This window comes from Bradyrhizobium sp. USDA3010, from assembly GCF_056429065.1.
This window is the reverse complement of the sequence record NZ_JBWJZD010000038.1, coordinates 1-55,271: the sequence shown is the minus strand read 5'-3', so window position 1 is coordinate 55,271 and position 55,271 is coordinate 1. Positions and strand designations below refer to the sequence as shown.

The following is a 55,271-nucleotide window of genomic DNA, read 5'->3' as shown; positions in this document are numbered from 1 at the left end:
GCTCCTGATATGTTTCGATGCCCTTCTGTGCTGAGCCCGCGAAGGCGCCCAGTCGCTGAGCCTGTGATCGCGCGGTGTCGCCGGCCTTCTCCATAGCCGTGACAAGCGTGCCGGTGATGGCCGCCGCCAGTGCGACAACGCCCCCGCGCCCGATCGTGCCCCACTCGCGGATGCCCCCAAGCTCGAGCCCGGCGCGTTCGGCCGCCGGCTTGATGGTTTCCACCAACCGCTTGACGCGCTCGATGGATTCACGGCTCCCCTCGGTCTTCCCAGTGAGGCCGGCAAACACCTCGCCGTATTTTCCCAGGCCCGAGTTCGAATCCTGGATCGTCCGATTGGTCGCAGCCAGCGCTTTCGCGCCCACTTCGCCAGTTTTTCGAAGTTTGGCCTGCACATCTTCTGCGCCTTCAAGCGAGATTCTTTGAACTATTCGAGCGACCATTTTGTCGTTTCCTTTTTAGCTGCTCGGCGCGAAGTCGCCGCTTGCGGTCCACGTGGCCGTGTCGGTCTTAGTAAGCATGACGCTGATCCAGGGGTAATCCGTTGCCAACGTCTTGCCGGCAGCGGGCGTGATCGTCACACCATCGTCGGCCGCCACGAAGTCGAACGGCGTCGTGGGGGGCAATCCCATGATCAATGTTTTTCGATCGACACCGGGCAGCTGGCTGGCATCGGCGAGGGCCAATGTCGAGAAAATTAACTTCGTGCCGATCGGCAGCTGGTCAAATGGCGCGCCGCCATAGATCATGATCCGGCAGACGCCATTGAACTCCGCCAGGCTTCCCTCTGACGGCAACACCGGTTGGCCTCGCAAAGCCGGGATACGGATGAGACTTTCGCCCGGCTGGAGCTGGCGCCAGCGATCGAAATCAAACTCGCCGGCCGTGGTCAAAATGCAACTCAGGCCAAAGTCCCAGCCGACGGCTTCATCCTTCGTGGTCATCACGGCACCCCGACCGCAGTCATGTAGGTGCGCAGGCGATCGTAGAAATTCGTCACGTCGGTCGAACTCAACGATGAGCCGATGCTTATCATCGCCTGCTGATAACCGGCGCCCGATGCCGTGCCGCTGCTATTGATACCAAGAGCATAGAGATTGAGGTTTGGTGGAGCGTTCGAACCGTCACCGCTTCCTGTCGTTAGCTGCGAAGTGTTTTTGTAACCCTGCGTCGCGTTCGAGCCTGAACGATTAGCTAGCAAAAGTCCGTTCGCGCTGTTGGACGTTTGGACGCTTGAGAGAATACCGAGGTTATGCCCGCAATTGAGGCGATAATAAAAGCGACTATCGCCGCTATACTGTCCATAAACCTGCGTATCGACGCTACCGTTTGACGAGCCAAATTCAGGGCCACTGTGTGCCGTGCCAACGACGTTCCACACCCCAAGATGCGCTAAGTTCTGCGAAAACTGGGGTGATGAGGCTGTGGCCGGATTGAAGCCCGTATCGATGTAAACGGTCGAGCTGCCATCGACGCCAGTGAACCCACGATCAGCCGTGAACGTCGGCGAGCCGTGGGAAGTCCCGTTGAAGCTGGACGAAATCAGGTTCAGCAGCGCGGTGGTGCTGTCCTGCGTGGCGTAGACGTGCAGCACGTCGAGTTTTGAGAACACGCCATCGGACACCAGGCCATTGATCAGGGCCTTGTAGGCGTTGGTGTGCGTCGTATCGAGGCCAGAGGTCCGCGCGAGAAAGGCCGTCGTTTCGGCCGCGTCAGCACTGCCAAATTTGCGAGAAAAGCCGATGATCACCATGTTCAAATTTTCCCCGATGGTTTCGCTGCTTTCCGTTCGTTCAGCTCAGCCAGCGCGCGCAGATACCGATCGCGCATGGCCTTCGCCTCTTTGAGCGGGATCCACCTGTCATCGACGAAGACCTCGCGCTCGTCATCGTCGTTCGAACAATCTTCTGCGAGCATTCGAACACCCATCGTTCGAACGGGAGTGCGAACCTTTCGGCGGTTCGCCTTGGTCTGATCAACGGTCTCGGCGATCGCGCGCTGGACCTCGGCGATGTCGAATTTCCCCTGCGAATTCCGCTTGATGTGGCCGGTCTTCTCCAGCCACCAGAGGCCAGATTTCGACCGCTGAAGGATCTTCGCCAGCGCACTAAGTGAAACCGCGGATGCCGTATCGCTCATGGGTGTTCGATCAATTTGGAGGTCTGACGCTAGCGATGTCGAACGCATAGCTGTCCCGCATTAGTTTTTGGCCGGGAAGGACCCGGTGAGTTTCCATTTGCTTGGACCGAGCTTCGTGAGAACGTAGGGCGCAGCTGCTACGGGGCCATTGGGCAGTTCGATCTCAACGCCGGGGCCCTCTTCGAAGCTGATGCTGATGCCGGTCGGGATGTCGAAGTAGCCGATCGTCCGCTCGTCATCGGGAATACTGCCCATCGCACCGTGGACGAAAACCAATCGAGTTTGGTCAGGGAGACTGCGGAAGAAGTCCTCGTCCGTAACAACGATGACATTCGCGAAGTGGGGATCCCAGACATCCCATCGGCCATTGCCGGCTATGCGTGGCGCGCTGATGAGGGATTCGCCGTCCTGCAATACTCGGTGGCGGTCGGGGGATAGCCGACCATCGGCCGTGCGAATGATGGACGATCCTGGGGTAAATCGGATGTGCTTGGCCGACATTGGACCTTTCCTTATTTTCGCTGCATGAACGACTTGCTGGCCTCTCGCGCTCGAGCGTGAGCCTGCTTCCATCTCGAGGTGGTGGCTGCTTGTCGGTTGATAGGATTCGTTGCCGCTGGTGCCTTCGGCTTCGGTGCGAGCGGCGCTGTCGCCTGCCGTTTCCGCGCGCGGGTCGGGACTGGTGCGCGGACTGCGGGCTTCGTGGTCACCGCGGCGGCAAGGGATAGCCCGCGCTGGTGGACCAGCACGTAAACGGTCTGATCTCGGTTGGTGGTGATGAGCTTCTCGGCGAGCTTGGCGCTGATCCGCTTTGCTTGCGCCTCGCCACGCAACCAGCCTCGGCTGGTGTTCCGTTCAACCCGCATGTCGCCGCCTCTCTTTGTGTGACCCGCAACCCGCGCGGAAGTAGTCCAGAGATCTGGCAAGCGCTGCCTGTCGACGCGCCAACCGTTGTGCGAGCGTCTTCCCGCTGCGAATGTCATGCGGAGAATGGTCCCGATCAGATCGGGGACCCGCTGCCGGTCTATTATTTTTCGGCCGATCGCCCATGCGAATCACTCCGCCGCGTCCGCAATACCGGCTTGCTTCCGCTCCCATGCGAGCAATTCCGATCTGCTATTGAGGATTGGCGAGACAGGTTTGAGGACAGTCTCCGCCGCGAGCTTCCGTGCCGGCTGCGCACTGCCCTCCTCAAGACGAGCGACCGCTGCGAGCACGGCGCTGGGGCCACCGGTGATCGGCCGCCAGCCGATTTCGCCTCCCAGGCCGGGCACGCTCAGGATCTCGGCGAGCGCGCCGAGGGGGCCCCGGCCACGCACAGCCGGCGTGAACGTGATGCGATCGTACACGCGACGTTGGGTAAGCTTGTCCACTCGCTGGCCGAAAAATGGATGGTTGTGAGGATACTTTCTGACGAGCAAGCCTGTGCCGTCTGACTGTTCCTGAATCTGTTTTGCCAGCTCATCCGGATACGGGTCGCCGCCGTGCCCGTTGATCCAGTGAACCTCCCGGACGCGCTCGATTTCCCGTTCGGGAATGGTCGGCGAGCAAAGCACCTCCTCGTCCAGCGATGGAATTTGCTCTTCGCGCTTGACGCTCGCGTTGTACTCGATGACGGCAAGGTCAGCTTCCGCCTTCGCCTTGAGCATGCGTCGCGCCATGTTGATCATGGCGGGCAACTCCTTGCGCATGAGAGCCGCCGCCGCATCGCGTTTTGCCACGACGGTCGCGCGCGCGGTCTCTCTCTCGCTGCGTTCCTTCTCTGCCCCCAATCGGTCGCGGGCCTCGGCCAGATCGGCCTCGAGCTGTTTGGCTGCAATTGACAGCCCTTCGACGGCAGATCGCGCAGCATCAACGCGCTGTTGTGCGCGCTCCTCTAGGTTCGGATCATTGCGTCCACCATCCGTGTAGATGGCAAGGCGGTCTGCCATCGAGCTGTTGTATTCAACGCGAGCCGCGGCGAGCTTCGTTTCGATCCGCTCACGCTGACGGTCGATCTGCTGGACTTCGGCCTCAAGTCGAGAAAGTTCGCTCTGCTTGTTGGTGAAGGACAGTTTCATTTGGTATTCCGGTCTGTGGTCTGTGCCGAATCCAAACTAATCTGCTCGCCGACCGCATGTCGCCGGTCCCTTTTTGGCTAAAGCCAAGAAGCGAGGCTTTCGTCGGCCTATTTTTTGGCTTGAGCCAAATTCGCGGCGCGAAGTTCAGCTTGCGTGCGGGCGGCGGCGCCTTTTCGATATTCGATCTCTCGCAACAATCGCTGCAGCGAGATCAGCCAAGTGTCCCTCGTGCCATCGCCAACAACGCGCGCGCCGATCGGCTTTCCGGCCGCGTGGCACTCGAGCGCCCACGATCGTATTGTTTGGTCTGAAACACTAGCGATTGTGGATGCTGCACGCGTGCTCAGAACCTCGCCGCTTTCGAGTTCATCCAACCAATCGCGGACGCCCTGCGACAGATTTGTAAGCTTTGCAGCCATTCGGTTGAGGTCGGCTGCGATCCTCTCCAGACCGTTTGCGTCGCGGTGCGCCTCAGGATGAGCGGCGGTCATGGTGGGCCGTCTCCCGTCTTGTAAGTGTTGAATTGGTTCTCCGAGAGAAGTGACTCAACACTTACTCGTGGAACGAGATCACGCCGCTTCGCATCGTGGCCGGGCAATGCGAGGACCAGCTCGCTGCGCAGAAAGCATCCCGACCAGATGCAGATTTTTCCGCCGCGCGCGAGCACATGGGCGGCACGGTACAGGGCCTGGTATGCCGATGCAGAGCACGGTCGAGGCAGGAGGTCACGAAACCAGACCGCCGGCCGATCCGCAGTAATCGTTCCGAGAATAAGGCGCTGCCATTTTCCCAAACCGCGGCTCACGCGCCCTCCCCCGCCTGCTGTGCATCAAAAGCCTGCGTCCATGCGTCAATGCAGCTACGGTGAAGCTTTGCCGCCGTCCCGTCGCGGATCACGTCGACGATATCGCCCGGACCTCCGCATTGGTGGCATGTCTCGCCTTTCATCCCGTCAGGACGTGTCACACCCGTCACGGGCGTCACGGAATGCAGCTTTGTGACGGGTGTTACGGATGTGACGGGCTTTTCAGGAATGGCGGGCAGGTACCGCAGCCATGGATCACGAAGCTCTGCCGCGGTGTAGCCGCGGAGCTGCTTTGCACCGAACCAAAGCTGGCGGGGGCCCACCTCGTATTTCTTCAGCATCCTCGCAAGCGCTGTTGCATCCAACGGCTTGTGCGTCCTGGGCAAATTCGCCCAAGGACTTTCGGCGCGCGCGATTAAACGCTCGATAATAGTTTCGGTCTGCAGCTGCTCGGCGTCACCGAAAATCTCCTTCAGATCGACCAAAAGCTGGACACTCAAGCTCTGGATCTGCTCCTTGGAAGCCGTCACCAGCGTCACAGCGGCGTCACGGACGCGAACCGGCCAATCCTCACCGGCGAAGTCGGCAATGGTGACGAGCGCCTCCCAGGTGTCAGCATCACGGTCGACGATCTGATCCGGCATTGCCGGCCAACGTTCCACCCTCTCCGGCCATGATGCCGTCCACGCCTCGATCTCCGCTTTGATCGGGTCGGCCTGCGGCCCGTGAATTCGGCGACGGAAGGGTTCAACTTTTTCGCCCGAGTGTCTGCGCCTCATTGAGATGACAATCGAACGCGACATCACGGTGTCGGGCAGATTCCCGATGCCGGCCAACGCGACCGCACAATATGCGGATAGCTCTTCGGTTTCGATCGACTTGCCGCGGATTACGCAGCGTCCGGCGACCGCGCCCTTGCGGTAACCAGCATTCAGCCAGCCGCGCAGATCCTCGTCGCCTTTCGCCTTCGGCCCATAAATCGTATCAGCCTCGTCGAGCAGGACGGTTGGGGCACCCTCTTCGCTTGCGACTTTGCGAAATAGATAGTTTGCGGTCGCGTTGACGCACAGAACCGGATCCGGAACGAGTTGTTCGGTAACCTCCTGCGCTCTTGTTTTTCCACTGCCCTTCTCTGCCGATAGAAACGCGAGCCGAGGTGTTGTGTCCCACAGATGCATTGCGTGAGTGTGGACAATCCAGAGAGCGTGGGCGACGTGCGCAGCCTCATTGGGGTAGCTGACGAACCGACCAAGGTAATGATAGATGCGGTCCAGAACGCGCGCACCTCGACGCGCATCGACGTCGACTACAAGCTGATCCAGTTCGGCATTGCTTGCGGTGTTGATATCCATCATGCCACCTCCGCCATTGATTGCGACACGACGTCGAGGCATCCCGGCGCAACCTCATCGCACCACTGGATCGCCATCTCCGGCGAGATCAACTCGTGTGACAACGCCGTACCGATCATTATGAACTCTTCGCGCACCAACTGAACGCGAACCGCTGCGCAGCGAATAGATGCGAGAACAAATTGCCGATTGTTGGTGGTCATAGCAGCACCTTCGCGGACAGGAACTCGCCGAGCGCGATCGCTGCGGCTTCCGCCATATGGCTTTCAGGGAAGCGTGCGCGCGACATCCAGAACGTGGCGCGCGATTTGTACGTCACGGCAAATCGAAGCGAGCCGTCACTCGGATCACGCACGGCCGCGATGGACACGGAGCCGCCGACGACCTCGGAGATGATGCGATTGATTTCGGTGCTCACGACCGGCCTCCGGAATAGGCCAGTTCGGCCAGGACAAGGGCAGTCGCGACGGGCATGGCGAAGCGCGACATGATGCGCGACGCTTGCAAGAGTTGAGGGCTGGCTGTAGTTTGCCCGAGATCGCCGCCAAGCAGATCACCGACAAACACAGCCCCGCCCCTTGTGGCGGGGTTTTTGCTGGGCATTAGTCGAGCCCCAACTTCTTGCGCAGCGGTGCCGTCACCACCGCCTTCTTGTGCCCCAAGTCGATGACATCGATCTCGCCGCGTTTGATGGCATCGTAGATGCCGTTCCGCTTCAGCGGCAGAATGCCCGAAGCAATGAGCTGAGCCGGAGTAATGGTCGGGCGACCCAGCAACTCCTTGATCTCATCCGTTGTCATTTAGAAAATCCCTTTTCGTTGGCTACCGGGATAAAATGTATTGTGATTTGCCGTTTCGTGCCATAAGGTGTGCATAAGTTCTTAAGGCAAAATAAGGAGATTTCCATGCCAACTCCGCCAAGGAAAAGGCGACCGGGAGGCGGCCGCAAGCCGAGCGTCAAGGCAATCTCGACCTTCTCGACCAGGATCAGCGCGGAGACACGCGGTCAGTTGGATGCAGAAGCGGAGAGCAGCGGGATCAACGTTTCGCGGCTTGCTGAGGTTCTACTTTCAGAGGGTCTGCGCGCACGGAGATACAGAGATATCGATGATCCAGTGCGCGCTTTGGCGTTTGTCATTCAAGCAATTGCCGGCCAAGCCAAGTCCACCACGGAGGATGGCAAGGTCTGCGAGTGGAATACCGACCCGACGATTTTTGAGACGTTCCGAATTGCCGTGGAGAAATTCCTCGATCGCTTGAAGCCGCCCGGAAAAATTGACGCTTCGATCGAAGGGCCACTCGTTGGCCGATCTCCCGAACACCAAGCTGAAGCAATCGTCCGCGAACTCTGGAATGGACTTCAAGCCTCTACCGCGCGAAGTCCCGCGGAAGTCGATGCCCTGATTTTGGAGCGACATGGACGGCCACTTTCAAAAGAAGCGATCGCAGCGATGTCGCTTGGTTCCTACACATGGGCCAACGTTCGGAAGGCCTTGGTCAAAGACGAGGGGGAAAAGTCATGAAGGGACACATCCAGCAGCGCGGCAAGGATTCATGGCGCCTCAAGTTCGATGCCGGCCGCGATGACAAAACCGGAAAACGCAAAACTCAATTCCATACCTTCCGCGGGACCAAACGGCAGGCACAGGTCAAGCTCGCCGAATTGATCGCATCAGTCAGCCAGGCAAACTACGTCGAGCCGAACAAGATCACGGTCGCCGAATGGGTGCGCGGTCGCGTCGACCATTGGGAAGCCTCGGGCGAGATCAGCGCGCGAACGGCTGAGCGCTACAGGGAATTGACCGAAAATCAGATAGCCCCGCACATCGGACTGAAGCAGCTGCAAAAGCTCCGGGCCCTCGACATCGAGGAATGGCACACCACGCTCCGCAATGGCGGCCGAGCCGACGGTAAGGGAGGCATCGCACCGCGGACGATCGGCCATGCTCACCGTGTTCTGGGAAAGGCGCTGCGCGACGCCACTAAGAACGAGCTTGTCATCAAGAACGTGGCCGCCATCGAGTCGGCGCCGAAGGTCGATGACGAGGAAATGGTAATCGTCCGAGATGTCCCGGCGTTCATCGAAACATTGCGCGGGCACCGCCTTTTCGTCCCGGCTATGGTCTCACTGTTCACCGGCATGCGCCTTGGCGAGGTGCTCGGCCTCCGCTGGGGCCGGCTGGATCTCGACAAAAAGATCATCGAGGTCCGGGAGGCGATCGAGGAGACCAAGGCCCACGGCATCCGTCTCAAGGCTCCGAAGACCAAGGCCGGCCGGCGCGACATCACCCTGCCCGATCTCCTGGTCGATACCCTCCGCGACTTTCGCAAAGAGCACCTCGAGCTGCGGCTCAAGCTGGGCGCCGGAAAGCTTCCTGACGATGCGCTGCTATTTGCCAGCCTAGATGGCGCTCTGCCTTCCCAGAAGCGTTACAGCAAGGCCTGGAGCGACTTCCAGCCCGACATGGGGTTCCACAATCTCCGACACACCCACGCATCCCAGTTGATCGATGCTGGCGTGGACATCGTCACCATCTCAAAACGTCTCGGCCATGCAAAGCCGGACATCACCTTGCGCGTCTACGCCCACTTGTTTAGGAACGACGACGGCAAGGCGGCAGCGGCGATTAATGCGGCGCTGGCACGTTAGGTGCCAATCGGGTGCCAATTTCGCGGTTCGTTCTCTCCGAGCCTACCGCTAAGCACTTGAAATTGTTGGTTTGGAAGGGTGGCCGAGTGGTTTAAGGCACCGGTCTTGAAAACCGGCGTGCCCGCAAGGGTACCGTGGGTTCGAATCCCACCCCTTCCGCCAGATCACGGCGTGCCGCCGCTTTGCGACGTGGCGTATGCCGTCATGGTTAAACCCTTCGGCTTTCTCTCACTCGCAGCGTTGGCATGCTGCGCAATTGTGCGGTTGGGCGCCAACATGGAACGGACGGAACTGCTCCGTCCGATCATATGGCCGGGACGCAGATGCTATTCGCTCCATCTATTCCATATGCTCGTCTACGACGTGTTCTTTGACTTCGGCCGTCCGCTTGCCGGTGGCCCTGCACTTCCGTTGTCTGCCTCTTGGCGGAGATCACCTGGCGCACGATCGAGTCCCCACTGATCGGCTACGCAAGGAGACGATTTGCGAGAGCCGAGCCTGTGACGATCAGGGTCGTTGGTGTCATTTAGAGCAAATGCAAGAGGGGTAACCGGAGCAGCGGTATGCTGACTGGCTGGGAGCCCATCTTGGTGCCGCGGTTGAAATCTCCCGCCGGAACAGACAATTAACGAATCAGCTCAAATAATAGGATCATTGCCAGGCTGGCGCTCGGCACCAAGAGGCTGACATGAATTGGGTCAAGGCACTGCTGCTGCTCTCCGTGCTGCTCCTTGGATGCGCCGACCTCGCGACCACCAACAGGATCTTGGAGCTCGGGTTCGGCGAGGCTAACCCGTTCATGGAGATGGCGCAGACTTGGTTCGGCGCCTGGTGGCTGATCCCGAAATTGGGTTTGACGTTCCTCGTCATCGCGTTGCTTTGGCGCAGCCAGAGCCTTTCCAGGATCGCCCTCGTGGTGGCGTTTTGCTCAACGCCTGTCATCAACAATCTCGTCATTATCGCGGGCGCGAGCTGAACCCACACTAGTTCAGATATGGTGACGTGAGCGTCCTGCTCGTTTGCTGCGAGCAGGCATGACCCGATCAAAGCCCGAACCTTCTGCCGCCTAACCAGCGCCATTGCTGCCCTGCCCCGCGCAGGCGATCGGGCACCCAGTCAGGTCTGCCGGATGAACTCCGCGATCAGGCCGCCGATTTCCTCCGGGGCATCCTCAAGACAATAATGCCCGACGCCGGCAAGACGCCTGACCGGTGCCGCCGGGAAGATCGCGGAAAACAACGGCAGAAAATGCTCTGCGTGCAGCGTGCGGTCCGCCTCGCCCCAGATGGCGAGCGCCGGCCTGCTGCGGATCGCGCGGTCGGCGGCGGGATCCGGCGCGTCGAACCTGTGCGCACCGGTCGCAAAGCCCCTGGCCCATCCGATCGCGCCGAGGCAGTCGGCCGGGCGTGCGAAGGGTGCGCCGTAGGCGGCGAGCCAGGCGTCGGTGATGACGGCGTTGTTCTCGAAACCATTGAGCTTGAGCGTGCTCAGGATGTTGAAACCGAGTTGGCCGAGAACCGGCTCGAGCTCGCCGTTCGCCTCGGCCTTTGCGATCCATTGAAACCACGGCGAAGCCAGCGCATTGGCGGTGACGCGCTCGAACAGATCGCTCTGCCCGAACGGCGTCGGCCCGTTGGCCGAGATGATGCGGCGGATGCGATCCGGATGCCTGGCCGCGAACCCCATGCCGACGGGGCCGCCGAAGTCATGCATGACGAGCGTGATGTCGGTCAGATCGAGCGCAAGGACCAACGTTTCGAGATTGTCGACATGGTCCTGCAGCCAATAGCTGCGCTGCGCCGGGGTTGCGCTCTTGCCGAACCCCATGTGATCCGGAACGACCACGCGCTGCGTCGCGCTGAGGGCCGGCACCAGATGGCGAAACAGATAGCCCCAGGTCGGTTCGCCATGGAGGCAGAGCACCACCTCGCCGTCCCGCGGGCCTTCGTCGACATAATGCATCCGGAAACCTGGAGCCGCGCTGAAATGCGGCGTGAACGGAAAGGTGCCGTCGAAGGTGGCGTCGGACTGGATCATGGCTTGGCCTCTGGTGGTTTTAGATTGAAACCGTCGCGTACCGCTTGTGGTTTTACTTTGCAACCGATATATCCAGACCCCGACGGGGCGGTCTTTCGGGCCGCGCACCGATCAGAATATGGATTGAGGAGCGTCAGGCGGACCACGATGGCGAAGCGAGTGAGCCACAGGGACTCGATGTGCGGCGTGGCCCGGCCGCTGGATGCGATCGGAGACTGGTGGTCGCTGTTGATCGTCCGCGATGCATTCGACGGGCTGCGCCGGTTCGGCGAATTTCAGAAGAGCCTCGGGCTTGCCAAGAACATCCTCTCCGCCCGGCTCCGCAATCTGCTGGCGCACGGAATCATGGAGACCGTGCCTGCAGCGGACGGCAGCCCGTATCAGGAATATGTGCTGACCGAAAAGGGACGCGGGCTGTTCCCGCTCCTTGTCGCGCTCCGGCAGTGGGGTGAGGATTTCTTCTTCGAGCCCGACGAAGCGCATGTACTGCTGGTTGATCGAAAGAATGGACTGCCGGTGCGCCGCCTCGAGCTGAGAGCGCAGGACGGACGCGTCGTTGGTGCAGAAGACACCATGGTGCGGCTGCCGCGGGCTTCACACGGGAACGGCAGCGCGTGAGAGGCGCGTGCGCCACGCTGGACCGCTGCCAGCAACCGGATCTTAACCCTCCTTGCCGCAGCATCCGCGCGTGGAGGTTCGACCAATGCAGACATTCCGGATTTCGCTGAGCGATGGGGAGCGGAAATTCCACACGGCGATTCAGGCGCCGGATCCCGCTTCCGCGCGCATCAAGGCCGCCTACTTCTTCGACATATCGAAATGGCGGATCTTGAGTGTGTCGCTGAGCGGAGCCAGCGCCGCCGCAGCGTAGTCGCTGCGCGCCCTACGCCATCCGGTCGAGCTCAGCGGCGGCAAGGTTTGCAATCTGCAAGTCGATTTCGGCGAGCGGATCGTCATCGCCGAGGAACCACGCTGCCGACAAGCCGGTCCAGGCGACGATCCATGACAGCAAGCGACGGCGATCCAGCTTTGCTGTTTCCACGACGATGTCGAGACGCCGCGCAAAACGTCCGGGTTCGGTCGCAACCGGCCGTGCCGGATCGGCAAGATCCGAATTGGTGAAGATGTTGGCGAAGTCGTAGCCACGCTCGCCGACGAGATGCTTGGGATCGATCGCAAGCCAGCCGCGCGCGCCGAAGTCGAGCACATTGTCATGGTGCAGATCGCCGTGCAGCACCACGATCTCGCGCTGATCGCCGAGCAGCGCTTCGGCGACGCCGGCCGATCGGTTCAGGATGCCGCCGTGCGCCCTCGCCGCCGGCCACAGCTCGCGAAACCAGTCTTTCAGTGGCGTCAGGTCCGGCCGCGATTTCGCCCGCCGGGCGTGAAGCCGATCGGCCGTTGCACAGAGAATCCTGCAGGCCTCATCGTCCCGGCCGGTTCGCGCCATGTCGCTGAGCGACGCCGAACCCATCGCCCGTTCGAGCAGCAGCGCCTCGCCGTCACGGGCAAGGACGCGCGCCGCACCGTCGCCATCCCACCATTCCATGACGATCGCGCCGAGGCGCTCGTCCGGCTCGTTCGAGAGCTTGAGCATCGCCGGTTCGCCGAGCCGCCGCACCGGGAGCAACCGTGCGGCGTGCGTCACGATCGGATCGCCGTCGGGGACGAGGCTCCAGGCCGAGAGATAGGGTTCGAACATCGGGCGGCCTGACTGGGTGATGAAGGGACGCAACCGTCGTTCTAAGCATTGCCTGCGCGCGCTGCCACGCTGGTTCCCCGCGGCGCATCGTGGCAGGGCCCGCGCCAACCGGTTCCTGGCCGCCCTGCCCATGTTGGCTGATGACAGCCCCCACCCTTCTCGCGCTACAATGTCGCAGCCGGTGCGACGGAGGGTGTGGTGATGCCGCGAAAGGGAATTACCGGACACGACGATTGGGTGGTCACGGAAGCTCTGGCCACCGCGCTGGTCGCGCTCGAGCAGTTGCCGTCGAAGCATCAGCCGCGCGCGCATATGGAGGACGTCCGCAAGCTCCTGACCGCGAGATGCGAGGCCGGAGCCGTCACGCTGCATCTTGCACAAGCCAAGTGCCGGTTGTTTCCCGATACCGATCCCCTGACCATCTATGAGGAATACGGCCTCAAGGACGGACTGGGGTAGCGGCCACCGTCCGAACGGCTAGAGCATTTTCGGTTCTGATTGAATCAGAACCGAAGCTCTAGATTCTTGTTTTGACGCGTTTTCCTCGCGCGAACCGGTGTCCACTTCGCTCGAAAACGCTCTAGTCGCGGCTGACGCGCCAGATCGTGCCGTTACCGTCTTCGGAGACCAGCAGCGCGCCGTCGCGCGCCACGGTCACACCGACCGGGCGGCCCCAGACCTCGTTATCGCCGATCACAAAGCCGGTGATGAAATCTTCATACTCGCCGGTCGGCACCCCGTCCTTCAACCTGATGCGAATGACCTTGTAGCCGGTGCGCTTCGCGCGATTCCACGAGCCGTGTTCGGCTGCAAACGCGTCGCCGCGATATTCGGCCGGGAAACTGCTGCCGGTGTAGAAGGCCAAGCCGAGCGAGGCCGAGTGCGCCTGCAACAGCACGTCGGGAATAGTCACCTTGTCCTTGAGATCGGGCCGGGCGCCGGCATGCGCGGGTTCTTCGTTGGCGCCGATATAGTACCAGGGCCAACCATAGAACGCGCCCTCGCGGATACGCGTCACATAGTCGGGCACGAGATTGTCGCCGCGGCCGTCGCGCTCGTTGGTCGAACACCAGGGCGTGCCGCTTCCAGGCTGGATCGCAAGTCCGACGCAGTTGCGGATACCGGTAGCGAACAGTTTTTGGTTCTTGCCGTCGGGATCGAAGGCCAGCACAGCGGCGCGATCGGTCTCGGCTCCCCAGGCCGCGCCGAGTGCATGGTCGCGACTCCAGGCCTCTATACCTTCGGGAGGCTTGCCTAGCCCCTCGCCCGCATTGCCGGCGGAGCCGACCGACACCAGCATGCGCTTGTCGTCTGATGTGAACACGATGTCACGCGTCGAATGGCCGTAGCCGTGAGGAAGGTTTGCGACAATGCTCTCAGGCTTTCCCGACGCCCTGAGATCGCCGTTGCGGTAGGCAAAGCGCACGACGCTGTCGGTGTTGGCGACGTAGAGCCATTGCGGATTGTCGCCGTTTGGAAAGAACGCGATGCCGAACGGTCGGTTCAGTCCGGTTGCGTAGACCTCATTGGTCGCCGGCTTGGTGGCGCCATCGGCGCCGCGCAGGACACGGATGCGGCCGGAGCTGGTTTCCACGACGAAGATATCGCCATTGGGCGCGGTCCGGATGATGCGCGGACCGCTGAGCCCGCTCGCAAACAGCTCGACCTTGAAGCCCGCCGGCGCCTGCGGCACCGCCGATGCGGGGCGCGACACGACGCGGGACGAATTGCTGCTGGAGGGCGTTGCGCCCGGCTTGGGCAAGTCCTGCGGCGTGATCAGACGCACCGTGCCCGGCCTGTCGCGCTGCCAGTCGCCGAAGGCCTCCGCACCTTTCAAAACGGGCTCGGCGCCGGACCGCGTGATGCCGATCGACGTGACGAAGACGACGAGCAGCTTCACGCCGGCAAGTTTTGTTCTATGCATATACTCCTCGCGTGAGGTCCGTTTAGCGGCGCAATTCATAGCGCGGTTGGACCGCCTTCTGCGTTCACAATGTCGTCTGCGCTAGTGTCCCTTGGGCGGCGCCGTCAGATCGACCGGCTTGATGATGAGTGCAAGCGGGATCATGACAAGGCCGATGATCGAGAGCATCCAGAACACGTCGATATAGGCGAGAAGATCGACCTGCCGCTGCAGGGTCTGGCCGACCCAGGCGATTGCTTGCGACGCAGCGTCTGACGCATTCGAACCCTGCGCCTGGAAGTAGCGCGTCATCGTGTCGATGGTTTGCTGATACCCGATATCGGAAGGCACCGCATGCTCGACGAGCCTGCTCTGGTGGAATTGCTGGCGTTGGGCCAGCGCGGTCTGGGCCAGCGCGACCCCCATCGATCCTCCGATGTTGCGCGCGACATTGATCAGCGCCGACGCCTGGTTGGTCTTGTCGGGAGGCACCCCGTCATAAGACGCCGTCGTAACCGGAAGAAACAGGAACGGGAGTCCCGCTGAGAGGAAGATGCGCGCCAGCGCGGCGTAGCCATAGGTGATATCGCCATTCAGTCCCGTCAGGTGCCACATCGAGAACGCGACGATGCAGCCGCCGATCGCGATCAAGTATTTCGGCTGCACCCGACTGACGAGATTGCCCACCACCGGCATCAAGATCAGCGTGACGATGCCACCGGGTGACAGCGCGAGTCCGGCAAGCAGTGCGGTATAGCTCAGCTCGGTCTGCAACAGCTGCGGCAAGAGCTGGGTCGACGAGATCAGGACGGCACCGGTGCACAGCATGACCACGAAGCACGATCCGAACTGGCGGCGTCCCAACAGGCGGAGGTCGACAATCGGATCCTTTCGCGTCAATTCCCACGGGATCAGCGCAATCAGGGACACTGCGGAAGCGAGCGCGAAGCCGACGATCATGTAGGACCCGAACCAGTCGTTGCGCTGTCCCTCGTCGAGCACGAATTCAAGCGAACCGAGCCCGATCGCGACCAGCACGAAGCCGATGTAGTCGACGTGCAGGCCGTCCCTCAGTAGTACCTTGCGCTCCTCTTCGGCGCCGGATGGCTCCTTGACCAGCATCCCGACCAGGAACAGCGAGAGCAAGCCCATCGGCACGTTGATCAGGAAGATCCAGTGCCAGGTATAGGTGTCGGTGATCCAGCCGCCGAGCGTCGGCCCGATCACGGGGGCAACCACCACCGCGACGCCGTAGATCGCAAACGCCTGTCCGCGCTTGGCCGGTGGAAAGGAGTCGGCGAGGATCGCCTGCTCGCTCGTCGCCATTCCGCCGCCGCCAAGACCCTGAATGATCCGGAACAGGACCAGCGCCTCCAGACTCCATGCAAGCCCGCACAGCAGCGAGGCGAACGCGAATGTGCCGACGCAGATCATGTAGAAGCGCTTGCGGCCGATCACGGTCGACAGCCAGCCCGAGATCGACAGCACGATGGCGTTGGCGACGAGATAGCTGGTGATGACATAGGTGCTCTCGTCGATACCGACGGCCAGGCCGCCCGCGATATGGCGCAAGGCCACGTTGGCGATCGTGGTGTCCAGCACCTCCATGAAGGTCGCGATCGAGACGACGAAGGCGATCAGGTAGGGATTGTGTCCACCGGCAGCCGAACGCTCCGGCGACCAGGACGCGCCGCCGCCTGCAGCAACGTCGCTCATCGCACCCTGGTCCAGGGCACGACCGACATGCCCGGCCCAACCGGAACATCCGCAGGCCAGTTGTCGACCACGATCTTCACGGGAACGCGCTGCACGACCTTGACGAAATTGCCGGTTGCGTTCTCTGCCGGCAGCAGGCTGAACGCGGTTCCTGAGCCGGGCTGAACCGACGCCACGTGGCCAGTGAGCTTGCGCCCCGGATACGCATCGATCCTGATCTCGACCGGCTGTCCCGGACGCATGTCCGTCAGTTGTGTTTCCTTGTAGTTGGCGGTGATCCAGACCTCGTCAGGAACGAACATCATGACGCTCTGCGCCGGCGCGACATAGGTGCCGACCGCGCCGCTCAGTTTGACGACGCGTCCGGACTGCGCCGCGACGATGCGAGTATATTGCAGATTAAGTTTGGCCTGATCGAGCTGCGCCTGCGCCTGCTCCAGCGACGCCTTGCTGCTCTTGAGCTGAGCCTCGAGCGTCTTGACGCCGAGCTCGGCCGCGGTCACCGCCGTCCTGGTGCGGCTGGCATTGGCCCGTTGGGCGTCGAGATCCGAGCGCGTCTGCTGCTGCCGCTGCACCGTGCCTGCGCCCTTCTCGACGAGGCTTTGGGCGCGCTCCGCCTCCTCCTGCGCGAACTTCAATTGCGCCTCGGCCTGCTGCTGCTGCGCCCAGGCTTCCTTGATCTGCTCCTGCTGACTGTCGATCTGCGCCTGGACGTTGGCGATATTGGCTTCGGCGACCGCGACCTGCGCGCTGGCCTGATCGACCGCAATCTTGTAATCGCGTTCGTCGATCCTCGCGAGGAGATCACCGGCATTGACGTGCTGGTTGTCGGTGATGGGAACCTCGACGACATAGCCGCCGACCCTTGTCGCTACGGCAAAGCTGCGCGCCGCCACGAACGCGTCATCGGTCGATTCATAGTGCCGGATGTTGAGCCAGTAGGTCACGCCACCGACGAGCGCGAGCAGCAGCAGACAGGCGCCGGCCGTCGCAATTATCCAGTGTTCGCGCAGCCGGACGCGCATCGACGGCTTGTTGTCGATGCCCTGCTGCGACGAGGAAGCGGAATCCGGCCGGGCTTTTTGTTCAGCTGTGCGCTCAGGGTGCCGCGGCTGTTCCGCGGACGGCCCGCGCCGTTGAGTTTGGGCATCCACGGAGCACCTCAAGCTACGAACGGAAGCGATCAACCCTTGTTAATCGCTGCGTACGAGGCTTGGTTCCTGCCGGAGATCGCCGCTACACGGCGCGGGAACTCAGCAGAGACTTGTGCTCAGCCGCCGCCAGATCGCGGTAGGCCGTTGTCTCTCCGGCAGGTGGCTTCAGAGGAACCGTGAGCCGGCAGATCAGGCCCTCGGCACGCCAGTCGAAGTCAGCCCGTCCGCCGAGCTGGGTCTCGATGCTGGCAATGACGCTCCTGGTGCCGAAGCCCTTCTGCTTCGGCTTGGTCACCACAGGCCCGCCGGATTCCACCCAGGCCAGGATCAGCGTGTCGTCGTGCACTTCCCAGGTGATCGCGAGCCGGCCCGGCAACACCGACAGGCTGCCGTATTTGGCGGAGTTGGTGACGAGCTCGTGCAACGCCAGCGCCAGCGTCTGCGCGGTCGCCGGCTGCAACTGCACCTCTCCGCCGGCGATCCGGATCTGCCCGGCCTCGGAATAAGGCGCGATCTCCTCGGTCACCAGCCGCCGGATTTCGGCACCCTGCCAGCTCGACAGCGACAGCACGGTGTGAACCCGCGCCAGCGCCGTGATGCGGCCCTCGACCGCCCGCACATAGGCGGTCACGTTCTGCGCGCGCGTCAGGCGCACGATCGACTGCGCCAGCGCGAGCGCGTTCTTGGCGCGATGGTCGACCTCGCGGGTCAAGAGGCTCTGCCGTTCCTCGGCCTTCTTGCGATCGGTGATGTCGACGGTGACGCCGCTGACCCGCACCACCCTGCCGTTCCTGTCGCTGGTCGCCGCAGCCGTGCCGACGCACCAGCGGATCTCGCCGTCCGGCCGCACGACGCGGAATTCGGCCTCATAAGATGAGTGGCCGTTGCCGAAGCCGGTCCAGCCCTGCCGGAGTTTTTCGACATCGTCGGGATGAAACAGCCTTTGGATATTGTCGGAGGTCAGTGCGAAGGATTTCGGATCGACGCCGAAGATCTTGTATTGCCCCTCGTCCCACATCCAGTCGCCGTTGACCCAGTCCCAGTCCCACGAGCCCATCTTGCCCGCGGCAATCGCCATGCTGCGGCGCGCCTCGCTTTCGACCAGCCGTGTGGTCGACTGCTCGAGCTCGGCGGTGCGGGCGCGCACCCGGTCCTCGAGCTCGGCGTTGAGGCGTTCGAGTTGCCGTGTCTTGCGGTAGAGCTCGGCGAACACGCGGATCTTTGCGCGCAGCACTTCCGGCACGACCGGCACCGGCACGTAATCGACCGCGCCCATTTCGTAGCCGCGCAGCCGGTCAATGTCGCTGACCTGGATTGCCGAGATGAAGATCATCGCGGTCTTTTGAAAGCGCGGATGCTCGCGGATCATCGCGGCGAGCTCGAAGCCGTCGAGCTCGGGCATGCAGACGTCGACCAGAATGACCGCGACTTCGTTCTTGAGCAGGAACTCCAGCGCCTCGCGGCCCGACGAAGCGGCCACGAGCGTCTCGCCGAGCTCCTTCAGGATGACCTCATAAGCCAGCAGCTTGGCCGGCTGGTCATCGACCAGAAGGATGTTCACCTTTTCATGGTCCATCATGCTCGATCGCCGATCAGCGGTGCAGCCACATGCGGATCGCCAGCAACAGTTGCTCGGTGTTCACGGGTTTCGCCAGATAATCGGATGCGCCTGCCTCCAGGCATTTCTCCCGGTCACCTTTCATCGCCTTCGCTGTCAGCGCGATGATCGGCAGCCGCGCAAAGGCGGGATTTTGCCGGATGGCGCCGATGGTCTGGTAACCGTCCATCTGCGGCATCATGATGTCCATCAGCACGATCGCGATCTTCGGATTGGACTCCACCAGCGAGATCGCCTCGTGACCGGTTGTCGCAGTCAACACCTTCATACCTCGCCGCTCCAGCACGCTCGACAGCGCGAAGATGTTGCGGGCGTCGTCGTCGACCAGGAGCGCGGTTTTGCCAATAAGATCCTCATCGGAACTATTGAGCTTCTCCAGCATCCTCTGTTTTTCGACAGGCAATTCCGTGATCACACGGTGTAGGAACAGTGACGTTTCGTCGAGCAGACGCTCCGGCGACTCCACGCCTTTGACGACGATGCTGCGCGCCATCGTGTGCAGTTCCGCGTCCTCTTCGGCCGAAAGTTCCCGGCCGGTAAACACGACAACGGGAATATTGGAGAGCGTCTCGTCCTTGCGGATCTGATCCAGCACCTCGAAGCCGCTCATGTCAGGCAGGCGCAGATCGAGCACGACACAATCGCACGGATGCTCGCGCAACGTTGAGAGCGCCCCTGCCCCGGTTCCGCTGGTCACGATCTCGATATCCTCGTGGCCGAGCAACTCGGTGATGCTGAGCTGCTCCGCCGCATTGTCCTCCACAATCAGCAGACGCTTGCGACGCGGCCTGGCGTATTCCTTGATCTGCGCCAGCGCGGCGCTGACGCCCTCGGTCGTGGTCGGCTTGTTGACGAAGGAGAAGGCGCCGCGCGCCAGCGCATGTTGCCGGTCCTCGTCGAGCGTAATGATCTGCACCGGAATGTGACGGGTCAGCGGATTGTGCTTGAGCTGGCTCAACACCGTCCAGCCCAGCATGTCGGGCAGGAAGACGTCGAGTGAAACCGCGCTCGGCTGGAACTGCTTGGCGAGATCCAGCGCCTCGGCGCCGCGGCTTGCGACCAGAACCTTGAAGCCCTTGTCCCGCGCCAGATCGATCAGCACCCGCGCGTAATGCGGGTCGTCCTCGACGATCAAGAGGATCGTGTCGCCGGGCTCGAGATCGAGCCGGTCGTCCGGCAGCTGCTCGATCACACGCTCCTGTGTGCCGGACGACTGCAGCGACGGCGCCGCCGTGTGCGGCATCGCCAGCGTCTGCGCCTGCGGGCGCAAGGCCACCGACGGTCCGGCATATTTCAGCGGCAGATAGAGCGTGAAGGTCGAACCCTTGCCCGGTGCGCTTCGCAGATGGATCTCGCCGCCGAGCAGGCCCGCCAGTTCGCGGCTGATGGCAAGGCCAAGGCCCGTGCCGCCATATTTGCGGCTGGTGCCGGCGTCGGCCTGCTGGAACGCCTCGAAGATCAGCTTCTGCTTGTCCTGGGGAATGCCGATGCCGGTATCCGACACTTCGAATGCGACCACGGCTGGTGCGGCGTTCAGGATCGGATGCTCGGTGCTCCAGCCGCCGAGTGCAGCCGACACGGTCAGGCTGACGCCGCCCTCCGCGGTGAACTTGAATGCGTTGGACAGCAGATTCTTCAGCACCTGCTGCAGCCGCTTGGAGTCCGTCACCATGCTGCGCGCAAGATTGGCGTCGACATCGATGCTGAAGGAGAGATGCCGGTTCTCTGCCTCGTGCCGGAACGGCCGCCCGACCGTCTCGAGCAGGCTCGAGGTGAGGATCTCCTCGGCATCGACCGTTACCGTGCCGGACTCGATCTTGGACAGATCGAGAATATCGCTGATCAGGTTCAGCAGGTCGGTGCCGGCGCCATGAATGGTGCGGGCGAACTCGACCTGCTTGCTAGTCAAATTGCCGTCCGGATTCTCGGTGAGCTGCTGGCCCAGGATCAGGATCGAGTTCAGCGGCGTGCGCAGCTCGTGCGACATGTTGGCGAGGAATTCGGACTTGTACTTCGAGGTCAGCGACAGCTCGGTCGCCTTCTCCTCCAGCGCGCGGCGGGCCTGCTCGATTTCCTGGTTCTTGCGCTCGACGTCGACATTGCGCTCGGCCAGCTGCTGGGCCTTCTGCTCGAGCTGGTCGTTGGTCTGCTGCAATTCCTTCTGCTGGGTCTGCAATTCGCCGGCGAGCTGCTGCGACTGCTTGAGCAGCGCCTCGGTCTGCATCGTCGCCTCGATGCTGTTGAGCACGATGCCGATGCTGTCGGTCAACTGTTCGAGGAAGGTGATCTGCGATGTCGTGAACGACGAGATCGAGGACAGCTCGATCACCGCCTTGACCTGGTTCTCGAACAGCACCGGGAATACGACGAGGTTCTTCGGCATGATCCGCATCAGCGCCGAATTGATCGGCACCGCATCGCCGGGGATATCGGAGACGAAGCGCTGGCGCTTGTCGAGTGCGCACTGGCCGATCAGTCCCTCGCCGAACTGCACGATCTGCGGATGCGGATTGCTGCTGTCGCTGGCATAGGCCGACAGCAACCGCAGCTGCGCATTCTCGGGATTGTCGACCTGGTAGATCACGCCCATATGCGCGTTGATCAGCGGCGCCAGCTCGGTCAGCAGCAGGCGGCCGACGGTTGCAAGATCGCGCTGGCCCTGCAGCATGTTGGTGAAGCGCGCCAGATTGGTCTTCAGCCAGTCCTGCTCGGTGTTGCGCTCCGTGGTGAGACGGAGGTTGCCGATCATCGTGTTGATGTTGTCCTTGAGCTCCGCGACTTCGCCGCGCACGTCGACCTGGATCGAGCGCGTCAGGTCGCCCTTGGTCACGGCGGTCGCCACTTCCGCGATCGCGCGCACCTGGGAGGTCAGGTTGGCTGCCAGCAGGTTGACGTTGCCGGTCAGGTCTTTCCAGGTGCCCGCGGTGCCAGGCACGTTGGCCTGACCGCCGAGCCGTCCTTCGACACCGACTTCGCGCGCCACGCTGGTGACCTGTTCGGCGAAGGTCGCAAGCGTCTCGGTCATGTTGTTGATGGTGTCGGCGAGGGCTGCCACCTCGCCCTTCGACTTCACCGTCAGGTTCTGCTTGAGGTCACCGTTGGCGACCGCGGTCACCACCTTGACGATGCCGCGCACCTGCTCGGTCAGGTTCGCCGCCATGACGTTGACGGTGTCGGTGAGGTCCTTCCAGGTGCCGGCGACACCGCGCACCTCGGCCTGGCCGCCCAGCTTGCCCTCGGTGCCGACCTCGCGCGCCACGCGCGTCACCTCGCCGGCGAAGGCGTTGAGCTGGTCCACCATCGTGTTGATGGTGTTCTTCAGCTCGAGGATTTCGCCCTTCACGTCGACCGTGATCTTGCGCGACAGGTCGCCGCGCGCCACGGCGGTGGTGACTTCGGCGATGTTGCGGACTTGTGTTGTCAGGTTCGCGGCCAGGAGGTTGACGTTGTCGGTGAGGTCCTTCCAGGTGCCGCCGACGCCGGGCACCACGGCCTGGCCGCCCAGCCGTCCCTCGGTGCCGACCTCACGCGCCACGCGCGTCACTTCGGCGGCGAACGAGCGCAGCTGCTCGACCATCGTGTTCAGGGTGTCCTTGAGCAGCAGGATCTCGCCGCGCACGTCCACCGTGATCTTCTTCGACAGATCGCCGCCGGCGATCGCGGTCGCGACCTCGGCGATGTTGCGGACCTGCGCCGTGAGATTCGACGCCATGAAGTTGACGTTGTCGGTCAGGTCCTTCCAGGTACCGGCGACGCCGGGCACCTCGGCCTGGCCGCCGAGCTTGCCTTCGGTGCCGACCTCGCGCGCCACGCGCGTGACTTCGCCGGCGAAGCCGTTGAGCTGGTCGACCATCGTGTTGATGGTGTTCTTCAGCTCGAGGATTTCGCCCTTCACGTCGACCGTGATCTTGCGCGAGAGGTCGCCGCGCGCCACGGCCGTCGTCACTTCGGCGATGTTGCGGACCTGCGCCGTCAGATTGCCGGCCATCGAGTTGACGCTGTCGGTGAGGTCCTTCCAGGTGCCGGCGACGCCGGGCACGTTGGCCTGGCCGCCGAGGCTGCCGTCGGTGCCTACCTCGCGCGCCACGCGTGTCACCTCGCCCGCGAAGCGGTTGAGCTGGTCGACCATCGTGTTCAGCGTTTCCTTCAGCTGAAGGATCTCGCCGCGGACGTCGACCGTGATCTTGCGCGACAGGTCGCCGCCGGCGATCGCGGTCGCGACCTCGGCGATGTTACGAACCTGCGCCGTCAGGTTGCCGGCCATCGAGTTGACGCTGTCGGTCAAATCCTTCCAGGTGCCGGCGACGCCGGGCACTTCGGCCTGGCCGCCGAGCTTGCCGTCGGTGCCGACCTCGCGCGCCACGCGCGTCACTTCGCCGGCGAAGGCGTTGAGCTGATCCACCATCGTGTTGAGCGTTTCCTTCAGCTGAAGGATTTCGCCCGACACGTTCACGGTGATCTTCTTCGACAGGTCGCCCTTCGCCACCGCGGTCGCGACCTCTGCGATGTTGCGGACCTGGGCCGTCAGGTTCGAGGCCATCGAGTTGACGCTGTCGGTCAAGTCCTTCCAGGTGCCTGCGACGCCGCGCACCTCGGCCTGGCCGCCGAGCTTGCCCTCGGTGCCGACCTCGCGCGCCACGCGCGTCACCTCGCCGGCGAAGGCGTTCAGCTGGTCGACCATCGTGTTGATGGTGTCCTTCAGCTCGAGGATTTCACCGCGCACGTCGACCGTGATCTTCTTCGACAGGTCGCCATTGGCGACCGCGGTGGTGACGCCGGCGATATTGCGGACCTGCGCGGTCAGGTTCGACGCCATGAAGTTGACGTTGTCGGTCAAATCCTTCCAGGTGCCGGCGACGCCGAGCACGTTGGCCTGGCCGCCGAGCTTGCCCTCGGTGCCGACCTCGCGCGCCACGCGCGTCACTTCCGACGCAAACGCGTTGAGCTGGTCCACCATCGTGTTGAGCGTTTCCTTCAGCTGAAGGATCTCGCCCGATACGTTCACCGTGATCTTCTTCGACAGGTCGCCGCCGGCGATCGCGGTCGCGACGTCGGCGATGTTGCGGACCTGCGCGGTCAGGTTCGACGCCATGAAGTTGACGTTGTCGGTCAAATCCTTCCAGGTGCCGGCGACGCCTGGCACCTGGGCCTGGCCGCCGAGCTTGCCTTCGGTGCCGACCTCGCGCGCCACGCGCGTCACTTCCGACGCAAACGAATTGAGCTGGTCCACCATCGTGTTGATGGTGTCCTTCAATTCGAGGATCTCGCCGCTGACGTCGACCGTGATCTTGCGCGACAGGTCACCGCGCGCCACGGCCGTGGTCACGTTGGCGATGTTGCGGACCTGAGCGGTCAAGTTGCCGCACATCGCGTTCACCGAGTCGGTGAGGTCCTTCCAGGTACCTGCGACGCCGGGCACGATCGCCTGGCCACCGAGCTTGCCATCGGTGCCGACCTCGCGCGCCACGCGCGTCACTTCCGAGGCGAATGAACGCAGCTGATCGACCATCGTGTTGATGGCCTCCTTCAGCTGCAGTATCTCGCCACGCACGTCGACCGTGATCTTCTTGGACAAGTCGCCGTTGGCGACCGCGATCGTCACCTCGGCGATGTTGCGGACCTGGCCGGTCAGGTTGTTGGCCATCGAGTTGACGCTCTCGGTCAGGTCCTTCCAGACGCCGGTCACTTCCGGCACCTGGGCCTGGCCGCCGAGCTTGCCCTCGGTGCCGACTTCGCGGGCCACGCGCGTGACCTCGGAGGTAAACACCGAGAGCTGCTTGATCATCGTGTTGACGATGTTCGCCGACTGCAGGAATTCGCCGCGCAGCGGCCTGCCCTCGACGTCGAGCTGCACGGTCTGCAACAGGTCGCCCTGCGCCACCGCGGCGACCGCGCGGGTGACCTCGCGGGTCGGCCACAGCAAATCATCGATCAGGGTGTTGACCGAGCTCTCCATGTCGGCCCAGGCGCCACTGGCGAGGCCGAAGTTGACGCGCTGGCGGGTCTGTCCCTCACGGCCGACGACCTGTCCGACGCGCGCCAATTGCTGCGCCATGCGCTCGTTGGCGGCGGCGATTTCGTTGAAGGCGTCCGCGATCTTGCCATCGATACCGAGATAGTCACCACGCATCCGAACCGAGAAGTCGCCACCGCGCATCGCCTGCAGCGATTGCAGCAGATCGTGCGAGGAATCGAGGCTTCCATTCGATGATTGGGCGCGGCGTGTATCAGCACGGGGACGAGGCGGCGAACCGAGATCGGTCATGTAATTTCCCCTACGCGCTGGCCACGAATCCAGGGACTCGGAGAAGCCAGTGTGACCATAAGAATGACTGCCCTTGATCGATTCAAGCGGGAAAACGCCAAAGCCGCGATTTGTGACGCAAACCGAGGGGCTTAATCGTCGATGGAACCAAAAGTTCCAATGCGCATTGGAACTTTTTGCGCAGTAGCGTAAGCCGTTCGTATTGCTTGGGCCGGATCGGCGCATTTGATCGCATTGGAACATTGGCCTCGCCGGAACGTTCCCGGCGTTGGCAGGATTGGTGATGGTTAAGAATTCAGACCGGCTCAAGCGTGGCATCTTCCAAAGCGAGCGCAGCTTCCGGCTGTTGGCCGGAGGGGCGATTGACTCTGCGATTTGCACGCTCGCCCCCGATGGACGGGTGATCAACTGGAACAAGGGGGCCGAGCGCATCACCGGCTATCCGGCCAAGGCGATCCGCGGCAAGCACTTCTCGGTCTTCTACCCTGAGGAGGATCGTGCATCGGGCCTTCCCGCCAAGGCTTTGCAGATGGCGCGGAAGGAAAAGCACGCCGTGGCCGAGGGCTGGTGCATCCGTAAGGATGGCTCGCAATTCTACGCCTCTGTCGTCATCGATCCGATCTACGAGAAGCGCAAGCTGATCGGCTACGCGATGGTCACCCGCGACATGACCGAGCGCCGAAAGGCGCGCGCGGATCTCGACGCCAGCGAAAGCCAGTTCCGCCTGCTGGTGAGCAACGTCACCGACTACGCGCTGTACATGCTGACGCCGGCCGGCATAGTCGCCAACTGGAACGCCGGCGGCGAGCGCATCAAGGGCTATTCGCCCGGTGAAATCATCGGCCAGAGCTTCGCGCGCTTCTACACGCCGGCCGACCAGGCCGCGGGCAAGCCGGCCCGTGCGCTCAAGATCGCGGAAGAGACCGGGCACTACGAGGAGGACGGCTGGCGGGTCCGCAAGGACGGCTCGTTCTTCTGGGCCAGCGTCGTGATCGATCCGATCCGCGACAGCGACGGCACCCTGGTCGGCTTTGCCAAGATCACGCGGGACATTTCCGAGCGGCGTGAGGCGCAGCAGAAGCTCGAACTGGTGCAGCGACAGCTGGCGGAATCGCAGAAGATGGATGCGCTGGGCCAATTGACCGGCGGCGTCGCGCACGACTTCAACAACCTGCTGATGATCATTTCGGGCAACCTGCACCGGATCAAGCGCGAGGTGACGAGCGAGCGCGGCAAGCTTGCCCTGAGTGCGGTCGAAACCGCATCCGAGCGCGCTGCATCCCTGACCAGCCAACTGCTCACCTTCGCGCGCCGCCAAAGCGTCAACCCGCAGACCATCGATGTCGCCGACAGGATCACCGCGGTGCGCGAGGTGCTGAGCAGCGCGATCGGCGGCGCGATCGAGCTGAACTTGGAGATCGAGCCGGATGTCTGGCCGGTCTCTGTCGACCCGAACGAATTCGAGACCGCGCTGATCAACCTTGTCGTCAATGCGCGGGACGCGATGGCTGGTGGCGGTACACTGACGGTCTCGGCCCGAAACGTACCCGCAACCACCGAGGTGGCCATCAGCGTAGCCGATACCGGCGAGGGCATCCCCCAGGATGTGCTGAGCAAGGTCTTCGACCCGTTCTTCACCACCAAGCCGGTCGGCAAAGGGACCGGCCTCGGATTGTCCCAGGTCCACGGCTTCGCGCACCAGGCGGACGGCCGGATCGAGATTGCAAGCACGCTTGGCGAGGGCACTACGGTCAGCATCTACCTCCCGCGCGGGACCGCGGCCGCAACGGATACGGTCGCGGGCCACAGCGTGCGCGGCTGCGCAACGGTCCTGCTGATCGAGGACAATCCGGCGGTCGCCGATGCAAGCACGGGCCTGCTCGAACAGCTCGGCTACACCGTGCGCTGGGCTTCGAACGCAGAGGCTGCCTTATCGGAGATCGAGACCAACGGGGTCGACGTGGTGTTCAGCGACATCGTGATGCCCGGCAAGATGGACGGGCTGAAGCTGGCGCGCGCGATCCGGGACAGGAAGCCCGAACTGCCGATCCTGCTGACGACAGGCTACAGCGAGAGTGCGCGCAACGTGCGATCCGACTTTCCGGTCCTGCGCAAGCCGTACCGCATTCACGACCTCAGCCGCGAACTCTCGAAGCTGACGGGGCACCGCTCCGAAAGCGTGCCGGACGATCTCCCGGCAGATGAAGATCTGCCCAGAAAAGCGAGAGCGCGGTCATAATTTCCAAACGGAAGGCTAACGGTCCGCTGGCCAGGTTCGCCGCACCAATTGCACCCGTTCGATGCGGCTGCATTGTTCGCAGCGATATTGAAGGATGTCCCTGCCCTCGCTGCCCGGAGAGCTGCTCTCAAGCCGCATCGTCCTGATGCAGCTGATGCAGGAGATCAGCGTCAGCAACGGGCTGCGATCGTCATTCATCGATGCCCGCGGTGGCGCGGTCGGATCGGCGATCATGGCGCTGGGCGATGCTACGGTGTTGGCCTCACCACAAGAAAATGCCCACCCGAGGCTAGGGTTCCCGCCTCGAAACCAGATTCGGACTGGAGCCGGTCTGTGGGCGGACCGATCAAACCCTCACGTTGCTCTGGCCCGGTCGGAGCCTGCCCTTGTCCGATTTGCCAGGAGCCGATTTGTCGGGAGCCGGCTTGCCGGCCGCAACGGCACGATCCGCAAAGCTTCGGCTCAGCCGTTCCCGCACCGTGGGGAGGCGCTCGCCGCCGCCGGCGGCCTTCCACCGGCCGATGAGCTCGGCCACTTCGGCGCGCATCGCCATCAGCCGGTAGGACGCTTCGCTGCAATCCAGATCGCGGTTGACCTGATCCCGGATCGACGCCTCGACCAGGCTCATCTCAGCCCGCAAAGTGCTGATCTTGCGACGAATTTCATTGATCTTGTTGTCCATGACTTGTTAGAACAAAAATAGAACATATTGTCAAGTCACGATCCGGCAAGCGAGGTAAGCGATGAGCATGGCAGCGGTGAGATTTGGCGGGGTTGCGGAGCGGCTTGGCGGGCTGATGTCGCGTGCCCAGGCGCTGCGGTTGCGGACCTTGGCCGAGGAGGCCTATCAGCCGAACCAGTACGCACGCGACCTGACGTCGGAGGAAGCCGAACGGCGCATTGATGCCCTCAGGGCCGAGATCGCACTGGCGGATTCCTTCTGAACCGCCCAACCCGGCCGAGCCGGACACTCCCTTAAGGCTTTGATATAGCGGCGCAGCTAGGTCTGTTCTGTTATTGCTGTTTGCCTTTGGGGGAGCCTTTCGTGCTGGAGCTGGAGAAGCGGTCGCCGCTTGCGTTCCCGATCACGCTGAGAGACGGGCGAACACTCGCGACCGTCGGCGACGCGGCGGACTATCTGTCAGCATTGAGCGCGGATCAGCGCGAGCGCGGGTACTGGAAGACGGCGATCATGATGTTCAACAACGCGATGCGCGAACCCAGCTATCTGAGGATCGCAACCATGAACCTGCGCTCTGCCCTTGTCTACGACCGCCTCGTCGACGACGTCGGCCACTGATTGTGGTGTTGCAGCTACAGCCGAATCGGCGCTCCTTTCGTAAGGCCCGTTCGTTATGGCCGCAAACAAGGTAACGGCGGTACACGCGACGGCCGGGTGCGCAATGCGCTTCGGCCGCACTCTCGGGCCGCCGCGGAGGGCCAAGGCGGCCCATTTCTTTTCAGAGCAATTTGGCGCGGACGAACAGCATCCGCAGCGCGGAGGTTGCTTGCACCGTCAGCATGGCGTTACCCGCCGCTCGCTCCAGCGCGACCAGCGCGTCGTCATGCAGTGAGCGGAACTCCATCCATTCGACGGCGCTGAGATTGCTGATGAAGCGGTAGGCCTGACCGACGGTCGCGAGCGTCACCGTCTCGCCGTTCAGCCGCACTCTGAATGTCGCCTTCAGCGGCGTGTCGGATTTGGAAACATCACCCATGGCGCGGTTGTGCTCCGCGGTGCGTTAATGTCAATCTAATTTCTCTGCTCCCATCGAGGTGCGCCGGCTCCCCGGAATCGCAATGTCTGTTAGCGTTTCGTGGGGGTGATTCGTGACTGATCTTGCCAACACAGCCTATCTCGATGCGCTCAATTCCGAGCAGCGCCGCGCCGTCGAGCACGGGGTCGGCAAGGATGGCATCGTCGGCGCCCCGCTGCTGGTGATCGCGGGCGCGGGTTCCGGCAAGACCAATACGCTCGCCCATCGCGTCGCGCATCTGATCGTCGCGGGCGCCGATCCGCGCCGCATCCTGTTGATGACCTTTTCGCGACGCGCAGCCGCCGAGATGGCCGGCCGCGTCGAACGCATCGCGCGGCGCGTACTCGGCGATCGCGCCTCGATCATGACCGATGCGCTGAATTGGGCCGGCACGTTTCACGGCATCGGCGCGCGACTGCTCCGCGAATTCGCCGAACGCATCGCCCTCGACCCGGCCTTCACGATCCATGACCGTGAGGACTCCGCCGACCTGATGAACCTGGTCCGCCACGATCTCGGTTTCTCCCGCACCGAAAGCCGGTTTCCCACCAAAGGCACTTGCCTTGCGATCTATTCGCGCTGCGTGAACGCGGAGATGCCGATCGAGGCCGTGCTGGGCCAGTTCTTCCCGTGGTGCTCTGGCTGGGCCAGCGAGTTGAAGCAATTGTTCGCGGCCTATGTCGAAGCCAAGCAGCGGCAGAACGTGCTCGATTACGACGACCTCCTGCTCTACTGGGCGCAGATGGTGACCGACACGGCGCTGGCCGAGGAGATCGGCGGCCGCTTCGACCATGTGATGGTCGACGAATATCAGGACACCAACCGCCTGCAGTCCTCCATCCTGCTCGCGCTCAAGCCGGCGGGACGCGGGCTCACCGTCGTCGGCGACGACGCGCAGTCGATCTACTCGTTCCGCGCCGCCACCGTGCGCAACATCCTCGACTTCCCGGCGCAGTTCAGCCCGGCCGCCGAGATCGTCACGCTCGACCGCAACTATCGCTCGACGCAGCCGATCCTGGCGGCCGCCAATGGCGTGATCTCGCTCGCCAAGGAACGCTTCACCAAGAACCTGTGGACCGATCGGACCTCGACCCGCAAGCCGCTGCTCGTCACGATCCGCGACGAAGCCGATCAAGCCCGTTACATCGTCGAGCAGGTGCTGGCCAACCGTGAGGAAGGCGCGCTGTTGAAGCACCAGGCGGTGCTGTTCCGCACCTCCTCGCACAGCGGTCCGCTGGAGGTCGAGCTGACCCGCCGCAACATTCCCTTCGTGAAATTCGGCGGCCTCAAATTCCTCGACGCCGCGCACGTCAAGGACATGCTGGCGCTGCTGCGCTTCACCGCCAATCCGCGCGACCGGGTCGCCGGCTTTCGCATCCTGCATCTGTTGCCCGGCGTCGGGCCAGCCTCGGCGCAGCGTGTGCTCGACCGCATGGCAGAGGCCGCCGATCCGATCGCAGCACTCGTGGCGCTGCCTGCCCCGTCCCGCGCCGGCGCCGACTGGCGGCTGTTCGTCGAGGCGATCGAGAACCTTCGCTACTCGGAATGGCCCGTCGACATCGAACGCGCGCGCCTCTGGTACGAGCCGCATCTCGATCGGATCCACGAGGACAGCGAGGTCCGCCGCGCCGACCTCATTCAGCTCGAGCAGATCGCCGCCGGCTATCCGTCGCGCGAACGCTTCCTCACCGAGCTCACGCTCGATCCGCCCGACGCGACCAGCGACCAGGCCGGCGTGCCGCTGCTTGACGAGGATTATCTGATCCTGTCGACCATCCACTCCGCCAAGGGGCAGGAATGGAAGTCCGTCTACGTGCTCAACGTCGTCGACGGCTGCATGCCCTCCGATCTCGGGGCCGGCACGTCGGCTGAGCTCGAGGAGGAGCGCCGCCTGCTCTATGTCGCCATGACCCGCGCCAAGGACGATCTGCATCTGCTGGTGCCGCAGCGCTTTTTCGTCCACGGCCAGGCCGCCAAGGGCGACCGCCACATGTACGCCTCGCGCACCCGCTTCATCCCGGAACGGCTGCTGCCGATGTTCGAGCGGACCACATGGCCGCGCGCCGCGGCCGCGCAGGCCTCGTCCGCCAGCCGCGCGCCGCCGATCGATATCGGCGCCCGGATGCGCGGCATGTGGCGCTGACGCCCGCCCGAAAAATCTTGCTGACGGCAGGAACGAAGCGGCCCGCCTCGCGTTGAGGGCCTGTTCGTAATCGGCAAACGACCATCCCGACGGCTTCGGCGCGGTGCTCCGCGCTGGAGCCGTCTTTTTTGCGCCGCGTCAATTCACGCAGGAAATAATGTAACCGGTTGGTCAAAACCCTTCAGCACGTGATCGGAACCGGTTGCCGTGATCATGTCGCGGGTTCGGTCGCGCACGGCCGTCGTGACCAGGATCTCGCCGGACTTCGCCGCCGCCTGCGCGCGTGCCGCGCGATTGACCACCGTGCCGACCGCCGTCAGGTCGCGATGAGTCTGGCCGAACTCACCGAAATTGGTGTCGCCGCTGTCCATCCCGATCCCGATGCCGAGCTCGATGTCGCCGGCGCCGATCGTCCGCGCCAGCGCGTCGTGCCTTTCCTGGAAGCGGCGCTGGATGTCGCGCGCCGCCAGCAAGGCCTGCATGGCATGATCGTCCCGGCGCACCGGAAAATTGAAGATCGCGAACACGGCATCGCCGATCGTCTTGTTGAGAATGCCGTCATAGCGCCAGATCGCGGCGGCGCAGTCGTCGTAGAACGCATCGAGAAGCGATGTCAGCCCGTCCGCCGCGATGGTCTGCGTCAGCGTAGTGTAGCCGCGCAAATCGGCGAACAGGATGGTGGCGTCGATGGTCACGGCGCGTGCTTTCATGATCTTCGAGAAGGCCATCTCGCAGATCGTGCAGGTGTTCGGATTCATACGGCTCGGCCGGATACCGAACAGGCGGAACGGCGCCGACAACGGGCCGCGCAGCGGGATCGGCATATGCAGGTTTTGCCAGCAGCCGAGGCAGATCGTTGCGGGTTCCGGAGTCATCGGCGTGTCACCTGCTGTTCCAGCAACCAAACGCGCCCCACCTTAGCACGACGGTCATGACGTCCCTACGAGATTGCCGCGCTCAGGCGGTTGTCACGAAACTCACTCCAATCCGAGTCTTCTTGCTCCAGATCACCTGGCAGTCATAGACAACCGAGGCGTCCCGGGCCATCACGAGGCGGAATCGGTGCGGGACGAAGGCCGGATTCTCGACCTCGATGGCGGCCCCCTCCGGCGACATGTTCACGATCGTGCAATGCATGACCGAACCGCCCGACGAGACATAGCCGGGTTCATTGACTTCGGTTCGCGGATGCTTGCGCTTTTCGTCCACCCGGCCTGCCCCTCAAGCTTTGCTCACGCAAACGTGGGCGATCGGCATTGCAGGAGTCAACGGCTCCCGCGGCCCGCATCAGGCTTTCGCACCACGATTTGTGCGCAGCAGGAAGCCGAATTCCTTATCGCACCCGTGCAGATGAGCCCCGCGTCGGTGCGGGCTTGCCGTTCGCGACGGCGCGGGGATAGCCTCATTCTATGGGCGATGCGTCGGCGCAACGCACGCTCCCAACAACAACGAACGGGCGCCATGGGGAGACGCGCCATGTTCGAGATTCTCGATCGCCGGACGACTCTGACCGGCAACCAGATCAAGATCCTTGCGGCGGCCATCATCGGCGATGCGCTGGAGTTTTTTGACTACTTCCTGATCGGCTTTGTGCTCGCGTTCCTGATCGGGCCGTGGAAACTCACCTTTGGCCAGTCGGCCACCGTCCTGATGAGTTCCGGCATCGGCGCCATCCTCGGCGCCTATCTCTGGGGGTGGCTCGCCGACGGGGTCGGGCGCCGCATCGTCTTCATCGGCACTGTCCTGAACTTCTCGATCGCGACCGGCCTGCTCTATTTCACGCCCGACAATGGCTGGGTCTATCTGGCGATCCTGCGCTTCTTTGTCGGCACCGGCGTCGGCGGGCTCTATTGTGTCGACTTGCCGTTGGTGCAGGAGTTCATGCCCTCGCACAAACGCGGCTGGGTGGGCGGGCTCGTCACCTGCGTGATCCCGCTCGGTGTCGGGCTCGGCGCGGTGCTTGGAGCCGTGATGGGTACCGATCAGTGGCGGCTGTTGTTTGCGATCGGCGTGCTGCCGTCGTTGATGGTGCTGCTGGTCCGGCTCTGGGTTCCGGAGTCGCCGCGCTGGCTGTGCCGGCAGGGACGCTATGACGAAGCCCGCAAGTCGCTGGCCTGGGCGCTGCAGGTGCCGCCATCGGAGCTGCCCTTGCCGAGCGCGGCCGACGCCGGCCCGATCGTCAAGACGAGCTGGTTCGATCTGTTCAAATATCCGCGCAGCCTAATCGTCTCCTGGCTCGGCAATGCCGGCGCGCAGACCGGCGTCTACGGCATCACGCTGTGGGCGCCCGCGCTGTTCGTGCTGCTCCTGAAGGTCTCGCCGCAGGAGGCCGCCAAGATGATGATCCTGCTCAGCATCACAGGCTTCCTCGGACGCATCTCGTTCTCCTACTTCTCGGAACTGCTGGGACGGCGCATCGCCGGCGGCCTGCTCGGCTTCGGCGCCGGCGCGCTGACCATCATTGCCGGCTACCACTACGACGCGACACTGTTCGGCATGTCGGCGTTCTGGCTGCTGCTCGGCGCCGCGTTCTTCTTCGCCGACGGCGGCTTTGCGATCGTCGGTCCCTATGCCGCGGAGGTCTGGCCGTCGCATCTGCGCACCACGGGGATGGGATCGGCCTACGGCTTCGGCGGCATCGGCAAGATCATCGGACCGGTCGGGCTTGCCCTGATCGTCGGCTCGAACAACTACCTCAAGCCGGATGTGCCGCTGACCCAGATCCCGACCGCCTTCGTCTACCTCGGCTGCTGGTTCCTGATGGCGGGCACGGTCTATCTGTTCTTCGGGCTCGAGACCCGGGGCAAGTCGATCGAGCAGATCGACAAGGAGCTCAACGCGACGGCCGACGTCGCGGCCTCTGCGACCACCCGGCGCGCCTGAGGGAGGCCAACATGAGCGCACCTTCTGCCGATCTTGCCGGCGATCGTGACGTGATCGCCCGCGCCGAGGCATCCGACGAGATCGAGACGACCCGCCGCCTGCGCTTCCGCGACATCCACACCGTGACCCAGCAATTGCAGGGCCGCTTCAGTCATTTCGAGACCGTCGGCGCCCCGATGCTGGGCGTCGATGCCGACCTCAGCTTCGTTTAACCCGATTTCTCAGGGAGAAGAACCATGCCATTGGGTGGACTACAGCATTTCACGATCGAACCGCAGGACCTGGAGACGACCAAGGCGTTCTATTGCGACGCGCTCGGGCTCGAGAATGGCGATCGTCCGCCGCTCGATTTTCCCGGCTACTGGCTCTTTTCCGGTGGCCAGGCCACTGTCCATCTAATGGGCACTCGCAAACCGCGCGATGGCATCGTGGTGCGCGGCACCGAGAAGAAATATGAAGACAGCGGGCGGCTCGATCATATCGCCTTTGCCGCCACCGACGTCGACGCCGTGCGCAAGCGCCTGCAGGCGAAGAACGTCAGCTTCCGTGAGCAGATCGTGCCGCGCACCGGCGACACCCAGATCTTCCTCTACGATCCCGACGGCGTCGGCGTGGAGCTGAACTTCCCGAAGAGCTGAACCGGTCTTCGCCGGATTATTCCGCTGCTCAACAATTGGCCGGCGCATGTGCCGGCCAAATTTTAATCTCAGCAAAACGGTCCCCGACAAGGCCCTGACTCGGCCATCACTCGGGCGTGATCCGGTCCGTTTTTCTTCAACATTGAATGACGAATTAACCGGGCCGCGCCGCTGCGGCAGAATAGCCGGGTGCTGCGCCTTTAACCTACCCCAGGGCCTGGTGACCCGGCTATTCGTCCCCACTTCGCCGTCGGAAATGGCGCTAATCGAGCCCGCGTTCGTGGCTGAGGCGGACCATTTCGTTGATGAAGATTTGTTTCTGCTTGTCGTCGAGGCTCGCATAGAGCGGCTCGGCGGCGTCGGCGACGCCGCGCTGATCGACTGCGCGGTCATTGAGGAACTGGGCCTCGTTGCGCATCTGCTCGATGATGTCGTCGGGCGGATCGCGCTGCGCGCGAGCAATACGCAGGTTGAGGCGATCGGCGCCATTGTGCCCGAGATAGTGCATCGCACTGTTGAAGCCGGCCCAGTTCTTCTCCTGCTCCGGCGTCAGGTTGAGCTCCTTCTTGATCCGTTCGATGTTGGCGTCGCTGTTGGCGACGATCTGTTCGGCCGTGAGCTGCGGTGCGCCGGCCTGGGTCAGCACGGTCGGCGCTTGCTTCGCGCCCTTGTCCTTGGCGGCGGCCTTGGCCGATTTGGCGGCTTTGGCGCCCTGCTTGTCAGCGGACGCCGGAGGCTGGGCGTTCTTTCCGCTTCCGGCATTGTTGCCGGTCAACACCCCGGTCACGCCGGTCACCACCCCGACGACGCCGCCGATTGCTCCGCCCAGAACGCCGCCAACCGGGCCGGCGGCCTTGTTGCCTTCGCGCGCGCCGTTTTCGACGCCCTGCACGATCTGCGCATCGACCATATGAGGCACTGCAAGCAGCGTGACGGTGGCGGCCCCAACCGCGGCGCACAATCTCCATTGCGCTCGCAGCTTCGCTACCGGGATGAGCATGATCGGGTCTCCGTGATCGATGGTGGATTGGACTGACGCGGCGGGCTGGTTCGACGAATCCGGAGTTTATCGTTTCCGGCTTCGGCAAGTCTATCGGTCGCGCCGGCCATCAACATGACGGAACTCGGCTCGATCAGGCGTGGCCGGAAAGCTGCGGCTCAACCGCGCACCGTCCGCGAGGATCGCTGCGCCAACCTCCGCGTGCGTCGCAGCATGATCACCGGACGGACGGCAAACCACGGGGCAACTGTAGTGATGCTGATGACGTTGCCTGCGATTTGACCACAACGTTAGTACTACGTGGCATAGGCATCTCGTTTCTCGACAGCAGCCGGCAATTCTGTTCTGATCAGTGTGAATGAAATCCCGCGACGTCGCGCGAACGCGACGCACAAAAACAACAACGGGGTTCAAAAAGTCTTTGTCCGTCGGCTACCAGGGAGGGAATGCCATGTCACGGAAGAAGCTTTCGCGCCGAGAATTCGTTGCAGCGACAGCGCTGTCATCGGCGGCGCTCATTACAGCCCCCTACGTACGTGGCGCCTACGCAGCCGGAAAGCTCACGATGGGCTTCTGGGATCATTGGGTGCCGGGCGCGAACAGCGCGTCCACCGAACTCGTCAAGGAATGGGGCGCCAAGGAAAAAGTCGAGGTCGAGATCGACTACATCACCAGCCAGGGCAACAAGAACATCGTCACCATCGCCGCCGAGGCGCAGGCGAAATCCGGTCACGATATCTTCCAGATGCCGACATGGTGGCCACAGGCCAATGCGGAACTGCTCGAGCCGGTCAACGACATCATGGATCCGCTCATCAAGCTGAACGGCGACGTCAACGGTACAGTGAAGTATCTCGGCCAGGCCGACGGCAAATGGCTCGGCGTTCCCGCCAGCGTCGGCAGCCAGATCAAGGGTCCCTGCTCGCGCATCGACCTGATGAAGAAATACGCCAACATCGATGTGCAGGAAATGTATCCGGCCGGAAGCCCCCCGAAAGCGGACAACTGGACCCTCGATACGTTCCTCAAGGCGGCCGAAGCCTGCCACAAGGCCGGCTTCCCATTCGGTATCGGTCTCGGCGAAACCAGCGACAGTGTCGACACCGCCGGCGCGATCTTCAACTCGTTCGGCGCGCAGCTGGTCGACGCCAAGGGCAACCTCACCGTCAAGACCGACGCGGTGCGCCAATCGCTCGAGTTCTACAAGAAGCTGCTCGCCTTCCTGCCGCCCGACGTCTCCGCATGGGACGATGCCTCCAACAACAAATGGCTGGTCGCCGGCAAGGGCGCGATGATCATGAATCCGCCGAGCGCGTGGGCGGTCGCCAAGCGCGATGCCCCGCAAGTCGCGGAGCAATGCTGGACCCACGGCTTCCCGGCCGGACCCAAGGGACGTTTCGCGCCCTATCTGCCGTTCTTCTGGTCGATCTGGTCGTTCTCGAAGAACAAGGAAGCGGCCAAGAGCCTGCTGTCCCATCTGTCGCAACCGGCATCGATCGAGAAGATGGTGGTCGCGAGCGGTGGCTACGACCTGCCGGCCTACGAAAAGCTCACGACCTTGAAGATCTGGGAAGAGGTAGGGCCGCCCAAGGGCACGCTCTACCACTACCCGAACCCCTTCAAACACCAGACGCTGTCGATGGCGGCCTCGCCTGCCCCGCCCAAGGTCGCGCAGCAGATCTACTTCCAGGCCACCCTGACCAAGATGTGCCTGCGCTACTACCAGGGTGAAAGCATGGAAAAGACGCTCGCCTGGGCCGAGGGCGAGTGTGAAGGCTTCATGCGAAGCTGACGATCGGACGAGCTCGCGCGCGGCCGCCGATCGTGCTGGCCGCGCGGGGTCTCGTCCTTGTAGCCCAACCGCCGAACCGGCGAGCCGTGCAACCAACCCGCGCGAGGAACCTGCGTAATGGTTGATGTCGCATTCCAATCCAACCGCACAGCTGCGGCCCCGACAGGGCGAAGGCGTGCCGGCCTGCGCAACGCGCTGCGGCGCAAGTCGATGTCCGCGTTCCTGATGACGCTGCCGCTGATCCTGCTGATTGCCGTGCTGGTGATCTATCCGGCCCTCTATTCCCTGCATCTGGCGACGCTGAACAAGGCGATGACGAAGTTCGTCGGCTTCGGCAATTTCGAGTTCCTGTTCAAGCGTGAAACCTTCTGGCTGGTGGTCAAGCAATCCTGCATTTTTGCGATCTCGGCGGTGGTCTTCAAAGCGCTGATCGGCTTCATCGTCGCGCATTTCGTGCACAACGTCCCCGCCAACAAGCAGCGCAAGTGGCGCGGCATGCTGCTGGTGCCATGGGTGATCCCGCCGGCCATGAGCACGCTGGCCTGGCTGTGGCTGTTCGACCCCTCCTACAGCGCCTTCAACTACACGCTTGCGTTCTTCGGCCTCGGGCCGATCCCGTGGACCGGCGACGCGATGTGGGCGCGCTTCTCGGTGATCCTGGTCAACGTCTGGTACGGCGCGCCGTTCTTCATGATCATGTATCTGGCGGCGCTGAAATCGGTGCCCGAGCAGCTCTATGAGGCGGCCGCGATCGACGGCGCCAATTGGTGGCAGCGCATCTGGTACGTGACCCTGCCGATGATGCGCAACATCATCGCGATCACGACGCTGTTCTCGCTGATCGTGACCTTCGCCAATTTCGACATCGTGCGCATCCTGACCGCGGGCGGGCCGCTCGACCACACCCACATCTTTGCCACCTGGGCGTTCCGCGTCGGCATCGAGGGCAGCGACATTCCGCTCGGCGCCAGCGTCTCGCTGTTCATGGTGCCGATCCTCGCGGTCGCGGCGATCTTCATCCTGCGCGACATCACCAAACGCGGGAATGAATCCTGATGAGCACGGTGACGATCGACAAGTCGGGTCCGACCCGCAAGGTCAAATACGGCAGCATGAGCCGCGACCGGACCTGGGCGCTGCGCTGGTCCTATTTCTTCCTGACGCTGTTTGCGATCTTCTCGCTGGTGCCGCCGCTCTACATGCTGATCACCTCGCTGAAAGGCAGCGCGGAGATCTCGGCGGCGACCAATCCGTGGTGGGTGTACCACCCGACACTCGAGAACTACATTCAGCTGCTGACCTCGAACCAGTTCCTGCGCTTCTTCTGGAATTCGGCCTGGGTCTCGATCATCGTGGTCACCATCACGATGCTGATCAGCGTGCCGGCGGCCTTTGCGCTGGCGCGGATGAAGTTCTGGGGCTCGGCGACGCTCGCGACCGGAGTGTTCCTCACCTATCTCATTCCGGACAGCCTGCTGTTTATTCCGCTGTTCAAGATGTTTGCAGTTATCGGCGACTGGACCGGCGTTCAGCTCATCAATCGCTGGTACGTGCTGCTCTTCATCTATCCGACGCTGACCGTGCCGTTCTGCACCTGGATCATGATCGGCTATTTCGCCTCGATCCCGAAGGAGCTCGATGAGGCCGCGATCATCGACGGCGCGAGCTGGTTCCAGACGCTGACCCGGATCTTCATCCCGGTCGCCCTGCCCGGCCTGATCGCGGCGACGATCTTTGCCTTCACCGTCTCCTGGGCCCAGTTCCTCTATCCCCTGGTGTTCACCACCTCGACCGATCAGCTGGTGCTGCCGGTCGGCATCATCACGACCCTGATCAAGGGCGATGTCTTCAACTGGGGGCAGATCATGACCGGCGCCCTGCTCGGCGCCGCGCCGCCGCTGATCATCTACGCCTTTCTGATGGACTACTACATTGCCGGCCTGACCGCCGGTGCGACAAAGGGTTGAACGCGACAAAGGTAGAATTCATGGCCGACGTCAGTTTGCGCAAGGTGGTGAAACGTTACGACGAGGTCGAGGCGGTGCGCGGCATCGACCTCGATATCGCCGACCATGAGTTCGTGGTGCTGGTCGGGCCGAGCGGCTGCGGCAAGTCGACGACGCTGCGGATGATCGCTGGCCTCGAGGACATCTCGGACGGCGATATCATGATCGGCGGCGATGTCGTCAACGACGTGCCGCCGAAGGACCGCGACATCGCAATGGTGTTCCAGAACTACGCGCTGTATCCGCACATGACCGTCGCCGAAAACATGTCGTTCGGGCTGCGGCTGAAGCACTACCCCAAGGCCGAGATCAAGAGCCGGGTGACGGAAGCCGCCCGCATGCTCGACATCACCGACCTGATCGACCGCAAGCCGAAGCAGCTCTCCGGCGGCCAGCGCCAGCGCGTCGCGATGGGACGCGCGATCGTCCGTAATCCGAAGGTGTTCCTGTTCGACGAGCCGCTGTCCAACCTCGACGCCAAGCTGCGGGTGCAGATGCGGATCGAGATCAAGAAGGTGCACCAGAAGGTCCGCACCACGACCGTCTACGTCACCCACGACCAGGTCGAGGCGATGACGCTGGCCGACCGCGTGGTGGTGATGAACCACGGCAGGATCGAGCAGATCGGCACGCCCAACGAACTCTATCACAAGCCGGCGACCCGGTTCGTCGCAAGCTTCATCGGCTCGCCCGCGATGAATTTCGTGCCGTGCCGGCTCGAGGACGTCGGCGGCAAGCTCAACGTGCGGCTGACCGATCGCCTCTCCTTCCCGCTGCCGCCGGCGCGCGCCGCCCGCTACCAGGCCCTTTCCCGCACCGACAAGCTGCTGCTGGGTCTGCGGCCCGAGCATGTCATGGAGGCGCGGCCGCATGCCGAGCCCGGTATTGAGCCGTTCGACGCGGTGCTCGACGTCACGGAGCCGATGGGCATGGAGACGCTGGTCTACTTCACGCTCGAGGGCTCCCAGCTTTGCGGCCGGGTCAATCCCAATGCCGGCGCGCGGGATGGCAGCCCGCTCCGATTGGCTGTGGACCTCAACAATATGCATTTGCTAAACGAGGTGACCGGCGCCGTGCTCTGACGGCGCACAAGAAACCTCAAGGGCAGGAAATGGCTACCAACAAGAAGAAGATTTTCATCACCCAGACTTTGTCGCCGGGGGCACGGGTCCTCCTCAATGAACGGGATGATGTAGAACTCGTCGAATTTCCCAACCTGATCTCGGCCAAGGACTTCCAGGCGATGCTGGAGCAGCATGCGCCGGTCCATGGCGTGGCGCTCGGCGCGACCCGCTTCGGCGAGGCGGAGCTGGAAGCGTCCAAGGGCATGTTGGTGGTGACCCGGATCGGCGTCGGTTATGACGCCGTCGACGTGCCGGCACTGTCCCGCCGCAAGGTGCCGCTGATGGTCGCGGGCACCGCGAACTCGCCGTCGGTCGCAGAGCACGCCCTGTTCATGATGCTGACGCTGGCGAAGCGCGCGCAGGAAATGCACGCGATGGTCAAGGATGGCACCTGGGCGAGCCGGCTCGGCGTGCTGCCGTTCGACCTCTACGGCAAGACGGTCCTGATCGTGGGCTTCGGCCGCATCGGCACCCGCACCGCCAAGCGCTGCCTCGCGATGGAAATGAACGTGCTGGTCTACGATCCCTACAAGGCGGCCGGCGAGATCACCGCGGCCGGCTGTGAGGCGGTGCCGAGTCTCGAAGCGGCGCTGCCGCGGGCGGATTTCGTCACAATCCATTGCCCGAAGTCGCCCGAAACGGTCGGCCTGTTCAACGCCGCGCGGATCAGGCTCATGAAGCCGACCGCCTACCTCATCAACACCGCCCGCGGCGGCATCGTGGACGAGAAGGCGCTGCACGACGCGCTGGTGTCGGGCAAGCTCGCCGGCGCCGGCCTCGACGTGTTCGAGGTCGAGCCTCCGCCGGTCGGCCAGCCCCTTCACGCTTTGCCAAATGTGATCATGGCACCGCACGTCGCGGGCGTGACCGTCGAGGCTGTCGATCGCATGAGCGAGCAGACCGCGCGCAATATCCTCAGCGTGCTGGACGGCAATCCGCTGCGCCAGAACGTGATCAATCAGGACGTCCTCGGCTGAGCTTTCAGCCTTTCTCGTTGGCGCCGCGGCCGATCCCGCGAGGTCGGCCCGGCGATGCGGAGCATGCACATGGCTTTCAAGGAATTCGGCAACTACGATGCGGTCGGTCTCGCTGAGCTCGTCCGCAAGAAGGACGTCACCGCAAAGGAGCTGCTCGACGAGGCAATCGCCCGCACGGCCGCTGTCGATCCGAAGATCAACGCGGTCGTCGTCAAGCACTACGACTACGCCGAGCGCCAGATCGCCAAGGGGTTGCCTGACGGCCCCTTCACCGGCGTGCCGTTCCTGCTGAAGGATCTCGACCTGCTCGAGGGCACCCGCACCACGTCGGGCGCCAGCCTGCTGAAGGACTTCGTTGCCGATCACAACGGCACGCTGACCCAGCGTTTCCTCGATGCGGGTCTTGCGATCTTCGGCAAGAGCGCGAGCCCGGAATTTGGCCTGATGCCGACGACGGAATCCCGTCTGTTCGGCCCGACCCGCAATCCCTGGAATCTCGAGCATTCCTCCGGCGGCTCGTCCGGCGGCGCGGGGGCTGCCGTCGCGGCGCGCATCCTGCCCGTCGCGCATGCCAGCGACGGCGGAGGCTCGATCCGGATCCCCGCCTCCGCCTCCGGCGTGTTCGGCATGAAGCCGACGCGCGCCCGCAACCCCTGCGGTCCCGATCGCGGCGAGGGCTGGGGCGGCTTCTCTGTCGGCCATGTGCTGAGCATCAGCGTCCGCGACAGCGCGGTCATGATGGATGCGATCCATGGTCCGGAGCCGTCGAGCCTCTATGTCGCGCCGCCGCCGGAACGGCCGTTTTCCCAGGAGGTCGGCCGCGACCCCGGCCATTTGCGCATCAGCTTCACCGACAAGTCGCCCTATGGCGATGCTGTAGATCCCGAGATCGCCGCGGCGGTCCGCGACATCGCCAAGCTGCTCGCGGGCCTCGGCCATCATGTCGAGGAGCGCGCGCCGCCGCTTGCCGCCGATCCCGCCGCGGTCATGACGACCATCGTCGGCGGTAACACGGCGCTGACCATCCGCCTGCTCGAACAGCGCGTCGGGCGCGCGCTGACGTCGGACGATGTCGAGCGGCTGACGCTCGCCAGCGGCCAGAATTCGGTCAAGATGACCCCCGCCGACTACGTCGCCGCGCAGCTTGCTGCGTTCCAGATTTCGCGCGGGCTTGCGACCTTTTTCGAGGGCTGCGACATCTTCCTCAGCCCGACGCTGTGCGCGCCGCCGCTTCGCATTGGCGAGCTGAACACGATGTCCGAGGACCTGACCCACATCGCGCCGGTGCTGCGCCGCTACATGCCTGGCACCTCGATGTTCAACATGTCCGGGCAGCCGGCAATGTCGGTGCCGCTGGCCTGGAACAAGGCCGGTCTTCCGCTCGGCATGATGTTCGCGGCCAAGCTCGGCGAGGAAGGACTGCTGTTCCGCCTGGCCGGTCAGCTCGAGCAGGCTCGTCCCTGGAAGGACCGGCATCCGCCGGTTTGCGCCTAGCTCAATCGGGCGCGACAAAGGGCAGTCCAATCAGGTAGATAGGAAGGGCGTCGGCACGATTCCGCCGGCGTCATGCCTGGGAGACCGAACCGTGAGTGACCCGACCGACAATGCGCTCGCCGCAATCGCGAGCATTCTCGATCAGACGACGACGCCTCCGGAGAAGTCCAAGTCGTCTGATAGCAAGTCGTCCGACACCAAGTCGTCCGACGAGACGGCGGACAAGGCATCCGAGCCCGTCGAGGAGCCGCCGGTCTCGATAGCGATGCCACCGCCCCTGCCATCATCAGTCGAGGTCGTCACCGTCGAGGCCGTGTCCATCAACACTGAGTCGATGGACGCCGCGCCTGCCGAGCCGACGACGGTCGAGCCTCCGCCGATCGAGGAGGCCGAGCAGCCCGAACCAAACGAACCCGAGCCGAGCGTGCCGGAGCCAGAGACGATCCAGCCGCCCCAACCAATCGAGGCCAACGGCTATTCCAAGTCCGGCCCAGGCCCGATGGCCGCACTGCGCTTCCGCTGGACAGTGCGCGAGGACGGCGCCCAATACTATGTCGACGAGACCGTCGGCGAAGGATCGACCCCGCTGGTCAACGGCCCCATGGACCGGGACGCCGCGATCAAATTCGTCGACGATCGCGAGGCCGAAGCGCGGCGGCGCTTCGAGCATTTCAAGCACGAGATCGTCAGCCGCACAGCGGCCGCCCTTCAGGCGAGCAGGGATCGCCACGAGGCCTAGAACTTCGGTCCTGATCGAATCGCTCGAAAACGCTCTAGCCCAGCGGCGGCCTCGGTGGTCCCAGAAAATCCTTCTTCGCGAGATCGACGCCGGCATGGCGCAGGATGTCGTAGGCCGTTGCGACATGGAAGAAGAACTGCGGCACGCTGAAGGACAGGATCAGGGACTTGCCGGTGAATGGTCTGGTCGCGCCGCTCCGGAACGTGAATACGACGTCCCTGTCGCAAGCGGCGTCGATCACCTCCCGCGGCAGGCCCTGCGCAAAATCAATCGTGGCCGCAATCTGTGCTTTCAGTCCGGCGATGCCGGGCGCCGTGTCGGCCAAGACCGGCGGCGCGCACCCCGCCAGCAACGCGCAGCTCAGGACGACATGCCGGTTCGCCTCCCCGACCTGCTGGCGAAGGCTGTACATGTTCGGGGAAAGCCGCATGTCGAGCAGGACGGCTGGATCGATCTTGCGCGCTCCGGCATGGGCCTCGGCATGATCGAGCAGCGCGGAAAGATTGCGCAGATACGGCACATAGACGCCGACGGATGCTTCATGGAGCGAGATGGTCACTATTGCGCCCGCTGTGCTGGCCCGAAAGTCTCATCTGGTCTAAATGCTCCGCAACGACATGTCATCGAAATTGACGGAGAAGTCTGATGTTTCGCGCGCTGGCTGGCCTCGCTCTCGCCTTGCTTGTTTCTGCCGCGCAAGCGCAGCAGGCCTCGTCCCGGCTCGATGAGATCGTCAAGCGCGGCACGCTGCGCGTCGGCATGACCGGCGACTACCTGCCCTTCACGGCGCTCGACAAGGAGACGAAGGCGTTTCGCGGCTTCGACGTAGACATGGCACAATCGCTCGGCAAGGCGCTCGGCGTCAAGGTCGAGTTCGTGCCGACATCGTGGCCGCAGATGATGAAGGATTTCGAGGCCGACAGTTTCGACATCGCGATGGGCGGCGTCTCCATCACCTTCGACCGGCAGAAGAAGGGTCTGTTCTCGACGCCGATCATGCGCGAGGGGAAGACGCCGATCGCGCGCTGCGCCGACAAGGGCAAGTTTGAGACGATCGCCGAGATCGACAAGCCCGGTACCCGCGTCATCGTCAATCCTGGCGGCACCAACGAGCGTTTTGCGCGCGCCAACGTGAAGGCCGCCGACATCCGTGTCTTCAACGACAACACTAGAATCTTCGACGAGATCGCCAAGGGTGACGCCGACCTGATGATGACCGACGCGTCCGAGACGCGCTATCAGCAGAAGCTGCATCCCGGCGTGCTCTGCGCCGTGCATCCCGACAAACCGTTCGACTTCGCGGAAAAGGCCTATTGGATGCAGCGCGACGTGGCGTTGAAGGCATTCGTCGACCAGTGGCTCCACATCGCGCGCGAAGACGGCAGCTACGCGAAGATCTATGCCGCGTGGTTCGAATAGGCTGCGTCAAGTTTGCCGCTCGCGTGGCGCAAATTGATGCGCGCGGCCTGAACCAGATCGCAATCCGGTGATTTGAACCTGGGGCGCGAGGACGCGACTCATGTTCTGACCGTGATTTGGGGCACGTTCAGCGAGGCGGCCACCAAATAGCCTCACGAACGGGATTCCCTGCACTGGAGGTCGAGATGAGAAAGCTTCTGGCGATCGCTACGCTTGTGCTGGCCAGCACGGCGACAGCGCAGGCGCAATATACGTTCGATTACGGCGGCCGCACCATTCGTATCGATCCCGATCGTGGAACGGTTTCGATCCCCGGCGTCTATGACAATACCGGCCGCAACACCAAGCGCGCCAAGCACAAGGACGCCGAGCAGAAGCACGAGACGGCGCCGAAGGACGTCAGGACGGATTCCCCGTCCATGGCCGCCACGCCGCACGCGGCCGCTGCATCACCCTCTCCGGCTGCTGTTGATCAGGCCGCGCCGCCAGCGGCAACGACAGAGCCCGCGACCACGAGCGTTGCGCTACCTCCGGCCACGGCAGCGACTACACCGCCGCCACCACCCGCGCCGCCAGTTGTACAGCAAAGCGCCGCGCCGGCGGCGGCAAAGCCAGCCCCAGCGCCGACGGTCGGCACCGCATCGCCTGCGCCCAAGCCGGCGGCGAACCCCGTGCAACAAGCCAACTCGCCGCTCGGCGTTTGGCTGACCGAAGAGAAGGAAGGCAAGGTCCGCATCGAGCAATGCGGCGCCAATCTCTGCGGCTACTCGGTCGACAAGACATCGAACGCCAACGGCGAGCAGGTTCTGATCAACATGAAGCCGGGTAAGGACAAATGGAGCGGCCGCATCTTCGATCCGAACAGCGGCAGCACCTACGATTCCACGGTCGCACTGAAGAGCCCCGACACGCTACGCGTCCAGGGCTGCGCGTTCGGCGGCATGTTCTGTGGAGGCCAGACCTGGACGCGGGTGAATTGAGCGATGCGAAATCGCGGTCCGGAATAAAAAAGCCCCGCTCGATCAGCGGGGCTTTTCCTGTGGCTCAGCAACGCCGGCTCAGCCGACCTTGCCGTTGTATTCCTCGTCGGTGACGTGCTCCATCCAGGTCGAATAGACGCCGTCGAGCGCCTCCTGCATGGCGATGTGGGTCATGCTGTTGTCGGGCGAAGCGCCATGCCAATGCTTCTCGTTCGGCGGGATCCAGACGACATCGCCAGGGCGGATCTCCCGGATCGGACCGCCCTTGGCCTGCACGCGGCCGATGCCCGAGATCACGTAGAGCGTCTGCCCGAGCGGATGGGTGTGCCAGGCGGTACGCGCGCCGGGCTCGAACGACACGCGCGAGGCATTCAGCCGGGCCGGCGCCGGCGCCATGTTGATCGGGTCCTGCAGCACGCTGCCGGTGAAGTTCTCCTTCGGCGCGCGGCGGGTCGGCCGCGAGCCGGAAACGTGGATATCCATGGGGTTACCTCCCTTTCTTGACGTTATTTCTTGGTTGCGGCGTAGCGCGCCTTGGTCTCGGCATTCATCGGATACAGGCCGGGCAGCTGGGCGCCATTGTTCACCTCGTTGACGATCCAGGCTTCCATCCGCTCCTGCTCGGGTCCCTCGGCCAGCACCTGGTCAAGGAAGGCCTGCGGGATCAGCACCGCGCCGTCCTGGTCGGCCACCACCACGTCGTTCGGAAACACGGCAACGCCGCCGCAGCCGATCGGTTCGCCCCAGCCGACGAAGGTCAGACCCGCAACCGACGGCGGCGCGGCGTAGCCGTCGCACCACACCGGCAGGCCGGTGCCGAGCACGCCCTCGACGTCACGCACCACGCCATCGGTGATCAGTGCCGTCACCCCGCGCTTGACCATGCGGGCGCAGAGGATGTCGCCGAAAATGCCGGCATCGGTGATGCCCATGGCATCGACCACGGCAATGCAGCCCGCCGGCATCGCCTCGATCGCGGTACGGGTCGAGATCGGCGACGACCAGGATTCCGGCGTCGCCAGATCCTCGCGGGCCGGCACGAAGCGCAGCGTGAAGGCCGGTCCGACCAGCCGCTTCTGCCCGGGCTTCAAGGGCTTGGTGCCGCGCATCCAGATGTTGCGCAGGCCCTTCTTGAGCAGGACCGTCGTGATGGTGGCGGTGGACACGTGCGACAGCGTCGCGATCGCTTCGGCGGACAGTGACATCTGGAAAGCTTGCTCCGATGGGAGGAAAAGACCGGCGCATGTTGCCGGGCGAAGGCCCTGCGTCAAGGGCTGCGCGAAAAACCTCCGATCATCCAAATTTATCGCCGGCATGCCGATTAATTTATTGAAGTTGCTGCATCATTTTGCACGAAGCGAATTCCGTTTTTAATCGAAACACGCTAGCTTGATGGCCGACCCAATCTGCTTGAGCCGATGGCCGAACCCTTAAGTCCTCCCCGCCTTTTGCCGAGTGGCGACAGCGCCATCACGGTGGAATTCAGCCGCACCATCGATGACGCCGCCAACCGGCGGGTGCTCGCGCTCGACCGCGTGATAGCAGCCGAGCCGATCGCCGGGATCACCGAGACCGTGCCGACCTACCGGTCGCTGCTAGTGCATTACGATCCCGTGCAGATCACCTTCGAGGCGCTCGGCGAGCAGCTGCTTGCGCGGGCCGCCAAGGCACCGCCGACCGAAAGCGGAACGCGGCGCTGGCGGATACCCATCACCTATGGCGGTGAGCACGGCATCGATCTCGAGGATGTGGCCAAGGCACTCCAGACCACGCCCGATGACATCGTCGCGCGCCATGCCGCCGGCGACTATCGCGTCGCCATGATTGGCTTCACCCCCGGCTGGTCCTATCTTAGCGGGCTCGACAAGTTCCTGCATCTACCCAGGCGCAAGGAGCCGCGGCTCGTGACCCCGGCCGGCACCATCTCGATCGGCGGCATCCAGACCGGGGTGCAGTGCCTGGCCGGCCCGAGCGGCTGGCACCTGCTCGGCCGCACCCCGGTGCGAACCTACCAATTGCATCGCGACCCGACCTTCCTGCTGGAGCCGGGCGATGCCGTCAGCTTCACGGCGGTGGATGCCAAGACCTTTGCCGAACAGGACCGCGCCGCCGAGGCTGGCGCGTTCGTCGCAGAACTGGTGACGTCATGAGCAAGCTCGTCGTCACCTCGATCGGCCCGGCCAGCTCGGTACAGGACGGCGGACGCCCGGGCTCGCAGCGCTACGGCCTGACGCCGAGCGGCGCGATGGACCGGCTTTCGCTGGCAGCTGCCAATACGCTGGTCGGCAATGAGCCGTTCGCCGCTGCGGTCGAAATCGGCCCATTCGGCGCCACCTTCACCGCGCGCGGCGGCGCGGTGCGCATCGGACTCGCCGGCGCATCGCGCAATGCGGAGATCGGTGGCCGGCCGGTCGCCTTCGACAGTTCGGCAACGCTCGCCGACGGTGAGACGCTCAATCTCGGTTTTGCGCGCGGCGGTTCGTTCAGCTATCTCGCGATCGAGCACGGCATCGAGGGCGAGCCAATGTTCGGCAGCCTCGCCGTCAACGCCCGCGCTGGGCTCGGCAGCCCCTACCCGCGGCCGCTGCAAAGCGGCGACGAGTTGAAGACGAAAGCTGCGAGCGGCGCCACTGAGCGCCGCATCGAGTTGCCGGCCGCCACCGATGCGCCGATCCGCATCGTGTTCGGCCCGCAGGACGACGAGTTCACCGCGGAAAACAAGCAGCTGTTCCTCGACAGCGAGTGGAAGATCTCGGCCACCAGCGACCGCATGGGCTACCGGCTCGAAGGGGCGGTCATCAAACACCGCGACGGCCACAACATCGTCTCCGACGGCACCGTCAACGGCAGCATCCAGGTGCCCGGCAACGGCCAGCCGATCGTGCTGATGCCGGACCGCGGCACCAGCGGTGGTTATCCAAAGATCGCGACCGTGATCACGGCCGATCTTGGCCGCTTCGCGCAGACCTCCGCCGGCCGGCCGTTCCGCTTCAAGGCCGTGACGGTGGCGGAAGCGCAGGCCGAGGCGATCAAGTTCCACGCGCTGCTGCATTCCCTGCCCGATCGCCTCCGCAGCATCGACGACTTTGGCCTCAACATCGAGGCGCTGCGGGATGCGAATGTCGCGGGTCAGGCCGTCAGCGCCGTCGATGTGTCGACCTGGCAAGTTGCGCTACCCTGAATCAAGTACGAACAACAAACGGATCGATCGTCATGACTGCAACCATCGACCTCAATTGCGATCTCGGCGAAAGTTTTGGCCCCTGGGAAATGGGCAATGATGCCGCGATGATCGAGCTTGCAACCTCGGTCAACGTCGCCTGCGGCTTCCATGCCGGCGACGCCGACATCATGCGCAAGACCGTCGAGCTCGCGAAGGCGCGCGGCGTCAGCGTCGGCGCCCATCCCGGCTATCGCGACCTGCACGGTTTTGGCCGCCGCCCGATGCCGGGGCTGACATCCTCCGAGATCGAGAACCTGATCGCCTATCAGATCGGCGCCCTGCAGGCGATCGCAACCGCGGCCGGCCACAAGGTTACCCATGTGAAGGCACATGGCGCGATTTCCAACGTCGCCTGCGAGGACGACATGACCGCACGGGCGATCGCCAATGCGATCAAGGCAGTCGACCCGAGCCTCGTGTTCGTGGTGCTCGCCAACTCGAAGCTGGTACGTGCGGGCGAAGCCGCGAATCTGCGGATGGCGCACGAAGTGTTTGCCGACCGCGCTTATGAGGACGACGGCAATCTGGTGTCGCGCAAGAAGCCCGGCGCGGTGCTGCACGATCCCAAGGCGATCGCCGAGCGGGTGGTGCGGATGGTGCAGGATGGCGCGGTCGTCTCGGTCACCGGCAAGGTGATCAAGATGCGGACCGATACCGTCTGCATCCATGGCGACACGCACGGCGCCGTCGAAATCGCGCGCGGTCTGCGCGAGGCGTTGAGCAAGGCCGGCATCACGGTCGCGCCGTTCAAGACCGCGCACTGAGCCGCGCACGCGTCGACTGCCAAGGACCGGCCGCCGCGCCGACCCTTTAGATTCCGTTAAGAGTCTTCTTAAACCCAAACTTGCCGTTTGATTGCTAGGTGCAGCTTCCGAGCCTTTGATTGTCCTCTCAGGAAATTGGGTACGAAAGCATGTTCCGCACCAGCCTCTCCCTCGCAATTGCTGCGCTGGCCACGGCCGCCTCCACCAGCGCAGCCTCCGCCGGCTGCTACAGCTGCTATACGCCGCCGCCCCAGCCCTGCACGACCTGCTATCAGGTGCAGACCGTGCCGCCGCAGTATCGCACTGTGCAGGAGACCGTGATGGTGTCGCCGGGCCGCGTCATCGCGCATCGCACGCCGGCGCAGTATCGTACCGTGATGGTGCCGAAGACCGTGATGGTCGCGCCCGAAGGCGTCGCCTATGAGCGCATCGCGCCGCAATACGCCACCCAGGAACGCACGCAGATGGTCTCGCCGGGCTATTCCTACTACGCGCCGGTCCAGCCGACCTGCAACACCTGCGGCGGCGGATATGGCTACGGCTACGGATATGGACCGGGCTACGGCTACTGAGCCGCCAGCATCCAGACAACACAAAGCCGCCGCCTGGGGACATCAGACGGCGGCTTTTGAATTTTCAGAAGGGCTCAGAACGGGTGGACGGACAGCGTGCCGAACACGATGGCCGCGATCACCGCAAAGGCGCTGTACAGCGCCGCAGTGTGTATTCCGGTCCCGGACTTCCTTGAAATGTGTCGCGCGTAAAAGTGCAGGCGGGCTTCCGCCGATAGCTCGCGCATGGTCGATCTCCAACGCCCCATTGTCGGGCATATGGAATAGCGTTCGCACGCCGATTCAAGCGGGTGGCAAAAATAGCGATGCCGCCGCCTTCGGGAACACGGTTCCGAGAGGAAAATTCTTTCCCGTGCGCTCGCCCGAGAATCTTATTCGTTGCAATTCGAGGCGTCGGGAACCCACGCCAGCCCGCAATAACCGAAAATCTCGAAAACAACCCCATGCAAAGGAACCGGAGGTGGCGGCCGCTGCACCGCCGCTCAGGGCTTCCAGCGCCCGATCTTGAAGGCCGCCAGATGGCTGGGAACGTCGTTCGGATCGAACGGCGGACCGGCGAACGCTCCGATGGCGTTGGAGGTGCCAGCCGGGCGCCCGGATGCGGCGTCGTAGAGGTCCGGCCTGAACACCGCCATGGCGGCCTTCAGCGCCTCCGGCCGGTACGGCGTCTGGCCCCAGCGAACCATCTGCGCGTAGAGCCAGGCCGCCTGCCCCGGGTCCGGCCGCGCCGCCGTCTCGCGCCCGACCAGCAAATAGCGACTGCTTTCGCGCATGGTGCCGTCGGGCGAAATCTTCAGCCGGCCATCGAGCGTGCGCTGGATGACGCTGGCGTCGACGCCGATCCGCTCGGGTGAGCTGAGGATGCGCGCCACCTCGGGCCTGTTTTCCGGCTGCTCGATGAACTCCGCGGCGCGCAGATGCGCGCGCACCAGCGCGGCTACGACGTCGGCGTTCTTCTCCGACCAGCTCTGGCGCACCGCCAGCACCTTCTCCACCGCGCTGAGCAGGATGTCGGAGACGAAGTGCAGGATGTGGCCGACGCCGAGATCGACCGCGATCGAATTCCAGGGCGCGCCGACGCAGAACGCGTCAACATGGCCGTTGGCGAGACTGTCGACCATGTAGGGCGGCGGCAGCACCACGAGTTGAACGTCCTCGTCGGGATCGACGCCGCCGGCGGCCATCCAGAACCGCAATTGATAATTGTGGGTCGAGAACGGAAAGGTCATGCCGAAGGTCAACGGCTCGGCCCCGCTCTTCCGCCGCCTGGCCACGACGCGGGCAAGCGCGCGCGAGGTCGCCATCGGATCGAAGCGGTCGCCGTCGATCTCTTCCAGCAGCGCGGCGTGCAGCGCCGGCGATACCGTGATGGCGTTGCCGTTGAGCCCGAGATTGAAGGGCGCTGCGATCGGCACCTTGACGTGGCCGAGCCCGAGGTGTGATGCGATCGCCACCGGCGCCAGCAGATGAGCCGCGTCGAACAGGCCGATATTGAGCTTGTCGCGGACGTTCGACCACGACACTTCACGCACCAGCGTGACGTCGAGGCCTTCGGCTGCGGCAAATCCCTTGTCGACCGCGACGATCAGGGCGGCAGCGTCCACCAGCGGAATGAACCCGATGTGCAGGGGTGTGGTCATTTCAAGAGCTCCGACGCCGTCAGGATCGATTGCGCGATCTCGCCGATCTTCTTCTTCTCGCGCATCGCGGTCGAGCGCATCAGCACGTAGGCCTCTTCCTCGGTCAGCCCCTTCACCTTCATCAGGATTCCCTTGGCGCGGTCGATCACCTTGCGCTCCTCCAGCGCATGCTTGGTGCGGTCGAGCTCGTCCTGCAATTTGGAGAAGGCATTGAAGCGGGAGACGCAGAGATCGAGGATCGGCTTCATCCGCTCCTTCTTGAGACCGTCGACGATATAGGCGGAGACACCCGCCTCCACCGAGGCCTGGATCGAGGCGGCGTCGCTCTGATCGACGAACATCGCGATCGGGCGGCGGACGGCACGGCTGACCTGGAACATTTGTTCCAGCACGTCGCGGCTGGGGTTCTCGAGGTCGATGACGATGATCTCGGGGTCGAGCGCATAGATCCGCGACAGCAGGCTCTGCATCTCGCTGATATGGACCACGTCCGTATAGCCCGCCTCCCGCAGCCCCTCCTCGAGGATGGCCGCACGGATCGGGCTCTCGTCGACGATGACGATCTTGGGAGACGAATCAGCGCTCATCGACCACTCTTAAAGCCCGGCAAGAACCATCCATATCACGCCGGGACGGTGCGGAAAGGGTTGTAATTCTCGACAATTGGGACTAGCTCCTGCCCATCAATCAGGCAGATTCAGAGATATGCAAGAGGCCGCCGCGCCGAAAGTGAGCTTTGTGTCCTTGGGTTGCCCCAAGGCGCTGGTTGATTCCGAGCGCATCATCACCCGGCTGCGCGCGGAAGGCTATGAACTGGCGCGCAAGCACGACGGCGCCGACATCGTGATCGTCAACACCTGCGGCTTCCTCGACAGCGCCAAGCAGGAATCGCTCGCGGCAATCGGCGAGGCCATGGCCGAGAACGGCAAGGTCATCGTCACCGGCTGCATGGGCGCCGAGCCGGAGCAGATCGAGTCGGCCTATCCCGGCGTGCTGTCGATTACGGGACCGCAGCAATATGAAAGCGTGCTGGATGCCGTGCATCGCGCGCTGCCGCCGGCGCACAATCCGCACATTGACCTGGTGCCGCCGCAGGGCATCAAGCTGACGCCGCGCCACTACGCCTATCTGAAGATATCCGAGGGCTGCAACAATCGCTGCAGCTTCTGCATCATCCCGAAGCTGCGCGGCGATCTGGTGTCGCGGCCGGCCAATGACGTGCTGCGCGAGGCCGAGAAGCTGGTGAAGGCCGGCGTCAAGGAATTGCTCGTGATCTCGCAGGACACCTCGGCCTATGGCGTCGACCTGAAATACGCCGAGAGCCCGTGGCAGGATCGCAGCGTGCGCGCCAAATTCTTCGATCTCGCCAAGGAGCTCGGCGAGCTCGGCGCCTGGGTGCGGCTGCAATATGTCTACCCCTACCCGCATGTCGACGAGGTCATCGGCCTGATGACCGAGGGCAAGGTGCTGCCCTATCTCGACATCCCGTTCCAGCATGCGAGCCCCGACGTGCTGCGCGCGATGAAGCGCCCGGCCGCCCAGGAGAAGACGCTGGCGCGGATCCAGAAGTGGCGCGAGCAGTGCCCGGAGCTGACGCTGCGCTCGACCTTCATCGTCGGCTTCCCCGGCGAGACCGATTCCGATTTCGCCTATCTGCTCGACTGGCTGGATGAAGCCGGGATCGATCGCCTCGGCTGCTTCAAATACGAGCCGGTCGCTGGCGCCTCCTCGAACGCGATCGGCAATGCCGTGCCAGACGAGGTCAAGCAGGAGCGCTGGAATGCGCTGATGGCGCGGCAGCAGAAGATTTCGGCGAGACGCCTGAAGCGTAAGGTCGGCACCCGCCAGCAGGTAATCATCGACGAGGTCGGCCCGACTGTCGCGAAAGGTCGTTCAAAGGCCGACGCACCCGAGATAGACGGCGCCGTCTATCTCACCAGCCGCCGCCCGCTCAAGGTCGGCGAGATCGTCACCGCCAAGATCGAGCGCGCCGATGAATACGACCTGCACGGCAGCGTCGCCGGATTCTAAACGCGCCTAACTCGCAGTCGGCGCAGCGGCGAGCGCGGGATCGAGCGTGCGAAGCACGCGATGGATGCGGACCGAGCTTGCGATGCCTGCATTGCGCACATAGTCATCGATGACCTCCTCGCTCTCGACCACGACGAGGCCGAACAGCTTGCGGTCGTCGGTCGCATAGGTGCAGAGCCAGTGCATCCTGCCCTGCGTTGCGATGATGGCGTCCAGCGCAATCCGCGCATGACGCGCCGCCTGCGCGTCATCGGTCACATCGAAACCGGCCGGAAGATCTCGTTCGATCAGCAGCTTGATCACGGCGCCACCTCCAGGATTGCCTAGAGCGGTTTTCGGTTGATGTGAATCGGAACAGTAAGGGGGTTCCCAAAAGCGCGCAAATCAGATTCGGGTTGCTTTGACAGCAACAGCGAGGTCGCGCGATGGCGAAGGGATACTCGAAGGACC

General features: G+C 63.6%; 57 protein-coding genes and 1 tRNA gene (1 of these 58 running past the window's edge). 28 read left to right on the top strand and 30 right to left on the bottom strand.

The window, feature by feature from the left end; genetic code table 11:
* From AC066Y_RS36380 to AC066Y_RS36330, 11 genes are all read right to left on the bottom strand, one after another.
* On the bottom strand, positions 1-442 hold part of the coding region annotated (locus AC066Y_RS36380) for a hypothetical protein (RefSeq protein ID WP_478278068.1) (this coding region is incomplete at its 3' end). The annotated region extends 1,407 nt beyond the left edge of the window; 442 of 1,849 annotated nt are visible.
* A 15-nt stretch (positions 443-457) separates the two neighbouring features.
* Complete coding sequence (locus AC066Y_RS36375) at positions 458-943, bottom strand: hypothetical protein (RefSeq protein WP_478278067.1); 486 nt, start codon at positions 941-943, stop codon at positions 458-460.
* Entirely contained in the window at positions 943-1,752 is an 810-nt protein-coding gene (locus AC066Y_RS36370; protein WP_478278066.1) for a hypothetical protein, read from the bottom strand. Before AC066Y_RS36370 ends, AC066Y_RS36375 begins: the two co-directional genes overlap by 1 nt.
* A 2-nt stretch (positions 1,753-1,754) precedes the next feature.
* On the bottom strand, positions 1,755-2,138 hold the full coding sequence (locus tag AC066Y_RS36365; protein ID WP_478278065.1) for a hypothetical protein: 384 nt from the start codon (positions 2,136-2,138) through the stop codon (positions 1,755-1,757).
* Between the two features lie 60 nt (positions 2,139-2,198).
* Entirely contained in the window at positions 2,199-2,639 is a 441-nt protein-coding gene (locus AC066Y_RS36360) for a hypothetical protein (protein WP_478278064.1), read from the bottom strand.
* Positions 2,640-3,193: 554 nt separating this feature from the next.
* Complete coding sequence (locus tag AC066Y_RS36355; protein ID WP_478278063.1) at positions 3,194-4,198, bottom strand: hypothetical protein; 1,005 nt, start codon at positions 4,196-4,198, stop codon at positions 3,194-3,196.
* Positions 4,199-4,305: 107 nt separating this feature from the next.
* Positions 4,306-4,689 carry a hypothetical protein gene (locus tag AC066Y_RS36350; RefSeq protein WP_478278062.1) on the bottom strand — a complete coding sequence of 128 codons (384 nt, stop codon included), beginning with the start codon at positions 4,687-4,689 and terminating at the stop codon, positions 4,306-4,308.
* 310 nt (positions 4,690-4,999) lie between these two features.
* Positions 5,000-6,358 (bottom strand): DUF3631 domain-containing protein, encoded by a 1,359-nt coding sequence (locus AC066Y_RS36345; RefSeq protein WP_478278061.1) that lies wholly within the window; start codon positions 6,356-6,358, stop codon positions 5,000-5,002.
* Entirely contained in the window at positions 6,355-6,558 is a 204-nt protein-coding gene (locus tag AC066Y_RS36340; RefSeq protein WP_478278060.1) for a hypothetical protein, read from the bottom strand. The genes AC066Y_RS36345 and AC066Y_RS36340 overlap by 4 nt, the downstream gene beginning before the upstream one ends.
* Positions 6,555-6,773 carry a hypothetical protein gene (locus AC066Y_RS36335; protein WP_478278059.1) on the bottom strand — a complete coding sequence of 73 codons (219 nt, stop codon included), beginning with the start codon at positions 6,771-6,773 and terminating at the stop codon, positions 6,555-6,557. The genes AC066Y_RS36340 and AC066Y_RS36335 overlap by 4 nt, the downstream gene beginning before the upstream one ends.
* A gap of 184 nt (positions 6,774-6,957) precedes the next feature.
* Positions 6,958-7,155: a hypothetical protein gene (locus tag AC066Y_RS36330; protein WP_478278058.1), complete on the bottom strand. Its 198-nt coding sequence runs from the start codon at positions 7,153-7,155 to the stop codon at positions 6,958-6,960.
* A 105-nt stretch (positions 7,156-7,260) separates the two neighbouring features.
* Here AC066Y_RS36330 and AC066Y_RS36325 point away from each other — a divergent pair, with 105 nt between their 5' ends.
* The 4 genes from AC066Y_RS36325 to AC066Y_RS36310 all read left to right on the top strand — a co-directional run bounded on the left by AC066Y_RS36325 (position 7,261) and on the right by AC066Y_RS36310 (position 9,981).
* A complete protein-coding gene (locus tag AC066Y_RS36325; protein WP_478278057.1) occupies positions 7,261-7,878 on the top strand; it encodes a hypothetical protein in 618 nt (205 codons plus the stop codon).
* Complete coding sequence (locus AC066Y_RS36320) at positions 7,875-9,005, top strand: site-specific integrase (protein ID WP_478278056.1); 1,131 nt, start codon at positions 7,875-7,877, stop codon at positions 9,003-9,005. Before AC066Y_RS36325 ends, AC066Y_RS36320 begins: the two co-directional genes overlap by 4 nt.
* 72 nt (positions 9,006-9,077) lie before the next feature.
* Positions 9,078-9,167 (top strand) — tRNA-Ser (locus tag AC066Y_RS36315).
* A 526-nt stretch (positions 9,168-9,693) separates the two neighbouring features.
* Positions 9,694-9,981 carry a DUF5658 family protein gene (locus AC066Y_RS36310; protein WP_249132423.1) on the top strand — a complete coding sequence of 96 codons (288 nt, stop codon included), beginning with the start codon at positions 9,694-9,696 and terminating at the stop codon, positions 9,979-9,981.
* Positions 9,982-10,121: 140 nt separating this feature from the next.
* On the opposite strand, the gene AC066Y_RS36305 is transcribed toward AC066Y_RS36310, so the two are convergent.
* Positions 10,122-11,042 (bottom strand): alpha/beta fold hydrolase, encoded by a 921-nt coding sequence (locus AC066Y_RS36305; RefSeq protein WP_478278055.1) that lies wholly within the window; start codon positions 11,040-11,042, stop codon positions 10,122-10,124.
* A 147-nt stretch (positions 11,043-11,189) separates the two neighbouring features.
* Here AC066Y_RS36305 and AC066Y_RS36300 point away from each other — a divergent pair, with 147 nt between their 5' ends.
* Together AC066Y_RS36300 and AC066Y_RS36295 are read left to right on the top strand one after the other, a co-directional pair.
* Positions 11,190-11,660, top strand: coding sequence for a winged helix-turn-helix transcriptional regulator (locus tag AC066Y_RS36300; protein WP_478278054.1), 471 nt, complete (start codon positions 11,190-11,192; stop codon positions 11,658-11,660).
* An 85-nt stretch (positions 11,661-11,745) separates the two neighbouring features.
* Positions 11,746-11,913: a hypothetical protein gene (locus AC066Y_RS36295; RefSeq protein ID WP_176531327.1), complete on the top strand. Its 168-nt coding sequence runs from the start codon at positions 11,746-11,748 to the stop codon at positions 11,911-11,913.
* Positions 11,914-11,925: 12 nt separating this feature from the next.
* Here AC066Y_RS36295 and AC066Y_RS36290 read toward each other — a convergent pair whose 3' ends face one another.
* Positions 11,926-12,744 (bottom strand): aminoglycoside phosphotransferase family protein, encoded by an 819-nt coding sequence (locus tag AC066Y_RS36290; protein ID WP_478278053.1) that lies wholly within the window; start codon positions 12,742-12,744, stop codon positions 11,926-11,928.
* A gap of 201 nt (positions 12,745-12,945) precedes the next feature.
* Between AC066Y_RS36290 and AC066Y_RS36285 the strand changes: the two genes are divergently transcribed.
* The gene (locus AC066Y_RS36285) at positions 12,946-13,203 is read left to right on the top strand and encodes a hypothetical protein (protein WP_092114459.1); all 258 of its coding nucleotides are present in this window, start codon (positions 12,946-12,948) and stop codon (positions 13,201-13,203) included.
* A gap of 121 nt (positions 13,204-13,324) precedes the next feature.
* Here the strand turns inward: AC066Y_RS36285 and AC066Y_RS36280 are convergent, their stop codons facing one another.
* The 5 genes from AC066Y_RS36280 to AC066Y_RS36260 all read right to left on the bottom strand — a co-directional run bounded on the left by AC066Y_RS36280 (position 13,325) and on the right by AC066Y_RS36260 (position 25,400).
* Positions 13,325-14,668, bottom strand: coding sequence for a PQQ-dependent sugar dehydrogenase (locus AC066Y_RS36280; protein WP_478278052.1), 1,344 nt, complete (start codon positions 14,666-14,668; stop codon positions 13,325-13,327).
* 81 nt (positions 14,669-14,749) lie between these two features.
* Entirely contained in the window at positions 14,750-16,363 is a 1,614-nt protein-coding gene (locus AC066Y_RS36275) for a DHA2 family efflux MFS transporter permease subunit (protein WP_478278051.1), read from the bottom strand.
* A complete protein-coding gene (locus tag AC066Y_RS36270) occupies positions 16,360-17,388 on the bottom strand; it encodes an HlyD family secretion protein (RefSeq protein ID WP_478278050.1) in 1,029 nt (342 codons plus the stop codon). Before AC066Y_RS36270 ends, AC066Y_RS36275 begins: the two co-directional genes overlap by 4 nt.
* A 211-nt stretch (positions 17,389-17,599) precedes the next feature.
* Positions 17,600-19,093 carry a sensor histidine kinase gene (locus AC066Y_RS36265; protein WP_478278069.1) on the bottom strand — a complete coding sequence of 498 codons (1,494 nt, stop codon included), beginning with the start codon at positions 19,091-19,093 and terminating at the stop codon, positions 17,600-17,602.
* Between the two features lie 16 nt (positions 19,094-19,109).
* On the bottom strand, positions 19,110-25,400 hold the full coding sequence (locus AC066Y_RS36260; RefSeq protein ID WP_478278049.1) for a HAMP domain-containing protein: 6,291 nt from the start codon (positions 25,398-25,400) through the stop codon (positions 19,110-19,112).
* 283 nt (positions 25,401-25,683) lie between these two features.
* Between AC066Y_RS36260 and AC066Y_RS36255 the strand changes: the two genes are divergently transcribed.
* Entirely contained in the window at positions 25,684-27,639 is a 1,956-nt protein-coding gene (locus tag AC066Y_RS36255) for a hybrid sensor histidine kinase/response regulator (RefSeq protein ID WP_478278048.1), read from the top strand.
* A 346-nt stretch (positions 27,640-27,985) separates the two neighbouring features.
* Here the strand turns inward: AC066Y_RS36255 and AC066Y_RS36250 are convergent, their stop codons facing one another.
* Positions 27,986-28,321 carry a hypothetical protein gene (locus AC066Y_RS36250; RefSeq protein ID WP_478278047.1) on the bottom strand — a complete coding sequence of 112 codons (336 nt, stop codon included), beginning with the start codon at positions 28,319-28,321 and terminating at the stop codon, positions 27,986-27,988.
* 61 nt (positions 28,322-28,382) lie between these two features.
* Between AC066Y_RS36250 and AC066Y_RS36245 the strand changes: the two genes are divergently transcribed.
* Together AC066Y_RS36245 and AC066Y_RS36240 are read left to right on the top strand one after the other, a co-directional pair.
* Positions 28,383-28,583, top strand: a complete 201-nt coding sequence (locus AC066Y_RS36245; RefSeq protein WP_229166414.1) for a DUF3072 domain-containing protein — start codon at positions 28,383-28,385, stop codon at positions 28,581-28,583.
* 101 nt (positions 28,584-28,684) lie between these two features.
* Entirely contained in the window at positions 28,685-28,939 is a 255-nt protein-coding gene (locus AC066Y_RS36240) for a hypothetical protein (RefSeq protein ID WP_092114454.1), read from the top strand.
* A gap of 160 nt (positions 28,940-29,099) precedes the next feature.
* Here AC066Y_RS36240 and AC066Y_RS36235 read toward each other — a convergent pair whose 3' ends face one another.
* Complete coding sequence (locus tag AC066Y_RS36235; protein ID WP_092114453.1) at positions 29,100-29,357, bottom strand: hypothetical protein; 258 nt, start codon at positions 29,355-29,357, stop codon at positions 29,100-29,102.
* Between the two features lie 112 nt (positions 29,358-29,469).
* On the opposite strand from AC066Y_RS36235, the gene AC066Y_RS36230 reads away from it, so the two are divergent.
* Complete coding sequence (locus tag AC066Y_RS36230; RefSeq protein ID WP_478278046.1) at positions 29,470-31,539, top strand: ATP-dependent helicase; 2,070 nt, start codon at positions 29,470-29,472, stop codon at positions 31,537-31,539.
* A gap of 143 nt (positions 31,540-31,682) precedes the next feature.
* Here AC066Y_RS36230 and AC066Y_RS36225 read toward each other — a convergent pair whose 3' ends face one another.
* Positions 31,683-32,414, bottom strand: coding sequence for an adenylate/guanylate cyclase domain-containing protein (locus AC066Y_RS36225; protein WP_478278045.1), 732 nt, complete (start codon positions 32,412-32,414; stop codon positions 31,683-31,685).
* A gap of 82 nt (positions 32,415-32,496) precedes the next feature.
* Positions 32,497-32,748, bottom strand: a complete 252-nt coding sequence (locus AC066Y_RS36220; RefSeq protein ID WP_478278044.1) for a PilZ domain-containing protein — start codon at positions 32,746-32,748, stop codon at positions 32,497-32,499.
* Between the two features lie 267 nt (positions 32,749-33,015).
* Between AC066Y_RS36220 and AC066Y_RS36215 the strand changes: the two genes are divergently transcribed.
* Genes AC066Y_RS36215 through AC066Y_RS36205 form a run of 3 tightly spaced genes read left to right on the top strand, consistent with a single transcriptional unit; the run spans position 33,016 to position 35,060 of the window.
* Complete coding sequence (locus AC066Y_RS36215; protein ID WP_478278043.1) at positions 33,016-34,422, top strand: MFS transporter; 1,407 nt, start codon at positions 33,016-33,018, stop codon at positions 34,420-34,422.
* An 11-nt stretch (positions 34,423-34,433) separates the two neighbouring features.
* Positions 34,434-34,634 carry a hypothetical protein gene (locus AC066Y_RS36210; RefSeq protein WP_478278042.1) on the top strand — a complete coding sequence of 67 codons (201 nt, stop codon included), beginning with the start codon at positions 34,434-34,436 and terminating at the stop codon, positions 34,632-34,634.
* A 24-nt stretch (positions 34,635-34,658) separates the two neighbouring features.
* Positions 34,659-35,060 (top strand): VOC family protein, encoded by a 402-nt coding sequence (locus AC066Y_RS36205; protein ID WP_478278041.1) that lies wholly within the window; start codon positions 34,659-34,661, stop codon positions 35,058-35,060.
* 262 nt (positions 35,061-35,322) lie between these two features.
* On the opposite strand, the gene AC066Y_RS36200 is transcribed toward AC066Y_RS36205, so the two are convergent.
* On the bottom strand, positions 35,323-36,060 hold the full coding sequence (locus AC066Y_RS36200; protein ID WP_478278040.1) for a Spy/CpxP family protein refolding chaperone: 738 nt from the start codon (positions 36,058-36,060) through the stop codon (positions 35,323-35,325).
* Positions 36,061-36,511: 451 nt separating this feature from the next.
* Between AC066Y_RS36200 and AC066Y_RS36195 the strand changes: the two genes are divergently transcribed.
* From AC066Y_RS36195 to AC066Y_RS36165, 7 genes are all read left to right on the top strand, one after another.
* Positions 36,512-37,852 (top strand): ABC transporter substrate-binding protein, encoded by a 1,341-nt coding sequence (locus AC066Y_RS36195; protein WP_478278039.1) that lies wholly within the window; start codon positions 36,512-36,514, stop codon positions 37,850-37,852.
* Positions 37,853-37,969: 117 nt separating this feature from the next.
* Positions 37,970-38,908 carry a carbohydrate ABC transporter permease gene (locus AC066Y_RS36190; RefSeq protein ID WP_176531314.1) on the top strand — a complete coding sequence of 313 codons (939 nt, stop codon included), beginning with the start codon at positions 37,970-37,972 and terminating at the stop codon, positions 38,906-38,908.
* Complete coding sequence (locus AC066Y_RS36185; protein WP_229170483.1) at positions 38,908-39,819, top strand: carbohydrate ABC transporter permease; 912 nt, start codon at positions 38,908-38,910, stop codon at positions 39,817-39,819. Before AC066Y_RS36190 ends, AC066Y_RS36185 begins: the two co-directional genes overlap by 1 nt.
* A gap of 20 nt (positions 39,820-39,839) precedes the next feature.
* On the top strand, positions 39,840-40,940 hold the full coding sequence (locus AC066Y_RS36180; RefSeq protein WP_478278038.1) for an ABC transporter ATP-binding protein: 1,101 nt from the start codon (positions 39,840-39,842) through the stop codon (positions 40,938-40,940).
* 29 nt (positions 40,941-40,969) lie between these two features.
* The gene (locus tag AC066Y_RS36175; RefSeq protein ID WP_478278037.1) at positions 40,970-41,959 is read left to right on the top strand and encodes a hydroxyacid dehydrogenase; all 990 of its coding nucleotides are present in this window, start codon (positions 40,970-40,972) and stop codon (positions 41,957-41,959) included.
* 69 nt (positions 41,960-42,028) lie between these two features.
* The gene (locus AC066Y_RS36170; RefSeq protein ID WP_478278036.1) at positions 42,029-43,453 is read left to right on the top strand and encodes an amidase; all 1,425 of its coding nucleotides are present in this window, start codon (positions 42,029-42,031) and stop codon (positions 43,451-43,453) included.
* Positions 43,454-43,544: 91 nt separating this feature from the next.
* Positions 43,545-44,192, top strand: coding sequence for a hypothetical protein (locus AC066Y_RS36165; protein WP_478278035.1), 648 nt, complete (start codon positions 43,545-43,547; stop codon positions 44,190-44,192).
* Positions 44,193-44,226: 34 nt separating this feature from the next.
* Here the strand turns inward: AC066Y_RS36165 and AC066Y_RS36160 are convergent, their stop codons facing one another.
* Positions 44,227-44,751 carry a DUF1993 domain-containing protein gene (locus AC066Y_RS36160; protein ID WP_478278034.1) on the bottom strand — a complete coding sequence of 175 codons (525 nt, stop codon included), beginning with the start codon at positions 44,749-44,751 and terminating at the stop codon, positions 44,227-44,229.
* Positions 44,752-44,837: 86 nt separating this feature from the next.
* Here AC066Y_RS36160 and AC066Y_RS36155 point away from each other — a divergent pair, with 86 nt between their 5' ends.
* Together AC066Y_RS36155 and AC066Y_RS36150 are read left to right on the top strand one after the other, a co-directional pair.
* Positions 44,838-45,611 carry a transporter substrate-binding domain-containing protein gene (locus tag AC066Y_RS36155; RefSeq protein WP_478278033.1) on the top strand — a complete coding sequence of 258 codons (774 nt, stop codon included), beginning with the start codon at positions 44,838-44,840 and terminating at the stop codon, positions 45,609-45,611.
* Between the two features lie 185 nt (positions 45,612-45,796).
* Entirely contained in the window at positions 45,797-46,591 is a 795-nt protein-coding gene (locus tag AC066Y_RS36150) for a DUF2147 domain-containing protein (protein WP_478278032.1), read from the top strand.
* A gap of 78 nt (positions 46,592-46,669) precedes the next feature.
* Here AC066Y_RS36150 and AC066Y_RS36145 read toward each other — a convergent pair whose 3' ends face one another.
* Positions 46,670-47,074 (bottom strand): (R)-mandelonitrile lyase, encoded by a 405-nt coding sequence (locus AC066Y_RS36145; RefSeq protein ID WP_146985948.1) that lies wholly within the window; start codon positions 47,072-47,074, stop codon positions 46,670-46,672.
* 23 nt (positions 47,075-47,097) lie between these two features.
* Positions 47,098-47,796, bottom strand: coding sequence for a ribonuclease activity regulator RraA (locus AC066Y_RS36140; RefSeq protein WP_092114436.1), 699 nt, complete (start codon positions 47,794-47,796; stop codon positions 47,098-47,100).
* Between the two features lie 213 nt (positions 47,797-48,009).
* Here AC066Y_RS36140 and pxpB point away from each other — a divergent pair, with 213 nt between their 5' ends.
* From pxpB to AC066Y_RS36120, 4 genes are all read left to right on the top strand, one after another.
* A complete protein-coding gene (gene pxpB, locus AC066Y_RS36135; protein WP_478278031.1) occupies positions 48,010-48,741 on the top strand; it encodes a 5-oxoprolinase subunit PxpB in 732 nt (243 codons plus the stop codon).
* The gene (locus tag AC066Y_RS36130) at positions 48,738-49,772 is read left to right on the top strand and encodes a 5-oxoprolinase subunit C family protein (RefSeq protein WP_478278030.1); all 1,035 of its coding nucleotides are present in this window, start codon (positions 48,738-48,740) and stop codon (positions 49,770-49,772) included. Before pxpB ends, AC066Y_RS36130 begins: the two co-directional genes overlap by 4 nt.
* A gap of 32 nt (positions 49,773-49,804) precedes the next feature.
* Positions 49,805-50,578, top strand: a complete 774-nt coding sequence (locus AC066Y_RS36125) for a LamB/YcsF family protein (protein WP_478278029.1) — start codon at positions 49,805-49,807, stop codon at positions 50,576-50,578.
* 149 nt (positions 50,579-50,727) lie between these two features.
* Positions 50,728-51,150 carry a hypothetical protein gene (locus tag AC066Y_RS36120; protein ID WP_478278028.1) on the top strand — a complete coding sequence of 141 codons (423 nt, stop codon included), beginning with the start codon at positions 50,728-50,730 and terminating at the stop codon, positions 51,148-51,150.
* Positions 51,151-51,224: 74 nt separating this feature from the next.
* Here AC066Y_RS36120 and AC066Y_RS36115 read toward each other — a convergent pair whose 3' ends face one another.
* From AC066Y_RS36115 to AC066Y_RS36105, 3 genes are all read right to left on the bottom strand, one after another.
* Complete coding sequence (locus AC066Y_RS36115) at positions 51,225-51,377, bottom strand: hypothetical protein (protein WP_171947587.1); 153 nt, start codon at positions 51,375-51,377, stop codon at positions 51,225-51,227.
* 255 nt (positions 51,378-51,632) lie between these two features.
* Positions 51,633-52,790, bottom strand: coding sequence for a CmpA/NrtA family ABC transporter substrate-binding protein (locus AC066Y_RS36110; protein ID WP_478278027.1), 1,158 nt, complete (start codon positions 52,788-52,790; stop codon positions 51,633-51,635).
* Positions 52,787-53,377: an ANTAR domain-containing response regulator gene (locus tag AC066Y_RS36105; protein WP_478278026.1), complete on the bottom strand. Its 591-nt coding sequence runs from the start codon at positions 53,375-53,377 to the stop codon at positions 52,787-52,789. Before AC066Y_RS36105 ends, AC066Y_RS36110 begins: the two co-directional genes overlap by 4 nt.
* A gap of 118 nt (positions 53,378-53,495) precedes the next feature.
* Between AC066Y_RS36105 and rimO the strand changes: the two genes are divergently transcribed.
* Entirely contained in the window at positions 53,496-54,821 is a 1,326-nt protein-coding gene (rimO, locus tag AC066Y_RS36100) for a 30S ribosomal protein S12 methylthiotransferase RimO (protein ID WP_478278025.1), read from the top strand.
* Between the two features lie 6 nt (positions 54,822-54,827).
* On the opposite strand, the gene AC066Y_RS36095 is transcribed toward rimO, so the two are convergent.
* Positions 54,828-55,124, bottom strand: coding sequence for a hypothetical protein (locus AC066Y_RS36095; protein ID WP_478278024.1), 297 nt, complete (start codon positions 55,122-55,124; stop codon positions 54,828-54,830).
* Between the last annotated feature and the right edge of the window lie 147 nt (positions 55,125-55,271).

What these genes read in the sequence shown, in the direction of transcription:
- AC066Y_RS36340 (WP_478278060.1), bottom strand. Translation starts at nt 6,558, where the DNA reads ATGACCACCAACAATCGGCAATTTGTTCTCGCATCTATTCGCTGCGCA.
- AC066Y_RS36330 (WP_478278058.1), bottom strand. Translation starts at nt 7,155, where the DNA reads ATGACAACGGATGAGATCAAGGAGTTGCTGGGTCGCCCGACCATTACT.
- AC066Y_RS36190 (WP_176531314.1), top strand. Translation starts at nt 37,970, where the DNA reads ATGGTTGATGTCGCATTCCAATCCAACCGCACAGCTGCGGCCCCGACA.
- AC066Y_RS36295 (WP_176531327.1), top strand. Translation starts at nt 11,746, where the DNA reads ATGCAGACATTCCGGATTTCGCTGAGCGATGGGGAGCGGAAATTCCAC.
- AC066Y_RS36110 (WP_478278027.1), bottom strand. Translation starts at nt 52,790, where the DNA reads ATGACCACACCCCTGCACATCGGGTTCATTCCGCTGGTGGACGCTGCC.
- AC066Y_RS36145 (WP_146985948.1), bottom strand. Translation starts at nt 47,074, where the DNA reads ATGGATATCCACGTTTCCGGCTCGCGGCCGACCCGCCGCGCGCCGAAG.
- AC066Y_RS36320 (WP_478278056.1), top strand. Translation starts at nt 7,875, where the DNA reads ATGAAGGGACACATCCAGCAGCGCGGCAAGGATTCATGGCGCCTCAAG.
- AC066Y_RS36255 (WP_478278048.1), top strand. Translation starts at nt 25,684, where the DNA reads ATGGTTAAGAATTCAGACCGGCTCAAGCGTGGCATCTTCCAAAGCGAG.
- pxpB (WP_478278031.1), top strand. Translation starts at nt 48,010, where the DNA reads ATGGCCGAACCCTTAAGTCCTCCCCGCCTTTTGCCGAGTGGCGACAGC.
- AC066Y_RS36200 (WP_478278040.1), bottom strand. Translation starts at nt 36,060, where the DNA reads ATGCTCATCCCGGTAGCGAAGCTGCGAGCGCAATGGAGATTGTGCGCC.
- AC066Y_RS36275 (WP_478278051.1), bottom strand. Translation starts at nt 16,363, where the DNA reads ATGAGCGACGTTGCTGCAGGCGGCGGCGCGTCCTGGTCGCCGGAGCGT.
- AC066Y_RS36355 (WP_478278063.1), bottom strand. Translation starts at nt 4,198, where the DNA reads ATGAAACTGTCCTTCACCAACAAGCAGAGCGAACTTTCTCGACTTGAG.
- AC066Y_RS36350 (WP_478278062.1), bottom strand. Translation starts at nt 4,689, where the DNA reads ATGACCGCCGCTCATCCTGAGGCGCACCGCGACGCAAACGGTCTGGAG.
- AC066Y_RS36310 (WP_249132423.1), top strand. Translation starts at nt 9,694, where the DNA reads ATGAATTGGGTCAAGGCACTGCTGCTGCTCTCCGTGCTGCTCCTTGGA.
- rimO (WP_478278025.1), top strand. Translation starts at nt 53,496, where the DNA reads ATGCAAGAGGCCGCCGCGCCGAAAGTGAGCTTTGTGTCCTTGGGTTGC.
- AC066Y_RS36185 (WP_229170483.1), top strand. Translation starts at nt 38,908, where the DNA reads ATGAGCACGGTGACGATCGACAAGTCGGGTCCGACCCGCAAGGTCAAA.
- AC066Y_RS36265 (WP_478278069.1), bottom strand. Translation starts at nt 19,093, where the DNA reads ATGGACCATGAAAAGGTGAACATCCTTCTGGTCGATGACCAGCCGGCC.
- AC066Y_RS36365 (WP_478278065.1), bottom strand. Translation starts at nt 2,138, where the DNA reads ATGAGCGATACGGCATCCGCGGTTTCACTTAGTGCGCTGGCGAAGATC.
- AC066Y_RS36175 (WP_478278037.1), top strand. Translation starts at nt 40,970, where the DNA reads ATGGCTACCAACAAGAAGAAGATTTTCATCACCCAGACTTTGTCGCCG.
- AC066Y_RS36130 (WP_478278030.1), top strand. Translation starts at nt 48,738, where the DNA reads ATGAGCAAGCTCGTCGTCACCTCGATCGGCCCGGCCAGCTCGGTACAG.
- AC066Y_RS36375 (WP_478278067.1), bottom strand. Translation starts at nt 943, where the DNA reads ATGACCACGAAGGATGAAGCCGTCGGCTGGGACTTTGGCCTGAGTTGC.
- AC066Y_RS36105 (WP_478278026.1), bottom strand. Translation starts at nt 53,377, where the DNA reads ATGAGCGCTGATTCGTCTCCCAAGATCGTCATCGTCGACGAGAGCCCG.
- AC066Y_RS36115 (WP_171947587.1), bottom strand. Translation starts at nt 51,377, where the DNA reads ATGCGCGAGCTATCGGCGGAAGCCCGCCTGCACTTTTACGCGCGACAC.
- AC066Y_RS36170 (WP_478278036.1), top strand. Translation starts at nt 42,029, where the DNA reads ATGGCTTTCAAGGAATTCGGCAACTACGATGCGGTCGGTCTCGCTGAG.
- AC066Y_RS36150 (WP_478278032.1), top strand. Translation starts at nt 45,797, where the DNA reads ATGAGAAAGCTTCTGGCGATCGCTACGCTTGTGCTGGCCAGCACGGCG.
- AC066Y_RS36235 (WP_092114453.1), bottom strand. Translation starts at nt 29,357, where the DNA reads ATGGGTGATGTTTCCAAATCCGACACGCCGCTGAAGGCGACATTCAGA.
- AC066Y_RS36300 (WP_478278054.1), top strand. Translation starts at nt 11,190, where the DNA reads ATGGCGAAGCGAGTGAGCCACAGGGACTCGATGTGCGGCGTGGCCCGG.
- AC066Y_RS36290 (WP_478278053.1), bottom strand. Translation starts at nt 12,744, where the DNA reads ATGTTCGAACCCTATCTCTCGGCCTGGAGCCTCGTCCCCGACGGCGAT.
- AC066Y_RS36120 (WP_478278028.1), top strand. Translation starts at nt 50,728, where the DNA reads ATGTTCCGCACCAGCCTCTCCCTCGCAATTGCTGCGCTGGCCACGGCC.
- AC066Y_RS36345 (WP_478278061.1), bottom strand. Translation starts at nt 6,358, where the DNA reads ATGATGGATATCAACACCGCAAGCAATGCCGAACTGGATCAGCTTGTA.
- AC066Y_RS36180 (WP_478278038.1), top strand. Translation starts at nt 39,840, where the DNA reads ATGGCCGACGTCAGTTTGCGCAAGGTGGTGAAACGTTACGACGAGGTC.
- AC066Y_RS36250 (WP_478278047.1), bottom strand. Translation starts at nt 28,321, where the DNA reads ATGGACAACAAGATCAATGAAATTCGTCGCAAGATCAGCACTTTGCGG.
- AC066Y_RS36125 (WP_478278029.1), top strand. Translation starts at nt 49,805, where the DNA reads ATGACTGCAACCATCGACCTCAATTGCGATCTCGGCGAAAGTTTTGGC.
- AC066Y_RS36285 (WP_092114459.1), top strand. Translation starts at nt 12,946, where the DNA reads ATGCCGCGAAAGGGAATTACCGGACACGACGATTGGGTGGTCACGGAA.
- AC066Y_RS36280 (WP_478278052.1), bottom strand. Translation starts at nt 14,668, where the DNA reads ATGCATAGAACAAAACTTGCCGGCGTGAAGCTGCTCGTCGTCTTCGTC.
- AC066Y_RS36270 (WP_478278050.1), bottom strand. Translation starts at nt 17,388, where the DNA reads ATGCGCGTCCGGCTGCGCGAACACTGGATAATTGCGACGGCCGGCGCC.
- AC066Y_RS36205 (WP_478278041.1), top strand. Translation starts at nt 34,659, where the DNA reads ATGCCATTGGGTGGACTACAGCATTTCACGATCGAACCGCAGGACCTG.
- AC066Y_RS36195 (WP_478278039.1), top strand. Translation starts at nt 36,512, where the DNA reads ATGTCACGGAAGAAGCTTTCGCGCCGAGAATTCGTTGCAGCGACAGCG.
- AC066Y_RS36155 (WP_478278033.1), top strand. Translation starts at nt 44,838, where the DNA reads ATGTTTCGCGCGCTGGCTGGCCTCGCTCTCGCCTTGCTTGTTTCTGCC.
- AC066Y_RS36370 (WP_478278066.1), bottom strand. Translation starts at nt 1,752, where the DNA reads ATGGTGATCATCGGCTTTTCTCGCAAATTTGGCAGTGCTGACGCGGCC.
- AC066Y_RS36305 (WP_478278055.1), bottom strand. Translation starts at nt 11,042, where the DNA reads ATGATCCAGTCCGACGCCACCTTCGACGGCACCTTTCCGTTCACGCCG.
- AC066Y_RS36260 (WP_478278049.1), bottom strand. Translation starts at nt 25,400, where the DNA reads ATGACCGATCTCGGTTCGCCGCCTCGTCCCCGTGCTGATACACGCCGC.
- AC066Y_RS36325 (WP_478278057.1), top strand. Translation starts at nt 7,261, where the DNA reads ATGCCAACTCCGCCAAGGAAAAGGCGACCGGGAGGCGGCCGCAAGCCG.
- AC066Y_RS36360 (WP_478278064.1), bottom strand. Translation starts at nt 2,639, where the DNA reads ATGTCGGCCAAGCACATCCGATTTACCCCAGGATCGTCCATCATTCGC.
- AC066Y_RS36245 (WP_229166414.1), top strand. Translation starts at nt 28,383, where the DNA reads ATGAGCATGGCAGCGGTGAGATTTGGCGGGGTTGCGGAGCGGCTTGGC.
- AC066Y_RS36215 (WP_478278043.1), top strand. Translation starts at nt 33,016, where the DNA reads ATGTTCGAGATTCTCGATCGCCGGACGACTCTGACCGGCAACCAGATC.
- AC066Y_RS36225 (WP_478278045.1), bottom strand. Translation starts at nt 32,414, where the DNA reads ATGACTCCGGAACCCGCAACGATCTGCCTCGGCTGCTGGCAAAACCTG.
- AC066Y_RS36210 (WP_478278042.1), top strand. Translation starts at nt 34,434, where the DNA reads ATGAGCGCACCTTCTGCCGATCTTGCCGGCGATCGTGACGTGATCGCC.
- AC066Y_RS36140 (WP_092114436.1), bottom strand. Translation starts at nt 47,796, where the DNA reads ATGTCACTGTCCGCCGAAGCGATCGCGACGCTGTCGCACGTGTCCACC.